Raw genomic sequence first — 57,301 nt, forward strand, 5'->3', positions numbered from 1 at the left:
TTCATCACCACGATCATCTGCATGCGCGCCCCGGGCATGACGATGTTCCGCATGCCGATCTTCGTGTGGAACGTGCTGCTGACCGGTGTGCTGGTGCTCCTCGCCTTTCCGGTCCTGGCCGCGGCCCTGTTCGCGCTGGAGGCGGACCGCAAGTTCGGGGCGCAGATCTTCGACTCGGCCAACGGCGGGGCGTTGCTCTGGCAGCACCTGTTCTGGTTCTTCGGCCACCCGGAGGTGTACATCATCGCGCTGCCGTTCTTCGGCATCATCTCCGAGGTCATTCCGGTCTTCTCGCGTAAGCCGATGTTCGGTTACACGGGTCTCATCGGGGCGACGATCGCGATCGCGGGTCTGTCCGTGACGGTGTGGGCGCACCACATGTACGTCACCGGCGGTGTGCTGCTGCCGTTCTTCTCCTTCATGACCTTCCTGATCGCGGTCCCGACGGGTGTGAAGTTCTTCAACTGGGTCGGCACCATGTGGCGCGGAAGCCTGTCGTTCGAGACGCCGATGCTGTGGGCGATGGGCTTCCTGATCACGTTCGTGTTCGGCGGGCTCACGGGTGTGCTGCTGGCCTCGCCCCCGATCGACTTCCACGTCTCCGACTCGTACTTCGTGGTGGCCCACTTCCACTACGTCATCTTCGGGACGGTCGTGTTCGCGATGTTCTCCGGCTTCCACTTCTGGTGGCCGAAGTTCACCGGCAAGATGCTGGACGAGCGGCTCGGCAAGATCACCTTCTGGACGCTGTTCATCGGCTTCCACGGCACGTTCCTGGTCCAGCACTGGCTCGGCGCGGAGGGCATGCAGCGGCGGATCCCCGACTATCTGGCGGTGGAGGGCCTGACGACGCTCAACACGGTGTCGAGCATCTCCTCGTTCCTGCTCGGTATGTCGATGCTGCCGTTCTTCTACAACGTGTGGAAGACGGCGAAGTACGGCGAGAAGGTCACGGCCGACGACCCCTGGGGCTACGGCCGTTCCCTGGAGTGGGCCACCTCCTGCCCGCCGCCCCGCCACAACTTCGTCGCCCTCCCCCGGATCCGCAGCGAGTCCCCGGCGTTCGACCTGCATCACGCGGAGGTCGCGGCGGCGGAGAGGGAGCTGACGCTCCGGTGACCGCGAGGGAGGGGCTCCCTGTGGACATGCGGGCGTTCCATCACGAGGTCGAGGGCCATCTGCTCGCCGCCGCGGCGCACGAGGAGGCCCGCACGGCCGCCGAGCGCTTCGCCGCCGGGCTCGACTGGCTGCCGGAGGCGCAACGGCGGGAGGTGGAGCGGCTGTTCGCCGCGGAGCACCTCGCCCTCACCCGGGCCTCATGGCAGCGGACGGCCCATCGCGGGGAGGAACTGCGGGGCGAGTACGAGGCGGTGTACCGCGGGCTCCGCGCACGGCTGCTCGCGGCTCTGCTGCTCGGAGTCACGCTGGTGGTGGCCGTGAACCTCGTGGCGCTGGGGTCGTGCTAGTCCGCTCAGTCCCTCGTCGAGGGGCGCAGGACCTCGATCAGGCTGGCGTAGCTGTCCTGTCCGTGACCCGCCGCGGCGGCCTTCTCCATGGCGGCCTTCAGCAGCTCGGGCAGCGCGTTGTCGATGCCCCGGGCCGCCGCCGCGTGGATGAGGTGGTCGATGGCCGCGATCTGTACGTCGACGGTGGCGTCGTCGCCCGGGTAGCGGCCCGCGTCCACCTGGGGCGCGTACGTGCTGAGGAAGCCCGCCACGGCGGTCAGCCAGCGGATCGCGACGGGAGTGAAGGCGGTGGCGGGCGTCCCCTCGGCGCCGACCAGGGCCGTGCCGTGCAGCCAGCCGGTCATGGTGGACCACATCAGGCCGAGCAGCGCGGCGTCGTAGAGGGATGCGAGTCCGGGGTCGGTGCCGAGGTAGAGGGGGTCGCCGAGGGCCGCCAGCGTGGGGCGGTGGGTTTCGAAGACCTGCTGGGAGCCGCTGTAGAGGAACATCATGGCGGGGTCGCCGACGCCGGGCGGGGTGGTCATGATGGCGCCGTCGAGGTAGTCGGCCCCGTGGGACCGGGCCCACTCGACGGCCTCGTGGGCCTGCTCGGGAGAGCCCGAGGTGAGGTTGACCAGGGTTCTCCCGTCGAGGTCGCCGGCGGCCGGGTCGAGGACGGCGTACAGCGCCTCGTAGTCCAGCACGCAGGCGACGGTCAACGAGGAGGCGGCGATCGCCTCCTGGGGCGTGGCGGCCAGGCGGGCGCCACGCTCGACCAGGGGCCGGGCCTTGTCCGGGGACCGGTTCCAGACGGTGGTGGGGTGGCCCCGGTCCAGCAGCGCTGCGGCCAGGGCCGAGCCCATCGAGCCCAGTCCGAGAACGGTGACGGCCTGCTGTTCTGCGTTCATGCCCAACTCCTCGTGAAGCGTATGTAGGTGATGCGTGATCACGTACGGCAACGTTCGCAGGGCGCGAAGACCGGGAACAGTGACAGGGATGACGGCGTCCACCAAATTCCTGCCATACGCTTCGGGGCATGGGTGCTGGTTCCGTCGCCGTGGTCGTGACCGAGGAGATCGGGGTCCCGTCGTGGGATCTGTACGAACTGAGCATCCCCTGCACGGTGTTCGGCAAGCCCCAGCCGGATCTGGCCGATCCCTGGTACGACCTGCGACTCTGCGGGACGGGAGCGGCGACGCGGGAGGGCGCGGAGGGCCATGGGCTGACCCTGCGGACCCGCTACGGACTCGACGACCTGGCGGACGCCGACACGGTCATCGTGCCCTCGGTGCCCGACCCCTGTGTCGACGAGGGCAGGCCGCTGCCGGAGGGGTTGGTCGATGCCCTGCGGCGCGCCCATGACGCGGGCGCCCGCATGGTCTCGCTCTGTACCGGCGCCTTCGCGCTCGCCGAGGCGGGGCTGCTCGACGGGCGCCGTGCCACCGCCCACTGGATGCACACCGACCGGCTGGCCGAGCGGTACCCGAAGGTGGAGGTCGACGAGTCGGTGCTGTACGTGGACGACGGCGATGTCCTCACCAGCGCCGGGCTCACCGCCGGCCTCGACCTGTGTCTGCATCTGGTGCGGCGCGATCTGGGCGCGCACGTCGCCAACCAGCTGGCGCGCCGCATGGTGGTGCCCGCCCACCGGCCGGGCGGGCAGGCGCAGTTCATCGAGCTGTCGGTGCCGCCCAGCGACGACGAGGGGCTGGCTCCCGTCCTGGAGTGGGCGAGGGCCCACCTCGACCGGCCGCTGACGGTCGCCGATCTGGCGCGGCGGGCCTCGATGAGTCCGCGTACGTTCTACCGGCGTCTCCAAGCGGCCACCGGGACGACGCCTCTTCAGTGGCTCCTGGACCAGCGGCTCGGGCGCGCCCGGTCACTGCTGGAGTCCACGGACCTGCCGATCGAGAGGGTCGGGGAGCTGAGCGGCCTCGGCACGGCCAACAACCTCCGTCACCACTTCCTCAAGCACCTCGGGGTGTCGCCGGGCGACTACCGGCGGGCCTTCCCCGGAGCGCCCACGGGCGGACACGGCCGGAGACGGGTCCGACTCATGTCCGGGGAGTCCAGCCCGGCGGGCGCAGGATCCCCAGCAGCTGCCGGACCAGTTCCTCGACCACCTCGTCCAGGGTCGCGTCCACCCACCCCGCGCTCCAGTCGTGGAGCAGCCCGTTGACGCTGCCGATGAAGCCCGTCGCCGCGAGACGGTAGTCACGGGGTGCGGCCTCACCCCGTGCGGCGGCCGCGTCGGCCTCGGCGCAGATGAGGTCGACCCAGCCGGCCCGGCGGGCGAGCCGCTGTTCCTCCAGGCGCGGACTGACGCCGATGATCTCGACGAAGGTGATGCGGATCCGGCGCGGATCGGCCGCGACGTTCCCGGCGTAGGCGCGGAAGATCGCGGTGGCGCGCTCGACGAGCGGCAGATCGGCGGATGCGGCCGCGGCCTCCAAGACGGCCGTCTCGGCCCAGCCGTTGACCTGGAGATGCAGCGCGGCGAGCACGTCCTCGAGGGTGCGGAACTCCTCGTAGAACTGGCGGGTTGACAGTCCGGCCGCCTCGCTGAGCGCCGCGACCGTGGTGGAGCGGAAGCCCGGGGTGTCGCCGAACAGCTGGAGCGCGGCGTCGAGGAACCGTCGGCGCCGCTCGGCCTGCCGCTCCTCGGCTGTCCTGCCGCCGTAGCGGCCGGTGGGCGGTCTGAGTCTCCCCGGCACCGGCTCTCCCTTCGTGGTTCGAACACCGATTTTGTCGTGCACGCGGTCTTGTGGAGAAGGCCGCCCCTTCCTTACTTTGCAGTAAGTTCATTCTGAAACCATGTGTGTTCAGATTCCAAGGAGCAGTCATGCCTGCTTTCCGACGACGGCACCTGTGCTCCGTAGCCGCCGCCCTCGCCCTGACCTTCACCGTCCCCGCGACCGCCGCTCACGCGGACGCCCCGGACGCCTCCGCCGCGCTGCGCGAGGTGCTGTTCGTGGGCAACAACTGGGAAGGCACCGCCGATGTCATCAGGTCCACCGGCGACTTCGCGAAGATCGGCCGGATCGACGTGGTCCCCGACAAGGACGAGCGGATGGCGGAGATCAACGCCGATCCGATCCGGTGGATCGCCTTCATGACGATCCGCAACAGCGTCGGCGAGGGCCACGACCAGTTCGTCGACGACATGTACTCCACGCCGGACGGCAAGTCGGTGGTGGTCTCCCGGCCGAGCTTCGCCGACGTCGTCTCGATCGACCTCGCCTCCGGGCGGATCAACTGGCGCTTCCCGGTGTCCGGTTTCCGCGCCGACCACATGGCGGTCTCCCCCGACGGCAAGCGGGTCGCGGTGTCGGCGTCGACCGGCAACTCCGTGCACGTGCTGGACATCGAGACCGGCAAACAGCTCGGCAAGGCGGCCACCGGGGACAAGCCGCACGAGAACATCTTCACCAAGGACGGCAAGTACATCTACAACATGTCGATCGGCGAGGTGAACACGCAGACCGACGCCCCGTGGCTGGACTGGACGAAGGGCGACCGGCGCATCACCGTCATCGACGCCACCACGTACCAGCAGGTCAAGGTCATCGACATGCGCCAGCGCCTGGACGCGATCGGTCTCAAGGACTACTCGGACGCGGTCCGGCCGGCCGTGTTCTCGCCGGACGAGTCGAAGCTCTACTTCCAGGTGTCGTTCTTCAACGGCTTCTTCGAGTACGACCTGGCCAGCGACAAGATCACCCGCACGAAGACCCTGCCGAAGAACCCGGCGACCAGCGACGACCGCACCACGTTCGTCAACGACTCCCGCCACCACGGCATCTCGATGAGCCCGGACGGCAAGAAGCTGTGCGTCGCGGGCACCATGGACGACTACGCCACGGTCGTCGACCGTGCCACCCTCCAGGAGGGCCCGCTCGTCACCGCCGCCAAGCCCTACTGGGCCACGGTCAGCGGTGACGGCAGGAGTTGTGTGGTCTCCGAGAGCGGCTCCGACCAGGTCACGGCCATCGACTTCGGCACCGGGAAGAAGGTCGTGTCCGTGCCGGTCGGAGACCACCCGCAGCGCGTCCGGCTCGGTCATGTGGAGGCCGGCTGGACCAGCCCGTCGAGTTAGCCGACCTCCTTCGCGGCCCATGCGGTCAGCTCGGCGCGGGCCGCTTTCAGCAGGTCCGCCGAGGGGGCCGTCGCCCCGTTGGTCACCAGCGCGTAGTGCAGGACGCCCGAGTCGGGCGCCGTGAGCAGGAGACGGCGGCTTCCCGTGCCGCCCGGCTCCTGGGCCACGCCGACCGGGGTCGTCGCGGTGTACGCCGGCGGGGCGTGGGCCGTGCCCAGGTCGGAGACGACCGTGGTGGACGCGGTCGGGAAGCCCGCCGGCAGATGCAGTTCGGTGGGCGCCGAGCCGCCGTCCGAGCGCCACAGCAGCAGCCCGTACTGCCCGGACCCCACCAGCCGCTGCACGTTCGGCAGCGCACTGGGCACCGGGTTCCAGGTCAGCGTCGTCGAGCCGTCCCGGGAGCGGTCCTCGTAGGTGAAGCCGACGGTTCTGCCGGCCGTGGCGCTCGGGTAGAGGCGGTCCAGGAGCCGGGCGTCCTGGCGCAGCACGGGCTTGCCCGAGTCGTCGAGGCGTACGGCGGACAGGTCCTCGTCGTTCCAGGCGTCACCGGTGGTGAGCACCTTGTCGGGGTTGCCGTTCATCAGCTCGCGGTGCCGGCCGTTGTAGATGTCCCACTGCCACTGCGAGCCGGAGAGCACGGGCCCCGAGGCGGCCGGGTCGGACCACCAGTCGGCCCCTTTCAGTCGTGAGTCGAGGGCCTGGTACATGGCCTTGAGGACGGTCGGCGCCTTGTCGGAGACATTGCCGGCCAGCGGGTGCCCGAACTCGCTGACCACGGCGGCGGTCTGCGCGGAGGCGGCCCGGTCGCGGACGGTGCGGAAGTCGTTCGCGTACTGGCCGTCGGCCGCCTTGCCCCACATGAAGACGCCGGAGATGGCCTTCTGGTCGTAGAAGTGGGTGTTGAACACATAGCGCGGTCCGAGGGTGCCGGCGTCCAGCAGGCCGCCCTCCTGCTTCTGGAAGTCGAGGTTGGCGTTCCAGAAGAGGTTCGGCTCCACGAAGGCGGGCTTGTCCCGCCAGCCTGCCGTGTCCATGCGGGCCCGGAACTTCTCGTAGAACGGCCAGAGCACGTCCTTCTCCCAGGCCCGGCTGGTCTGCCCGGAGTCGTAGACGCCCGCGTGCGGCTCGTTGTAGGGGTCGAAGCCGACGACGCCCTTGAACCGGTCGGCGTCCAGATGCTGCCGGAGGTACGCCATGGTCTTCTCGGCGGTGGTGAGGAAGGCGTCCTGCACACCGTGCGCGTTGTGCCAGAAGTCGTACGAGGCCCGCTTGACGGCCTCGTTCTGGGTGATGTTCTGCCCCCAGAAGAGGCAGATCCCGCAGGACTCGTCGGGGTAGTTCCCGGCGTCCACCGCCCACTGGGGCGCGCCGTCGCCGGTGTACCAGCTGTCGGCGTCGAACAGGTGCCGGGAGTAGAGGTCCTGGTGGAAGTCGGGGTAGACGCGGATGCCGGCGTCGAGGAAGGCCCGCATCTGGTCGGTGGCGGCGGCGAGGTAGGCCGTGTCCACCTTGCCGCGCTCGGGCTCGGCGTACGCCCAGGAGAGCAGGAAGCGGACGGTGTTGCCGCCGCCGAGGGCGCGCAGGGCGGTCGCGGACTTCTTCGCGTCGGCGACGGAGGCGAAGGGCAGGCCGCCGTTCTCCGCCAGTTTGGTCTCGCCGGAGACGTTGTAGCCGCGGAGCACGATCTCGCGGCCGGAGGCGTCGGTGAAACGGCCGTTGCGCACGGTGACGGTCGGGTCGTCGAACCAGAGGGAGTCGGGAGGGGGCGCGGCGGTGGCGGGCGGGACTCCCGCCACCGTCACGGAGCCGAAGAGAACAGCCAGGACAACCAGGAGACGTGCCCGAATAGTTGGCATGTCCACTACAGTCCGGCCATTTCAGGACACCGTCAACACCCCTGACTCTGGAGTAAGTTCCCTCTGGGCCGGCTCGCACACGTCATCCGCCCATCCTTCGTGCCACATTCAACAAGTACTCCTTCCTGTTCAGCGGGTTGTGGTCGGTGCGCGGGCGCCTCGGAACCGTGCCGTGCGTGACGGGCGCGTAGTGGTCGAAGACGCTCTCCAACTCGCCCTCGCCGCGGGTGAGCCCGGGCAGCCGCTGCTCCAGTTCATGCACCCGGGCCGCGGGCACCGTGCCCGCCAGGACGCATCCGGCGCCCCGGGTCTCGGTCGTCTGCGGTACGGCGCCGAGCGCGGCCAGCACCGGCAGCAGCGCGCCGAGGGTGTCCGCCGGGGCCTCGACACGGAAGCGGTGCATCGGCTCGTGGACCCGGGTCCCGGCCCGCCGCAGCGCTGCGACGAGCACCAGCGGGGTCAGACCGCGGAAGTCGGCGCCGGTGCTCGACATGCTCTTGTCGAAGCCCTGGTGGGCGTGGCTCTGGCGGGGCGAGTAGCCGCAGTGCGTCATGGTGACCGTGCAGTCGGGGATCCGCCAGCCGTGCGGGCCCTGGTCGAGGGTCTCGCGCACGGTGTCCTCGACCGCCTTGAAGAAGGCGTACGGCATGGAGCCGAGCTCCACCTCCAGCCGGAAGCCGATACCGGAGCCGACCGGAGCGGGATCGACGCGCAGGCCGACCGTCGCGAGGAACGGGTTGGCGCCCTTCTTGTTGAACTCCACGGCCTGCCCCGTGCCGATGAGCCGTTCGACGCACAGCGGCGTGGTCTCGCGGAAGGTGACGCCGAGCCCGTACTCCTCGGCGAGGGTGGCCTGGATGACCTCCTTCTGCACCTCGCCGTACAGCGACACGGAGGTCTCCTGCCGCCGTTCGTCGTGGCGCAGGCCGATCAGCGGGTCCTGTTCGGCGAGTCGGGTGAGCGCGAGGTGCAGTGCGCCGCCGTTCACGTCCGGGCCCGGGACGACGACGGTCTCCAGGGTGGGCGGGGCGAAGAAGTGCTCGTACGCCTTGCGGGGTTCGCCGATCGCGTCGCCGATCCTGATGTCCCCGAGCCCCCAGAGGCGGGCGATCTGTCCGGCGACGACGGTGTCGCCTCGGGTGTCCGTCCCCTGTCCGAAGACGCTGATCGCGGTGATCCGGCCTTCGGCGCCGTCCGTTCCGAACGGGGTCCGGTCGCGGGTGCGCAGGGTGCCGGAGAACAGCCGGGCGTAGGCGGTCTTCTCCCCCGCCGGGCCCCGCTCGACCTTGAACACGGTCCCGGAGAGCGGACCGTCCGCGTCCCCGTCGGCCGGGGGCAGCAGTTCCTCGATGCCCGCCAGCAGCGCGTCCACACCGGCGCCCGTGACGGCGGAGCCGAAGAAGACGGGGTGGACCAGGGCCTCCCGGGTCAGGGCGACGAGGGAGGTGTGCAGGAGGCCGTCCGTGACGGTGTTCTCGACGTACGCGGACAGCAGCGTGTCGTCGAGGCCGGCGAGGACGTCGAGCGCGGCCGGTACGGGACCGGGTGTGAAGCCGGCCCGGCGTGTGCCGAGGCCGGTGGCGGTTCCCATCGGCACGATCGCGGGTGTCAGCCGGGCCGAGATCGCCCGCAGCAGCTCCTCCTGCCGTGCCCCACGCCGGTCGATCTTGTTGACGAAGAGCAGGGTGGGGATGCGCAGCCGCTGGAGCGTCCGCATCAGCACCCGTGTCTGCGCCTGCACTCCTTCGACGGCGGAGACGACGAGCACGACGCCGTCCAGCACGCCGAGCACCCGCTCCACCTCGGCGATGAAGTCCGGGTGGCCGGGGGTGTCGATCAGGTTGACCGTCACATCGTCGAGAGGGAACGAGACGACCGCGGACTTGATGGTGATGCCGCGCTGCCGCTCCAGCGCGAGGGTGTCGGTACGGGTGTTCCCGTCGTCGACACTGCCGATCTCGTCGATCACCCCGGCCGAATGGAGCAACCGCTCGGTCAGGCTGGTCTTACCGGCGTCGACATGGGCGAGGATTCCAAGGTTGAGCAGGTGCACGAAGCGTCATGTCCTTCGGAGAGAGGTCCGTTCCTGGCTGGGGGGACATGAACGCAGTTCGCATCTGCTGCTCCTCGGGACTCGGTGACGTCGCTGTCCCGTGCAGTGCAGCAGAACGGCCCGAGGGGGCACAACGGAATTAAGGGCCTTCCGATGGATCTCCGCAGGACAAGGAGCGGATCGTGCGTGACATCCTCCCGGCGCTGGGCCGCTGGTACGCGGCCCGGCTTCCGTTCGGCCTCGCGACGGTCGTCGAGGTCAGCCGCAGCGCGCCGCGCGACCCGGGTGCGGCGATGGCGGTGGGCCCGGGCGAGGAGGTCGTGGGGAGTGTGTCCGGGGGCTGTGTCGAGGGCGCGGTGTTCGAGCTGGCGCGGGACGTCGTGACGAGCGGCGAGGCGCGTCTGGAGACCTTCGGCTACAGCGACGAGGACGCCTTCGCCGTCGGCCTGACCTGCGGCGGCGAGATCACGCTGCTGGTCCGTCCCGTCACGCCCGAGCGGGATCCCGTCTTCGGCGCGGTCGCCGACTCGGTCGCCGCGGGTGAGCCGGTCACCCTCGCCACGGTGACCGACGGCCCGGCGCCGCGCGGGGCGACGCTCGCCGTATGGCCGGACCGGGTCTCGGGCACGCTCGGCGCGAGCGGCCTGGACGCGGCCGTCACCGCCGACGCCCGGGGCGGGCTCGCCCTGGGGGCGACGGGACTGCGGCACTACGGGCCGCGGGGGCAGCGCCGCGAGGACTCCGTCGGCGTGTTCCTGGAGTCCTTCGCACCGCCACCGCGGATGCTGGTCTTCGGCGCGATCGACTACGCCGCGGCCGTGGCCCGCATCGGGGACTTCCTCGGCTACCGGGTCACCGTCTGCGACGCCCGCCCCGTCTTCGCCACGCCCCGGCGCTTCCCCGAGGGCGTCGAGGTGATCGCCGAGTGGCCGCACCGCTATCTGCGCGACACGGACACCGACGCGCGCACGGTGATCTGCGTCCTCACCCACGACCCCAAGTTCGACGTGCCCCTGCTCCAGGAGGCGCTGCGCCGACCCGCCGCGTACATCGGGGCGATGGGCAGCCGCCGCACCCACGCCGACCGGGCCGAGCGCCTGGCCGAGGCCGGGCTCACGAAACAGGAGCTGTCCCGGCTGCGCTCTCCGGTCGGCCTCGATCTCGGGGCCCGTACCCCCGAGGAGGTGGCGGTGTCCGTCGCCGCCGAGATCGTCGCGCTGCGCTGGGGCGGGAGCGGCGCCCCACTGACCACCACGCAGGGAGCGGTGCACCCGCACCGCTCCTCCTGATGACCCGTGCCGCTCCCGGTCGCCGGTCGCCCCGTTTCCCGCCGACCGGTCATCGGAACTCACAGCCCGAGCAGCGGCTGCTCGGTCCATACGGTCTTGCCGTCGCGGGTGTAGCGGGTGCCCCAGCGCTCGGTCAGCTGGGCCACCAGGAACATGCCGCGTCCCCCCTCGTCGGTGGTGCGGGCGCGACGCAGGTGCGGTGAGGTGTGGCTGGCGTCGGCGACCTCGCAGACGAGACATCGTTCACGGATGAGTCGCAGGGTCACGGGGCCCTTGGCGTAGCGGTAGGCGTTGGTGACCAGTTCACTGGCGATCAATTCGGTGGCGAACGCCAGGTGTTCCAGTCCCCATTGAGTGAGTTGGGTCGTGGCGAGCTTTCTGGCCTGTGCCGCGGCGGTCGGCCCCACCGGCAGCCGCCAGGAGACGACGTTCTCCGGCGGCAGTACCCGGGTGCGTGCGATGAGCAGGGCGATGTCGTCAGCGGGCTGTCCGGGCACGAGGGATTCGACGATCGCCTGGCACGTCTTCTCCAAGGGGGCCGCCGGGTGGGTGAGCGCTGTGCACAGCCGTTGCAGGCCCCTGTCGACGTCCATATGGCGTTCGCCGATGAGTCCGTTGGTGTAGAGCGCGAGCAGGCTGCCCTCGGCCAGTTCGATCTCCCGGGTTTCGAACGGCAGTCCGCCCAGGCCGAGAGGCGGGCCGGGGGGCAGGTCGAGCAGGGCTGCCTGTCCGTCCGGGGTGGTCACGACCGGGAGAGGGTGACCGGCCCGCGCCGCGGAGCATTGCCGGGAGACCGGGTCGTAGACGGCGTACAGGCAGGTGGCGCCGACGATCTGCTCCCCCGCGGGTCGTTCGCCGGCCGTCTCCTGTTCGGTGGCGAGGAGGTTGACCAGGTCGTCCAGCCGGGAGAGCACCTCGTCCGGTTCCAGGTCGAGGGTGGCGAGGGTGTGCACGGCGGTACGCAGCCGGCCCATCGTGGCAGCGGCGTGCAGTCCGTGACCCACCGCGTCGCCGACCACGAGTGCGACCCTGGCCCCGGACAACGGGATGACGTCGAACCAGTCACCGCCGGGCCCGGGGGCCGTACTGGCCGGGAGGTAGCGAGGGGCCACTTCGAGGGCCGACTGGTGCGGAACGGTCCTCGGCAGCAGGGTGCGCTGCAGGGTGGACGCGGTTTGCTGCTGTTGGGTGAAGCGCCGGGCGTTGTCGATGCTGACGGCGGCCCGCGCGGCGAGTTCCTGGGACAGGGTGAGATCGTCGGCCTCGAACGGCTCGGGATGCCGCGATCGCCACAGGCTCATCACGCCCAGTACCAGGCCGCGCGCGGCCAGGGGCACCACGATCAGGGAATGAGCCGAGAGATCCGGTGCCTGCTCGCCCCGGCGCGGCTCTGCGAGGAACCATTCGGGCGCGAGGACGGGTTCGAGGAGAGGGCTGCCGTCGGCCAGGCACCTGGCCTGTGGTGTGCCGGGTGCCAAGTGCACCGGCTCGCCTTCCGGGTAATGCAGGTCGGACTGCTGGACCGAGACGCCGCGGACCGCGACCCGTGTGACGGGTCCCGCCAGTGCCTGTGTCGGCTCCTCGCCTCGCGTCACCGGTAGCGACAGGTCCACGGTGACGTGGTCGGCCAGGTGGGGGACCATCACATCCGCGAGTTCGCGGGCCGTCTGCCGCACGTCCAGCGTCGATCCGATGCGGGCGCCGGCCTGGTCGAGGAGCGCGAGGCGGCGTCGGGCCCGATGACGCTCGGTGACGTCCTCCACCGTCTCGGCCACTCCCAGGACCCGGCCGGCGGGATCCTGCAGCAGGAAGGCCGAGACGGACGCGGCCCGCACGCGTGCCGGATCCCGCTCCAGACGGGCGTACTGCTCGGTGGAGACCAGTGAACTGCCGCTCTCGATCACCTGGCGGACCCGCTCCACGGCCCTCCGCGCGTCCTCGGAGACCAGCAGGGCGCCCGTGGGCATTCCCGGGAAGGAGGCGGCCGGGACCCCGGTGAACCGCTCGATCGCCCTGTTGACCCGCAGGATCGTCATCTCGGGACTGTGCACGGCGAGGCCGATCGGGCACCGCCGCCACAACCCGTCGAGGACCGCGCGGTCCCGCTGCCACTCGAGGACCTCCGCCGCGGGTGCCCCGACGAGGAACCATTCGCGGACACGCTCACCGCGCGACACGGCACCTGCCCTCAGCCCCATCTCCACCAGCCGCCCGCTGCGATGCCGCACCGTCAGGACCCCGAACCAGCCTCCGTCCCTCCTGCACGTCGCCGCGGCGTCCTTGGCGGCCGCCAGGTCGCCGGGATCGATCAGGACCTCGAAGGCCGGACGGCCGATCACGGCGGACTCCGGGTGGCCGAGCAACTCCTCGGCCCGCCGGCTCCAGCCGACCACGGTCCCCCGGTCGTCGAGCACCGCCGAGGCGGCGCGGAGCAGCGCGAACGGCTCGTCCGGGCTCTCGCTGAGCACTGTCATCCGCTTTTCCACCCCGGACACCACCTCGCGTCGGACAAGGATGTTCTCCACCCTTGGTCGTGGCTCCTTGCTCCACGATGGATCCGCCCCGCCCTCCACGCCACAGGTGCGGTCCGAAGGCCGCGCCGCCGGCGCGGCCGGACGCGACACAGCCCGCACGACACATCAGCGAAGGGAATCCCATGATCTTCATCACCGCGAAGTTCCGAGTCCGTCCCGAGCACGCCGACCGCTGGCCCGAGATCACCGCTGATTTCACCCGGGCGACGCGCGCCGAGCCCGGCTGCCTGTGGTTCGACTGGTCGCGCAGCGTGGACGAGCCGACGGAGTACGTCCTGGTCGAGGCCTTCCGCGACGACGAGGCCGGGGCCGCCCATGTGCAGTCCGCGCACTTCAAGGCCGCGCAGCAGACGCTGCCGCCCCATCTGGCCGAGACGCCGCGCATCGTGAACGCGACGATTCCGCAGGACGACTGGGCGCTCCTCGGGGAGATGGCGGTCCCAGGACAGGAGTAGCGCGGCGGACGTACCGGACGTCAGGCGAACCGCCCGCGCGCCACCACCTTCGCGGCAGTCCTGACGACGTTCGGCGCGAACGAGCCGCGGATCTGCTCATCGCGTCCGAACTGCCACTGACCCAGGTCGCCCGCAACGTCGGGCTCAGCGAGGCAGCCGTCCTGAGCCGCTACGCACGGCGCTGGTGGGGCACGACCGCACGCTCCGTCCGCAACCACGGGCTGCCCACGGCCCACCTTGATCGTTCCCCGGGTCTTGTCCCGGACGGCACCGCACCCGTACGCTCCCCTCCCATACCGACTAGCCGGTATGGAACTCGATATCGGTTCGACCGTCGAAGGAGCCGCCGGAGATGAGCACGATCAACCGACAGGTGCGCCTGGCCGCACGTCCCGTGGGAGAACCGCGGCCCACCGACTGGGAGCACGTCGAGGAGCCGGCCGGGCAGCCGGGCGACGGGGAGTTCCTGGTGCAGGTGCTCTGTCTGTCGATAGACCCGGCGATGCGCGGCTGGATGAACGCGGGACGGTCCTACATCCGCCCGGTGGAGATCGGCGAGGTGATGCGTGCCGGCGCGGTGGGAAGGGTGATCGCCTCTCGGCACTCCGGATTCGCGGTCGGCGACCATGTGTCGGGCTCGTTCGGCGTGCAGGAGTACTGCGTGTCGGACGGACGCGATGTGACCAAGGTCGACCCGACGGCGGCTCCCTTGCCGACGTATCTCGGCACGCTCGGCATGTCGGGCCTGACGGCCTACTTCGGCCTGATCGAGGTCGGGCGTCCCGAGCCCGGGCAGACCGTCGTGGTCTCCGGAGCGGCCGGGGCCGTCGGCAGCGTCGTCGGGCAGGTCGCCAAGATCCTGGGCTGCCGGGTCATCGGCATCGCCGGCGGCGAGGCCAAGTGCCGGATGGTGGTGGAGGAGTTCGGGTTCGACGCCGCGATCGACTACCAGAACGAGGACGTCCGCAAGGCGCTGCGCGAGCACGCCCCCGACGGCGTCGACGTGTACTTCGACAACGTCGGCGGAGACGTTCTGGACGCCGTGCTGCTGCGGCTGGCGCGCGGTGCCCGCGTCGTCGTGTGCGGCGCGATCTCCCAGTACAACAGCACAAAGCCGCAGGGCCCCGCCAACTACCTGTCGCTGCTGGTGAACCGCGCCTCCATGACGGGCATCGTGGTGTTCGACTACGCCGACCGGTACGCCGAGGGCATCGCGCGGATGGCCACGTGGCGGGCGGAGGGCCGGCTCAAGTCCCTGGAGGACGTGGTGTCCGGCGGAGTCGTGGCCTTTCCCGAAACCCTGATGCGGCTGTTCCGTGGCGACAACCGCGGCAAGCTGGTGCTGAAGATCGCGGACTGACCGGCCGAAGGGAGGGAGAAATCCGATGAAGGCACTGACCTACCACGGCCGTCACGACATCCGCTACGGGGATGTCCCCGACCCGGCCGTCACCAGCCCCACCGACGCGGTGGTGCACGTGACCACGGCCGGCATCTGCGGCAGCGACCTGCACATCTACGGCGGCAACGCGTTCAGCCCGGAACTGGGCTACACACCGGGACACGAGTGCGTCGGCGTGGTGGCCGACACCGGCGGCCAGGTCACCCGATTCAAGCCCGGCGACCGGGTTCTGGTGCCCGCCTCCGCCGGCTGTGCGCACTGCCGGTCGTGCGCGGCCGGGTTCACCGCCCGGTGCGAGCGCGCCAAGTCGAGCACGGAGCTCTGCTACGGAGTGAGCCCGCAGCTCCAGGGCAGCCAGGCCCAGGTCCTGGCCGTGCCCTACGCGGACGTCAATCTGGTGCACGTGCCCGAGGACATCTCCGACGAGGCCGCCGTCGTCCTCACGGACAACGCCCCCACCGCCTGGTACGGCTGCCGCCGGGCCCGCATCCAGCCCGGCGAGACCGTCCTGGTCATCGGACTCGGCCCGGTCGGCCTCATGGCCGCCCAGTCCGCCTTCGCGATGGGCGCGGCGCGGGTGCTGGGCGCGGATCTGGTCGCGGAGCGCCGCGACTTCGCCGCCGGCCTGGGCGTCGAGCCGGTCGAGGGGGACGACGCGCGGTCGGCCATCCGGGACCTGACCGCCGGCCGCGGGCCGGATGCCGTCGTGGAGGCCGTGGGCTCCGACGCCACCATCGAGCTCGCCCTCAAGGCCGTCCGGCAGGCAGGCCGGGTCAGCGTCATCGGGGTCAGCCAGAACAAGGCGTTTCCCTTCCACATGGGACTGGCGCAGATCAAGGAGCTGGAGTTCGCCATCGGGCTGTGCTCGGTGCACTACGAACTCCCTCCCCTGATCGCCCTCACCCGTGCCGGCCGGATCCAGCCCGAGGTCGTGGTCTCCCACCGCTTCGCCCTCTCCGAAGGCCCTGCGGCGTACGAACTGTTCGCGAACCGCTCCGACGGCGTCCGCAAGATCCTTCTCGACCCGGCCCACTGATACGCCCGGACATTCGCCTGCCAGGCGTTCGGCAGGCCTCCTAGGGTGAACCCCTCGGACACTGGAGGTCGCCATGTCACAGCGCAACGAAGCCGCCGGGCAGCCCCCGCGGCTGATCCCGCTCCCCGAGGACCAGTGGGACGCCCGGACCCGGGAACTGCTGGCGGTCGCACCCCACGACCCTGGGAACCGGATCCCGAACATCTTCACCACCCTCGTGCGCCATCCCGATCTCTACGAGCAGTTCATGCCGTTCGGCGGCCAGTTGCTCCTCAGGGGCCGACTGCCGGAAGAACTGCGCGAGTTACTGATCCTGCGGACCGCGTGGAACACCGGCGCACGGTACGAGTGGGGACGGCACCTTCCCCTGGCCAGGGCCGCAGGCGTCACGGACGATGACATCGACCGCATCACCGAGGGGCCGGAGGCACCGGGCTGGACGGAGCTCCAGAGGAACTTGATCCGGGCGGCGGACGAGCTGAACCGCGACGCGACGATGTCCGACGCGACCTGGGAGGCGCTGGCCGAGCACTTCGGCGACGCCGAACTGATCGAGATCGCCATGCTGGTGGGGCAGTACCACATGGTGGCCTTCTTCCTGAACGCCACCGGTGTGGAACTGGACCCCGGTTTCGACCTTCCCAGGTCGTAGGGGTTCAGCCCTGAATCAGGGCAGTGAGCCGTCGCCCACCGGCCGGCGGCCCCACGCCGAGATCATCGGTGACGTGGCGAGGTCGAGGCGTCCGGCCGCGATGTTGGCGAGGTGGCGCTCGATCTCCTCGTCCGTGGCCAGGCCCTCGGCGACGAGTTCGTCGCGTACCTGCTGGACGGTGGCCGTCTCGAGGACGTCGCACGCGGGCGAGGTGATCGGGAAGTAGGCGTCGGCCTCGACGTCGGCGAGGCCGACCTCGCGCAGCAGGCGCGGCAGCCTGCGCCCGTACGAGAGGTCGGCGCCGCGCTGCCGCAGCAGATGACGGAAGCCGGTGCGGAGCCGGTTGGCGAGCTCCTGCTCGGGGCCGTGCTCGTCGGGGCAGATCAGCGGTTGCAGGGCGGGGTCGGCGTCCTCGACGACGAGCCACCCGCCGGGGCGCAGTGCCTGGACCATACTGCGCAGCGCGGCGTCGCGCTCGGCCACATGGACCAGGACCAGTCGGGCGTGGACCAGGTCGAAGGGCCCGGCCGGGGGTGCGTCGCGGCCCACGTCGTGGCGGAGTACTTCCACTCCCCCGGTGGCGGCGGTCCGCGCCCAGGAGACGTCGATGTCGGTGGCGAGCACACGTCCGCGCGGCCCGACGCGTTCACGGAGCCACGCGGCGACGCTCGGCCCGCCGGCCCCGACCTCCCAGCACCGCCATCCCTCATCGATCCCGAGCGTCTCGAAGTGGCGGAACGTCGAGGCGTCGAAGAGGGCCGCCAGCGCGTCGAAGCGGGTACCGGCCTCGGCCTGCCGGTTGTCCAGGAGATATCCCTTGTCCTGACCCATGCGCCGATCATGTCACGGTGGCTCCCACGACCGTCAGGCCCGTGGCGGCAGCCGGTGCAGTTCCACCTCGGTGAGCCGGCCGTCCGCGGCCGTGGCGGTCATGTAGGTGCAGTGGGGCTGACGGCGGCGGTCCGTCGGGGAACCCGGGTTCAGCAGGCGCAGTCCGGTGGGGGCCGTGGTGTCCCAGGGGATGTGACTGTGCCCGAAGACCAGCACGTCGAGGTCGGGGAAGCGGGCGGCGCAGCGCTTCTCCCGGCCCTGGGCTGGGCCCGTCTCGTGGATCGCCCCGAAGCGCAGCCCGCCCAGTTCCGCGTACGCCACCTCGGGCAGCCGGGCCCGCAGGTCCGGTCCGTCGTTGTTGCCGTACACGGCGACGAGCCTGCGGCAGCGGCTCTCCAGCAGGTCGAGGGTGGCCGTGTCGACCCAGTCCCCGGCGTGGAAGACGACGTCGGCGTGCGGAAGTTCGGCCAGCAGCGGCGCGGGCAGTTCCCTGGCCCGCTTCGGCAGGTGGGTGTCGGACATGAGGAGCAGACGCACACCCTCAGCCTAGAGGCAGCGGCCCGCTCCGCCCCGGAACCGACTTGACCGCGAACAGACAGACAGCGCAGCTCAGTTGCCTGATCGGCGGGGATGATCACGGCCAGGTCTCGAAAGATGAGGCAGCTTTGTCTGGCGGGTTAGCATCGGGCAACACGCAGTAAGACAGGACGTCTACGGCAAGCGACCCGAAGGGGCCCGGAAACCCGATGCCGGTCAAGGTCAGCGTCATCATCCCCGTCTACAACCCGGGGATCTACATCGAGGACTGCATCACCTCGCTGCAGAGGCAGTCCCTGCCTCCCGAAGAGTACGAGGTGATCTTCGTCGACGACGGTTCCACCGACGCCACCCCGGCCCGGCTCGACGCGCTCGCCGCCGAGGACCCCCGGATGAAGGTCATCCACCAGGAGAACTCCGGCTGGTCGGGCAAGCCGCGCAACGTCGGCATCGCCGCCTCCCGGGGCGAGTTCGTCATGTTCGTCGACAACGACGACTACCTGGGCGACGAGGCCCTGGAGCGGATGTACGACTACGGCGTGGCCAACGGCGCCGACGTCGTCGTGGGCAAGATGGCCGGCAAGGGCCGCGGCGTGCCGGTGGAGCTCTTCCGCCGCAACCACCCGCGCGCCACCGTCGAGAACGCCCCGCTCATCGACAGCCTCACCCCGCACAAGATGATCCGCCGTGCCTTCCTCGACCGCACCGGCCTGCGCTTCCCCGAGGGCAGACGGCGGCTGGAGGACCACGTCTTCATCGCCGAGGCGTATCTGCGCGCGGAGAACGTCTCCGTGGTCAGCGACTACGTCTGCTACTACCACATCCGGCGGGACGACAGCTCCAACGCCGGCTTCGAACGCTTCGACCCCGCCGGATACTTCAAGAACCTGCGCGAGGCCCTCGACGTCGTCGAGAAGTACACCGAGCCCGGCCCGGTGCGTGACAAGCTCTTCCGCCGCTGGCTGCGCGTGGAGATGGTCGAGCGGCTGCGGACCCGGCGGTTCCTCAATCTGCCGGGCGACTACCGCAGGGAGCTGTTCGGGGAGATCCACGAGGTCGTCGTCGAGCGGTTCGGCCCCGGTGTCGCGGAGGGGCTGCAGCCCACGCAGCAGGTCGTCGCCGCGCTGACCGCGGCCGACCGGTACGACGACGTCGTGTCCTTCGCGGAATGGGAGGCCGGCATCGCGCCCACGGCGGCCCCCGCGCACGTGGAGTGGCGGGACGGCTCCCTCAGCATCGGCTTCACGGCCGAGTACACCTCCGGCGGCGAGCCGATGACCTTCCCCGCCGACGCCGAGGCGGCCCCGCTGAACGACACGCCCAAGGACGTGACCGAGGGCGTGGAGTGGGTGGCCTCGGAGACCGCCGCGCGCTTCGGGCAGGCCACGGCCGATCTGCTGCTGCGGGAGCGCTCGAGCGCCGCGCAGTACTTCCAGCCGGTGGAGTTCACGCGCGAGACCGTGCCCGTCGGGGAGGGCGAGGAGGTCCGGCTGGTGTTGCGGGCGACCGCCACCGTCGACCCGGCCGAGCTGCCCGGTGACGGCGTCTGGGACGCGGTCGTGCGGGTCAAGCTGGGCGGCTGGACCAAGGAATGCCGGCTGGGCCCGGCCCCGCGGGCGACCCGGCCCACGCCGGACGTGGGACTCGTCGGCGACCGGACCGCTCTGCCGTACTGGACGGAGCCGCACGGCAACCTCTCCCTTCAGCTCGGGGCCCGGGGCAAGCGGCTCGGTCTGGGCAGCGTGCAGCCGATGGACGTCACCGTCTCCGGGGACCGTTTCCGTGCTCCGCTGCCGCTGCATGTCGGAGGCGACCGGGAGGTGCCGCTGAGGTTCGTCTCCCCCAGCCGGATCCTCGACGCGTCCGGCACGCTCTCCCCCGCCCCGGACGGGCGCGGGGCGGTGCTGGAGGCGGCGATGCCCGCCAAGGACCTCTCGCGTGACACCTGGCGGGTGGCCGTGTGTCTGGCCCCGGCCGCCGACCGGCCCCGCTTCACCGGGCTGCCGTTCGCGCTGCGCGCCGCCGACGGTCAGGTGCTGGTCGTGCCGGCGCCCGGGCCCGGTGCCGCCCTGCGGGTGGCACGGCGCGCGCGGCGGGTACTCGGTGCCGCGCGGCGGAAGGTGGTCACCCGTATCAGGATCGGAGGGCAGTGACAGCATGCGACCACTGGGGATAGAGGGCGCCTGGATTCTGGAGCCCAAGATCTTTCCGGACGACCGGGGCAGCTTCCACGAGTGGTACCGCGGCGAGGAGTTCCGCGAGGCCACGGGTCATGATCTGGCCCTGGCCCAGGCCAACTGCTCGGTCTCCCGGCGGGGCGTGCTGCGCGGTGTGCACTTCGCCGATGTGCCGCCCAGCCAGGCCAAGTACGTCACGTGTGTGCGCGGTGCCGTCCTGGACGTGGTGATCGACATCCGGGTGGGCTCCCCCACCTTCGGCCAGTGGGAGGCCGAACGACTCGACGACGACACCCGCCACGCGGTGTTCCTCGCCGAGGGGCTGGGCCACGCGTTCATGGCACTCACCGACGACGCCACGGTGGTCTACCTCTGCTCCACCGGCTACGCCCCGGAGCGTGAGCACGGCATCCACCCCCTCGACCCGGCCCTCGGCATCGCCTGGCCCGAGGGCATCACCCCGCTCCTCTCCCCCAAGGACGAACAGGCCCCGACCCTGGCCGAGGCGGAACGCCAGGGTCTGCTCCCGTCGTACGAGAGCTGCCGCGCGTACTACGAGGAGTTGCGAGCCGGCCGGGGAGACGGCTGACGCCTGCGGCACGCCGAAAGGCCGCCGCACGCCACAGGCCCGGGCGCACAGCGCCCGGGCCTGTTCCCACAGCAGGGGTCAGCGGCTGACGCCCACCTGCTCCAGGGACTTGCGCAGGGGCTCCCAGCCGATGCGGCGGGGCAGGCCGCGGTTGCGGGCCTGGACGAGGGGGCGCCAGAAGCCCGCTTCCAGGAGGGTCTCGGGGCGTACCGCGCCGGCCCGTTCGAGGATCGCCTCGGGGACCTTCTGCGGGTCGGGCACCTTGTACTCGGCCATGATCTCGTCGTACTTGTCGTGCAGGACCCGGTTGTTCGGGTCGGCGCCGAAGACGACGAGCTGGCCGGTGGGCGCGGTGTCCACCTGGACCGTGACCAGGTCGGGGCGGTAGCGCGCCAGCACCTCGGTGATCTTGTAGACGTCGCCGGTCCAGGCGTTGGTGTGCCGGTCCCGGGCCGCCTCGTCCACGCTGCGCGGCAGCATGTCGTCGAAGACGATCACGCTGGACCAGTCGGAGTGCTTCTCGACGTTCATGAAGTCGCGCAGGGCGTACTCGAAGATGTGCATGCCGTCGATGAACGACAGATCCAGCGTGGTGCGGCGCCAGTAGCCGATGGGGCTGCGGCCGCGGCGCAGATTGCGCAGCGGGTGACGGCCGCCCTTGAGGTGCTGGAGGGGGTTGTCACGGGCGAAGAAGTCGTCGCTGGTGGCCTTCACCAGGTGGACGTCGCACTTCAGCTCCGAGACCACCTTGAAGGCGGGGTCGATCGCGATGCTGGGGACGCGGGACAGGCGCAGGCTGCGACCGTCGTTGACGCCGATCTCCAGGTAATTGCGATTGGCGCTGACCTTGTGCAGTCCCCGGAGGAACTCATGGCGTTTCACGAAGTGGGACCTTCCTTGCGGATTCGGGGCAGTGCTTCGTGCAGGGCGGAGCGCCACTCGCGCGCCGGGGGCAGGCCGATCTCCTGCCACCGGCCGTGTGCGAGGGCGCTGTACGCCGGGCGGGGCGCGGGCCGGGGAAAGGCCGCGCTGCTGGTGGGGCGCACCCGGTCCGGGTCGGCGCCGAGCAGGGAGAACACCTCTCGGGCCAGTTCGTACCAGGTGGCCTCGCCGGCGTCGGTGGCGTGGAAGACGCCGTGCGCTTCGGGGCCGAGCCGGGGTCCGAGGTCGGCGATCCGCTCGGCGACGTCCGCGCTCCAGGTGGGCTGCCCACGCTGGTCGTCGACGACGTCGAGGGTGTCGCGGCGGGCTTCGAGACCGATCATGGTCCGCACGAAGTTGGCGCCGTGGACCCCGTAGAGCCAGGCCGTGCGCACGACCGCGCTCGCCCCGGGGAGTTCCTCCAGGACGGCCCGCTCGCCGGCCAGCTTGGTGCGGCCGTAGGCGGTGCGCGGGCCCGTCGGATGGTCCTCCGGGTAGGGGGCCGTGCGGGCGTCGCCGGAGAAGACGTAGTCCGTGGAGACGTGGATCAGCCGGGCGTCGTGCGCCGCGCAGGCGCGGGCCAGCAGGCGCGGCCCGTCGCCGTTGATCTCCAGGGCGCGGGCCTCGTCGGTCTCGGCGTCGTCGACGGCCGTGTACGCGGCGCAGTTCACGACGAGGTCGGGGCGGTGCTCCCGTACGGCCGTGCCGACGGCCTCGGGGCGCGTGATGTCCAGGGCGGAGCGGTCCAGGCCCACCACGTCCTCGCCGCGCCGGGTGAGTTCGTCGACGACGTCGTGGCCGAGCATTCCGCCCGCTCCGGTGATCAGCCACCTCATGCGCGCTCCTGGGCGACGCGCCGCTTCAGGGGCTCCCACCAGGCACGGTTGTCGCGGTACCAGGCGACGGTCTCGGCGAGGCCGGTGGTGAAGTCGTGGGCGGGGCGGTAGCCGAGTTCGTCGCGGGCCTTGGACCAGTCGACGGAGTAGCGCAGGTCGTGGCCCTTGCGGTCCTCGACGTACTCCACCCGGTCCCAGTCCGCGCCGCAGGACCGAAGGAGCAGGCCGGTGAGTTCCTTGTTGGTGAGTTCGGTACCGCCGCCGATGTTGTAGACCTCGCCGGGCCGGCCCTGGGTGCGGACGAGGTCGACGCCCTGGCAGTGGTCGTCGACGTGCAGCCAGTCACGGACGTTGCGGCCCTCGCCGTACAGGGGCACCGTCCCACCGTCGAGGAGGTTGGTGACGAACAGCGGGATGACCTTCTCGGGGAACTGGTGCGGGCCGTAGTTGTTGGAGCAGCGGGTGACGCGCACGTCCAGGCCGTGGGTGCGGTGGTAGGCGAGGGCGAGCAGGTCGGAGGAGGCCTTGGAGGCCGAGTACGGCGAGTTCGGCTGCAGCGGGTGGTCCTCCGGCCAGGAGCCGGACTCGATGGAGCCGTAGACCTCGTCGGTGGAGACGTGCACGAACGGGCCCACCTCGTAGCGCAGGGCTGCGTCGAGCAGGGTCTGGGTGCCGAGCACGTTGGTGCGGACGAAGTCGGCGGCGCCGGTGATGGAGCGGTCCACATGCGACTCGGCGGCGAAGTGCACGACCTGGTCGGCGCCGGCCATCAGCTTGTCGACGAGTTCGGCGTCGCAGATGTCGCCCTGGACGAACTCCAGCCGGGGGTGGGTCAGTTCGAGGTTGTCGAGGGTGCCGGCGTAGGTGAGCTTGTCCAGCACGGTGATGCGCGGCGCGTCGGGCGCGTCCGAGGCGAGCAGCGCCCGGACGTAGCGGGAGCCGATGAACCCGGCGGCACCGGTGACGAGGAGGTTCATGAAGTGATCTGCACCTTGCTGTGGTCTCCGAGGACGAGTCGGTGGGCGCTGGGGACGCTGGGGGCCGGGGTCACCTCGACATGCCGGCCGATCAGCGAGGACTCGATCCGGCCGACGCCCTGGATCGAGGAGTCCCGCAGCACGATCGAGAATTCCAGTTCGCTGTCGGTGATCCGGCAGTTCTCCGCGATCGAGGTGAAGGGACCGACGTAGGAGTCGCTGACGAGGGTTCCCCTGCCGATGACGGCGGGCCCGACGATGCGGGAGTTGACGATCCGGGCGCCCTCTTCCACGACCACCCGCCCGATGGTCTGCGAGGCGTCGTCGACCGCGCCGTCGATGCGGCGCTCCATGGCTTCGAGGACCATGCGGTTCACCTCGAGCATGTCGGCGACGTTGCCGGTGTCCTTCCAGTAGCCCTTGATGACCGTGCTGCGCACGTCGGCGCGGGAGTCGATCAGGTGCTGGATGGCGTGGGTGATCTCCAGCTCGCCGCGCCAGGACGGTTCGATGGCGCGCACGGCCTCGTGGATCACGGGCGTGAACAGATAGACGCCGACCAGGGCGAGATCGCTCTTGGGCCGGTCGGGCTTCTCCTCCAGGCCGATCACCTGGCCGGACGGGTCGAGTTCGGCGACACCGAAGGCGCGTGGGTCGGCCACGCGGGTGAGCAGGATCTGGGCGTCGGGCCGGCTGTCGCGGAACTCCTCGACGAGGTCGGTGATGCCGCCGACGATGAAGTTGTCGCCGAGGTACATCACGAAATCGTCGTCGCCGAGGAAGTCCTGGGCGATCAGCACCGCGTGGGCCAGCCCGAGGGGCCGCTCCTGGGGGATGTAGGTGACCTTCAGGCCGAACTTCGACCCGTCGCCCACCGCTTCCTCGATCTCGGCGGCCGTGTCCCCGACGATCATTCCCACGTCGGTGATGCCGGCCTCGGCGATCGACTCCAACCCGTAGAAGAGCACAGCCTTGTTGGCCACTGGCACCAGTTGCTTGGCCGACGTGTGTGTGATCGGCCTCAGTCTTGTTCCTGCGCCGCCGGACAGCACGAGAGCCTTCATTCGGTTCACCTTAGTCGTGATCCGGCGGATGTGAACATCACTTCTTTTGGTTGCCGATGCGCGGAGTTACTCGGAGCGTCACCGCGTGGCCTTCCGGGGAGCGGTCAGTCCTCACCTCTGACGATGTTCCACTCCGACCCGGAGTTCGTGATTCCGGGAGTGGCCCGGTCCTCGACGGCGGGGAGGCAGGTCCGCAGCGCGGCCTTGCCGCGCAGACGGCGCGCCTTCGACCAGCCGGTCTCCGGCCGACGGACGGCGGGCTTCTCTCTCAGGACCATGGACGTCACAACTCATCATCTTCCTTCTGGGTCTGTTCCTGTTCGGGTAACCCGAGAGAAACCGAACAAACGCACGCAGAGTGTTCAGCGCCCCAGCGTCATCTCCGCCCACACCTGCTTGCCGCCGCTGACCGGCAGAGTTCCCCAGGTCGCCGAGAGTGCCTCGACGAGGAGGACGCCCCGGCCGCCGGTGGCCTCCCAGCCGATGCTGGTCGGTCTGACCGGGGAGCGCGGTGAGGCGTCGGCGACGGCGACGCGCAGGCGGTTGTTGATGAGGGTGAGATCCATGCGGACCTGGCCGTCGGTGTGGACGAGGGCGTTGGTGACGAGTTCGGAGACGACGAGGAGGGCGGCGTCGAAGTCCTCGGTGACGCCCCAGGAGCGCAGGGTGCGCCGGGCGAAGCGGCGGGCGTGCCCGACCGCCTGCGGCACACGCCACACCGTCCAGCTCTCCCGCAGCGGGCGCAGGTCCATGCCGTCGTAGCGCAGGAGGAGCACGGCGACGTCGTCGCTGCGCTGGGCGCTGCCGAGGAGGGCGTCGGCGACGAGCCCCAGATCGACGGGGGCGGACGCGGCCAGCTCGTCGGCGAGGCGGTCCATGCCCTCGTCGATGTCGGAGTCGGGCGTCTCGACGAGTCCGTCCGTGACCAGGGCGATCAGGGTGCCGGCGGGGAGCCGGAGCGGGCTCATGGGGAAGTCGGCCTGGGTGATCACCCCGAGGGGCGGTCCGCCCTCGGCCTCCGCGATCTCGGTCGTGCCGTCCGGGTAGCGCAGCACCGGCGGCAGGTGCCCTGCGCGCACGCACCAGGCGGAGCCCTCCTCCAGGTCGATGTCGACGTAGGCACAGGTGGCGAAGAGGTCGGTCTCCATGTCCATGAGCAGCCGGTTGGCGTGCGAGACCACCACGTCCGGCGTGTGCCCTTCGACGGCGTAGGCGCGCAGGGCGGTGCGCATCTGGCCCATGAGGGTGGCGGCGCCGGCGCTGTGGCCCTGGACGTCGCCGATGACGAGGGCGACGTGGTGGTCGGGCAGCGGGATGACGTCGTACCAGTCGCCGCCGAGCTCCAGCCCCGCCGTGCTGGGCAGATAGCGGGCGACGGCCTCGGCGCCCGGCAGCCGGGGCAGGCGGCGGGGCAGCAGCTGGCGCTGGAGCATCCCGACGAGTTCGTGTTCGGCGTCGAAGGCGCGGGCCCGCGTCAGGGCCTGTCCGGCGAGGCCGGCGCAGGCGGTGAGCAGGGCGCGTTCGTCGGAGCCGAAGTCGTGCGGTGTGTCCCAGCCGATCAGGCAGGCGCCGGCCATGCGGTTCCCGGCGGGCAGCGGCAGGACGGCGAGGCCGCCGGGGCCGACCTCGGACAGGCCGCGTTCCAGGGCGCTGCCGGCGGGCCAGATCCGGGCGCGGCCCTCGCGCAGGGCGGCGGCGAGGGTGGGCATGGCGCGTACGGGCGCGTCGGGCCATTCGGTGCGCCACTCCCGGCGCCACAGCTCGGGCCAGACCTCGGGTTCGGGCGGGTCGAGGACGGTGACGACGAGCCGCTCGCTCTCCAGCTCGGCGAGCGCGATGCGGTCGGCTCTGAGCGGCCGGCGCAGGGCGGCCACGACGGCCTCGCCTACGTCGCGGACGGTGACGGCGGTGGCCAGCGCGGCGGCCAGGCGCTGGACGCGGGCCACGTCCGTGACGTCGGAGCGCAGCGTGGAGGCGTCGTCGACGGTGCCCACGAGCCGTGCGGAGTGGCCCACGCCGCCGGGCAGGAGGCGCCCGCGCAGCCTGAGCCACTTGGGGGGTCCGGTGGGCTGGAGCACCCGGAACTCCAGCTCCCGGTCGCCGATGGACATGTGGTCGGCCTCCACCACGGACATCAGCGAGGGCAGGTCCTCCGGCACGGTCAGGCCGAGCAGGGTCTCGACCCGGCCGTCGAACTCCACGGGGTCCAGGCCGAACAGGTCCAGCAGGTCGTCGCCGGCCCGGACGCGGCCGGTGTCCATGGCGAGGCTGAACGCGCCGGGCGGCAGTTCACCCCCCTCGGCGGGCGCGGCCGGGGCGGGGAAGGCGACCGCCTCGGAGATGAGCTGGAGGCACTCGCGGTCGTCGGCGTCGAATCCGCCGGGGCGCTCGCACACGGCGAGGAGACAGCCGCCGCCGTCCCCGTGGACGGGCAGGGCGGTCAGGAAGAAGTCCCGGGACGGCACACGCCGGGCCTGGACGTGCTCGGCGAGTTCCGCGGGGCCCAGCGAGACGGGGCGTCCGCCGCGGTGGGCCTCGGCGACCGGGGACCGCCCGGTGCGCGGATAGCTGTCGCGCAGTCCGTACAGCGTCCTCGGCACCCCGGCCGACTCCACCAGGCGCAGCAGCTCGCCGTCCTGGCCGGGGGTGTACAGGGCGGCGAACGCGGCGCCGGCGAAGACGAGTGCCTGTTCGAGGACACGGTGCACTCGTTCTGGCGATTCCTGATCGACCGCGATCGCTTTGAGGGCACCTTCGACACGCAGCATTCGCGTTCTGCGTTCTCGGGGTTCCGGTGCGCCCTCACTGACCACGTTGGCCATTACAGCGCTTATGCGACACCTGCGCAGCCCCTGTGGGCGTTCCGTGGACCAGCAGCGACGCGTCCGCTCGAACGGAACCGAACAGGTCTTTACCTATGCGTTCCGCACGCCGTTCTCGTGACAGCCGTGACTGTCCCGGCCCGGCGCGTGGCTGGAAAGCTCGGTGCTGATCACGGAGGGGGACGCATGGACAAGCGGTACGAGGTGTACGCGCTGGCCGACCGGCACTTCTACGAGACACCGGACCGGCTGGCGCGAGGCGGGCAGGAGGCCTCGCAGGGGGCGGCCGCGCACCTCTACGAGACGGCCCGCCGGCCCGTGCCCGAGGGGTGGGAGACGGCGCGGATCGGCGACTGGCTGACGATGACGCCGCCCGGTCCGGACGGCGAACCGCTGCAGGGCCCCGCTCAGGGCTGGAAGATCCACGCCTCCGCGACCCGGGCGAACGCGGAGAAGATCGCCGGGATCGTCTGGGACTACTGCGTCGAGCGGCGCGTCCCCTTCAAGTTCGTGCCCGGCCCGCACCTGCTGCACCTGCGCAACACCAAGTACGCGCCCCGCGACGGCAGCGGCAAGTTCGTCACCGTCTATCCGGCCGACGAGGAGCAGCTGCACGAGGTGCTGCGCGAGCTGGGCGCGCTGCTGGAGGGCTTCGAGGGGCCGTACATCCTCACCGATCTGCGCTGGGGCGAGGGCCCGCTGTACGTCCGCTACGGCGCCTTCGCGCGCTCGTTCGTCGTGGACGAGCGGGGCTCGCTGGTGCCGGCGGTGCGCGACGGCGCGGGGACGCTGGTGCCGGACCGGCGGACACCGTCCTTCCAGGTGCCGGAGTGGGTGACGCTGCCGGCGTTCCTCAAGCCGCATCTCGACGCGCGGAACAACACGACGACGGGCGACCTGCCCTACCGCATCGAGAAGGCGCTGCACTTCTCCAACGGCGGCGGTGTCTACGTGGGCACCGACACCCGCGACGGTCGCAAGGTCGTCCTCAAGGAGGGCCGGCCGCACGCGGGACTCGCCTCGGACGGGGCCGACGCGGTCGCCCGGCTGGAGCGGGAGAAGCAGGCGCTGGAGCAGGTGGCGGGCACGGGCGTGGTCCCGGAGGTGCGCGACTGGTTCGAGCTCGGCGGCCACCGGTTCCTGGTGATGGACTTCCTGGAGGGCCGTCCGCTCAACTCGTTCTTCGCCGAGCGGCATCCGCTGCTGGCACAGGATCCCGACGCGGGGGCCGTCGCCGCCTACACGGCGTGGGCACTGCGCATCCACCGCGAGGTGGAGGAGGCCGTGGCGGCGGTGCACGCCCGCGGCATCGTCTTCAACGACCTGCACGTCTTCAACATCATGGTCGCGCCGGACGAGGAGTCGGTCTTCCTCCTCGACTTCGAGGCGGCGGCCCCGGCCGAGGAGAACGGCCGCCAGGTCGTCGCCCACCCGGGCTTCTTCGCGCCGCCGGACCGCCGGGGCGCCGATGTCGACCGCTACGCCCTGGCCTGTCTGCGTCTGGCCCTGTTCCTGCCCGTGACCACGCTGTTCGTGGTGGACCGCGGCAAGGCGGCGCATCTGGCCGAGGTGATCTCGCAGGAGTTCCCCGACGTGCCACGAGGGTTCCTCGACGAGGCGGTCGCGGAGATCACACGGGAGGTGTCCGGCCGTACGGTGGCCGCTCCCTCCGCACCGGTGGACCCCGGCGACTGGCCGTTCAGCCGCGACTCGATGGTCAAGGCGATCCTCGCCTCGGCCACCCCGGAGCGCGACGACCGGCTCTTCCCGGGCGATGTCGCCCAGTTCTCCGACGGCGGCGGGCTCGGGCTCGCCCACGGCGCCGCCGGGGTGCTGTACGCGCTGGACGCGGTCGGCGCCGAGCGGTACGAGGAGGGCGAGCGCTGGCTGCTCACCCGGACGGCACCGGCCCCGGTCGGCACACCGCTCGGCCTGTACGACGGGCTCGCGGGCGTCGCCCTGGTCCTGGACCGGCTCGGGCACCGGCAGCGGGCGCTGGACCTGGTCGAGGGCATCCTCGCCGAGCGGTGGCAGAACCTCTCCTCCGACCTGCACGGCGGACTGGCCGGACTGGGCCTCGTCCTGGGCCGGCTGGCCGAGACGACGGGCGAGACGGAGCTGCGCGAGCGGGCCGACGAGGCCGCGCGGATCCTCGTGCAGCGGCTCACCGAGCCGCCGCCGGCCACGCCCAAGCGGCGCGCCGGACTGCTGCGGGGCGCGAGCGGTCCCGCGCTGCTCATGCTGCGGCAGTACGAGTGGACCGGCAAGGCGGGATGGCTGGACGCCGCGGCCATCGCCCTGCGCCGGGACCTGGAGTCCTGCGTGACCCGCGAGGGCGGGTCGCTGGAGGTCGACGAGGGCTGGCGGACCCTGCCCTACCTCGGCGACGGCAGCGCGGGACTCGGCATGGTCCTCGACGACCTCGTGGCATACGCCCCGGACCTCACCGAGGAGTTCGCCGCGGCCCGCTCCGGTGTGCTCACCGCCGCCACCTCACGCTTCTACGCGCAGCCCGGGCTCTTCCAGGGCCGCGCCGGAATGATCCTGCACCTCAGCCGCACGACCTCGCCGGACGCGACCGCGGACCGGCTGGCCGGGCAGATCGCCGGACTCGGCTGGTTCGCGATGGCGTACCAGGGCCAACTGGCCTTCCCCGGCCACCAGATGATGCGGCTGTCCATGGATCTCGCCACCGGAACGGCAGGGTGCCTGCTGGCGCTCGGCGCGGCCCTCGACCCGGCGACCGACGCCCACCTGCCGTTCCTCCCGCCGCCGAACCGGCGGCCCCTATGACGCGGTTCCGCGATCCCGCGGAGTCGTGACACAACCCCGTCCCCACGGATGACCACGGACGGACACCCAACGGAAGGACACACCATGGCACTTCTCGACCTGCAGACGATCGAGTCCGAGGAGCGGACGGACGGCGGCGGCGCCAGCACGGTGAGCCTGCTCTCCTGCATCAGCGCCGCGAGCGTTCTGCTCTGTCTCTGACCGCGTCTGCGGTACGGCTCCGGGCGGTCCTCTCCCTTCGGGGAAAGGGCCGCCCGGGGCCCCTCCCGTCCCGCGAAAGGCCCCTATGACCCCGCGTGGTGACGACGACCCGGCGGCCGGAGCGGCCCGCGCGCTGCTGCGTACGGCCACCCGGCACAGCGGGGCCCGCTGTGTGGCCCTGTGCCTGGTGAGCATCGCCGCGACCGGTGCCGGACTGCTGCTGCCGGCCGCGCTCGGCCGGGCCCTCGATCTTCTGCTGGCGCAAGCTCCGGCGACCCGCTGGGTGCTCTGCTGCGCCGGCCTCGTCCTGCTGCTCGCCCTGCTCGACGCGGCGCAGACCGTCCTCACCGGCACCGTCGACGCCCGCACCACCGCGTGGCTGCGCCGCACTCTGACCGGACACGTCCTGGGTGTCGGCCCCCGGGCGGCCGACCGCTTCGGCTCCGGTGACCTCGTCGCCCGTCTGGTCGGCAACGCGGCCGAGGCGGGGACCACGCCCTCGTCCCGGGCGGCACTCCTGGCGGCGCTGGCCGGCCCGATCGGCGGCGTGGTCGCGCTCGGCCTGATCGACTGGTGGCTCGCGGCCGTCTTCCTCGCCGGAGCCCCCGTCCTCACCCTTCTGCTGCGCGCCGTCTCCCGTGACACCTCGGAGAGCGCGGCCCGGTATCAGCGGGCCCAGGGCCGGATCGCGGCCGCGCTGGCGGAGGCTGTCGAAGGCGTCCGTACGGTCCGGGCGGCGGGTACGGAGGACAAGGAGACCGCCCGCGTGCTGCGCCCGCTGCCCGATCTGTCCCGGGCCGGACACCGCATGTGGCAGGTGCAGGGGCGGGCCGCTGCGCAGGCGGTCGCCGTGGCGCCGCTGCTGCACCTCGGGGTCGTCGCCGTGGCCGGTGTGCTGCTCACCCGGGACCGGCTGTCGGTGGGGGACGTCCTCGCCGCCTCGCGGTACGCGGTGCTCGCGACGGGCGTCGGCGTCCTGGTCGGCCGGCTCGCGGGCCTGGCCCGGGCCCGGGCGGCGGCCCGGCGTCTCGGTGAGGTGCGGACCGAGCCCGCGACCGGGTTCGGCGTACACCGGCTGCCCGACGGACCCGGTCGGCTGGAGCTGCGCGGCGTGACGGCCCGGCGTGGCTCACGCGTCGTGCTCGACGGAGTGGACCTCGTCGTGCCGGGCGGCACGACGCTGGCCGTGGTCGGCCCGTCCGGTGCGGGCAAGTCGCTGCTGGCCGCGCTCGCCGGACGGCTGGCCGACCCGGACGAGGGCGAGGTGCTCCTCGACGGGGTGCCGCTGCGCGACCTGCCCCACGCCGACCTGCGCCGCGCCGTCGGCTACGCCTTCGCCCGCCCGGCTCTCCTCGGCGGCACGGTCGAGCAGGCGATCGGCCTCGGCCTGCCGGACCCCTCCCCCGCCCACGTCCGTGAGGCGGCCCGCACGGCCCTCGCCGACGACTTCGTCCGCCGCCTCCCCGACGGATACGACACGGCCGTCGCCGACGCCCCGCGCTCCGGCGGCGAGTCCCAACGGCTCGGCCTCGCCAGGGCGTTCGCCCACGGCGGCCGGCTGCTGATCCTCGACGACGCCCTCTCCAGCCTCGACACGGTGACGGAGCGCCACATCACCGACGCCCTCCTCGGCGACGGCCCGGGCGGTACCCGGCTGCTGGTCGCCCACCGCAGCGCGACGGCGGCGTCCGCCGACGCGGTGGCCTGGCTGGACGACGGGCGGGTGCGGGCGGTGGGGCGGCACGAGGAGCTGTGGCGGCTCGCGGCGTACCGGGCGGCGTTCGGGGAGGGGACGGAACCGGCGAGTGCGGGGGCGAGCGCCGAGGGGGGTGTGCCGGCATGACGGGCCGGATCCGTACGCGCATGGTGTCCCGGGACGGCGGATCGCCCGGCGGAACCGGCCTCCCCGCCCGGGGCCTGCGCTTCCTGCTGGCCCGCCGCCGGGTGCTGTTCCGCCTGGTCGCCTGGTCCGTGCTCGAGACCGGGCAGACCTTCCTCATCGGCTACGGTCCCGCCCGCGCCCTGGACGAGGGGTTCCTGCGCGGACGGGCGGATGTCGGGCTGATCTGGCTGGCGGTGACCGGGCTCGGTGTGCTCGTCGGCGCCTGGGGGACCGCGCGGGTGTACGCCGCCGTCGCCGCCCTGGTCGAACCGCTCCGGGACCGGCTCGTGGAGCGGGTCGTCTCCCGCGGGGTGCGGACCGGTGACCCGGGCTCGTTGTCGGGGCTCACGCAGCAGGTGGAGATCGCCCGGGACACCTTCGCCGGACTGGTGATGGTCTCCCGCTCCTTCGTGTTCACCGCCGCCGGTGCCCTGGCCGGTCTGTTCGCCCTCGCCCCGCCGCTGCTGCTCGTCGTCGGGCCGCCCCTCGTCGCCGGAGTGGCACTGTTCGCGGCGACACTGCGCCCGCTCGCCCGGCGGCAGGAGAGGTTCCTCGTCGCCGACGAGGCGCTGGCCGGTGAGCTGGGCGCCGTCTGCCCGGGCCTGCGGGACATCACCGCGACCGGCGCGGAGGCGCACATCGCCGCCGGCACCGGCGAACGGGTCGAGGCGGAGCTGCGGGCGGCGCGCGCCCTGGCCCACTGGGGCGTGCTGCGCGTGGCGTCCCTGGCGATCGGCGGCCAGCTGCCGATCGTGCTGCTGCTCGCCGCCGCCCCGTGGCTCCTGGCCCAGGGCGTCACCACGGGCGCCCTGGTCGGTGCCCTCGCCTACGTCACCCAGTCCCTGCTGCCCGCCCTGCGCAACCTGGTGCACGGCCTGGGCACGAGCGGCTCCCGGCTGACGGTGGTGCTGCGCAGGCTGGCCCGGGCGGACAGCGACGGGCCCACGGGGAAGCCGGGCCCCGAACTCCCCGCGCCGGAGAAGGCCGAGGGCACGCCCCCTGCCTTCTCCCTCACCTCCGCCACCTTCGCCTACGGCCCCGCCAGTGCCCCCGTGGTCCAGGATCTCGACCTCACGATCGCGGCCGGCGCGCACCTGGCCGTCGTCGGCCCCAGCGGCACCGGCAAGTCCACCCTCACCGCCCTGGTCGCCGGGCTCCTCACACCGGACCAGGGGACGATCACGGTGGGCGGACACCCCGTGCCCGGACCTGAGGCGGCCGCCGCGCGCGTGCTGATCCCGCAGGAGGCGTACGTCTTCGACGCCACCCTGGCCGAGAACCTCGCGTATCTGCGGCCGGACCCGGTGCCCGAGGGGGAACTGCTGGCCGCGGCGGAGGCGGTCGGCCTCGCCCCGCTGGCCGGCCGGCTCGGCGGACTCGGCGCCCGGGTCGACCCGGCGGCCCTGTCGGCAGGCGAACGCCAGCTGATCGCACTGACCAGGGCCTATCTGTCGTACGCGCCGCTCGCCCTGCTCGACGAGGCGACCTGTCACCTGGATCCGGAGACGGAGGAGCGCGCGGAACGGGCCTTCGCCGCGCGGCGCGGTGGGACCCTGGTGGTCGTCGCCCACCGCATCAGCTCGGCCCGCCGTGCCGGCCGGGTGCTGGTCATGGACGGCAGGAGCACGGCGTACGGCGATCACGAGGAGCTGCTGCGGACCTCGGAGCTCTACCGGGACCTAGTCGGCAGCTGGGCGCCCGGCCCGTCCCGGGGGCGGTCAGAGCCAGCCCTGCCCCTGCGAGATGCGGATCGCGTCGATGCGGTTGCGGGCCCCGGTCTTGCGGGTGATGGCGGCCATGTAGTTGCGCACGGTCCCGTGGGACAGGTGCAGGCTTCCGGCTATCTCCGCGATGGAGGCTCCCTCGGCCGCGAGGGTTAGCACGCTCAGCTCCCTGCGGGTCAGCGGCATCTCGGCCGCCTGGAGGAAACCGAAGCCCAGCGAGTCGTTGATGAAACGTTCCCCCTCAGCAACACTGCGGATTCCGCGCAGCAGATTCTGCGGCGAGCTCTCCTTGTCGACGTAGCCGAGGGCCCCGGCCTCGACCGCCCTCTTCAGCAGTCCGGGCCTGTTCGCGGTGGCGAGCACGAGTAATCGCGGACGCACCCGGTCCGGACCCGGGCGGGTCAGCTCGCCCAGCGGAGGGATGCCGTAGGAGTCCGCGCACTCCAGGTCCGCCGCACAGACGTCCGGGCGCACGGACCGCATCAGGCCCGGGGCGCCGCGCCACGGCGTGTCGTACACCGCCAGATCGGGCTCTTCCCGCAGCCACTGAGCCAGTACCGATCTCACCAGACACTCGTCATGCACCAACAGCACCCGGATCACTGCCACCCCCTCGGTTTCGCCGTACGCCCCCCTCGTCGTGTTGAGCGTCCGCTCCATTGTTCGCGATGGTGACCCTGCGTGGGCGCGAAGATCCAGCCATCAAGGTGCGTGGGGGCGCACGCGCGGCGCCCGTACGCCCGGCCGCGCTTCGACTTCGGCGGCATGGGACACGGCGGTCGGGGTACGTGAGTTCCCTCGATGGAGCCGCAAGGCTGTAACCGACGGTAACCATAGGGCCGTCCCGGTGCCGCTCGTCGTGCGCGAAGGGCCGCCAGGGTGGAGATTTGTTCCTGAGCCCGGTCGCGCGGCCGTGCGAGGAGGTGGTCGGCGTGTCCGACGGGCAGTCGTCCGCACAGGCGCCGGCAGCCGCCAGGACGCCGGTCGGCCGGCCGCTGCTGTCCCTGGCGCTGGCCTCGATGATGGACGAGGTGCACGCCCACTCCGGCGCGGTGTACCTGATGGCGCCGGATCAGCCGGTGCTGGAGATGGCCGTGATGGCCGGGCTGCCCCGGGCGTTCGCGGCCCCCTGGGAGCGGGTGGGACTGAGCGCGCCCATCCCGGTCGCCGACGCGGCGCGCGAGCGGCGGCTGGTCTGGGTAGGCGGCGAGGAGGCGATGGCCCGCCACTATCCGCGCATCGCCGTGGTGCTGCCCTACCCGTTCGCCCTGGCCGCGGTGCCGGTGGCCACCGAGTCCACCGTCCACGGCGCGGTCTTCGTGACCTGGCCCGGCGCACACCCTCCGGAACTGTCCGACCATGAGCGCGAGCATCTGACCGCGGCCTGCGACCGGCTCGCGGTGCGGCTGGAGCGGGCGGCCGAGCTCAGCATCCCGCCGCACCCCGAGACCGACATGCTGGCCTCGCCCCTGGTGGGCGGGATCGCCGGCACGCTCGGCACGGTCGAGGCGGCCCGGATGGTGAGCCGGCTGCCGTACGGGCTGGTCTCGCTGGATCTGCACGGGCGGGTCGGCTTCGTCAACGCGGCGGCGGCCGAACTGCTGAACGTCCCGGTCAGCCGGCTGCTGGGCACCCAGCTGTGGGCGTCGGTGCCGTGGCTCAACGACCCGGTGTACGAGGACCGTTACCGGGCCGCGCTGCTGAGCCAGCACACCACCTCGTTCGTGGCGCTGCGCCCGCCCGGCGAGTGGCTGTCGTTCCGGCTGTATCCGAGCACGACGGGCCTCAGCGTCCGGATCACCAGGTCGCGGGCCGTGTCGGAGATGAACCGGGCCGCGCCCTCGCCCGACGGGACGCCGTCCCGGCTGGTCACCATCTCCCAGGTGCTGAATCTGGCCGGCGCGCTCACCGAGGCGGTCGGGGTGCAGGACGTGGTGCAACTGGTCGCGGACGAGATCGCCCCGACCGTGGGCAGCCAGGCCCTGGTCGTGCTGGGCTCGCAGGCGAACCGGCTGCGCGTGCTCGGACATCGCGGGTACCGGGACGCGCACACGGTGGAACAGTTCGACGGGATGCCGCTCACCGAGCCGATGCCCGGAACGAAGGTGCTGCGGACGGGTGTGCCCGCGTTCTTCGAGTCGCGGGAACAGCTGGAGCGCCTCTACCCGGCGCGACTCGCCACTCCCGACGGGTTCGCGGCCTGGGCCTATCTGCCGCTCATCGCGCAGGGACGGCCGGTGGGGACGTGCGTGCTCTCCTTCACCGAGCCGCACCCCTTCCCGACGGAGGAACGGGCGGTGCTGACCAGCCTGGCGGGGCTGATCGCCCAGGCGCTGGAACGGGCACTGCTCTACGACGCCAAGCACCGGCTCGCGCACGGCCTCCAGGAGGCGCTGCTGCCGCACTCGCTGCCGTCGCTGCCGGGGATCGAGGCGGCCGGCCGCTATGTGCCGGCCACTCAGGGCATGGACATCGGCGGCGACTTCTACGACCTGGTGCGCACGCAGGGGATGGCGGCGGCGGTGATCGGGGACGTGCAGGGCCACAACGTCACGGCGGCCGGGCTGATGGGGCAGGTCCGCACCGCGGTGCGCGCGTACACGGCCGTGGGCCAGGCGCCCGAGGAGGTCATGCGCAGCACCAACCGGCTGCTGCTCGACCTGGGGTCCGACCTGTTCGCCAGCTGCCTGTATCTGCGGCTCGACCCGGCGCGCGGCCGGGCCGTGATGTCCCGGGCGGGTCATCCGCCGCCGCTGCTGAGACGGCCGGACGGGCGGGTGCGCGTCCTGGACCTGGCCGGGGGCCCGCTGCTGGGCATCGACGCCTCGGCGGTGTACCCGACGACGGAGGTCGCCCTCGCCCCCGGCTCGCTGCTCGTCCTCTACACCGACGGGCTGGTCGAGTCCCCCGGCACGGACTTCGAGGAGGCCCTCGCGGACCTGGGCCGGCGCCTGGCCGACGCCGGGGACCAGCCCTTGGACGAGCTGGCCGACAGTCTCATTCATCAGGAGCGGCACCACCGGGACGGGGAGGAACGGCTCGACGACATCGCGCTGTTGCTGCTCAGGGCCGTCGGGTAGGTGTGCTGTCCGGGCACGGTACGCGGAGGGGCCGGTCCCCCCGCACGAGGACCGGCCCGGTGCACCGCCGTACGGTGCTCGAAAGTGCCGGTGGGCCGGCCCGGTCCCGCCAGGAAGGGGGCGGGACCGGGCGGCGTCGTCGGACCGGCTCCGACGTTCTCAGGTCAGCGGGACTCGGTCAGACCCGAGTTGTCCTCGACGCCCTGCCCGGCGTCCTGACCGGCTCCGGCTTCCTCACCGGCACCGGCTCCCGCTTCCTCGCCTCCGGCCTGCTCGCCGGCACCGGCACCGGCCTCTTCACCAGCACCGGCCTCCTCACCGGCGCCGGCCTCCTCACCGGCGCCGGCCTCCTCACCGGCACCCGCACCAGCGCCGGCTTCCTCGCCCGCACCGGCTTCCTCACCGGCACCGGCCTCTTCACCGGCGCCCGCACCGGCTTCCTCGCCCGCACCGGCCTCTTCACCGGCACCGGCACCCGCGCCGCCCGCGCCGAGGGTCGCGCCGACGGCCTCCAGGGCCGTGGTCACCGGCTGGAAGAACGTCTCGCCGCCGGCCGTGCAGTCGCCGCTGCCGCCTGAGGTCAGGCCGATCGCGAGACCGTCCTGGGTGAACAGCGAGCCGCCGCTGTCGCCGGGCTCGGCGCAGACGTCGGTCTGGATGAGGCCGGTGACGGTGCCCTCCGGGTAGTTCACCGTGGCGTCGAGGCCGAGGACCTGGCCGTCGTTGAGCCCGGTGGTGCTGCCCATCCGGAAGACCTCCTGGCCGACGGTCGCCTCCGCGGCCTCGGTGATCGGGACGGTCTGATCGCCGGTGTTGACCTCGCTGGGCGCCTCGGTCGCCGGGTCGTCGTACTTCACGAGCGCGAAGTCACCGTCTCCCGGGAAGGTCGACTGGTCGACGGTGGCGATCGGCTGACCGCCCTGCGCGTCCGACCACTCGTTGCCGCCGAGGGTGCAGTGACCGGCCGTCAGGAAGGCGGGCGAACCGTCGCCCGCGGTGACGTTGAAGCCGAGGGAGCAGCGCGAGCCGCCCGCGAAGATGGCGTCGCCGCCGGAGACGAACGGCTTGAAGGTGCCCTCGGACTTCGACAGGGTCGCCATGTCGGCGCCGAGGCTCTTGACCGTCGATTCCAGTCTGTCCCACTTGGCGCCGGTCACGGTGCTGTCGGCGGTGACCCGCAGCTTGTTCGTGCGCGGGTCGATCGACCACGAGGTGCCCGCGATGGTCGCGTCGGACTTCAGGGTCGACGCGCCGCTCTGCAGCTCCGACCAGCTGTTGTCGACCTCGCGGACCTTCGCGCCGGCCGCCTTCGCCTGCACGATCACGTTGTTGTTGTCGCCCGGTACGACGTTGACGACGAGCTGCTGGCTGTCGCCGTCGTAGTAGGAGCCGCCGAACGCCTCACCGAGGAGCCCGGAGAGCTGCGAGGCGAGATCCGAGGCGTCGCCCGCCTTCAGTGTCTTCGGCGCGGCGGCCGCGTCGTCGGACGAACCGTCCTGGGACGCGTTGGCGTTGGGGAGCAGGATCGCGGCCGCGCCGAGCGCCACCACGCCGCCCACCGCTATCGCGGCCTTGCGCTTCGGAATTCGCTTGTGACTCAAACTTCTCTCCTCCTGGGGGGACGGAGCCTTGCCGCCGTCCGGCAGCTTCTGGGGGGCGCCTGGATGGCTGTAGGTACGCAGGGGTCGCGTGGGGCGTTCAATCGCGTTTGCAAGTGATCCCTTCGCATCGCGGAATCAGCCAACTCCCGCTGCCCGCGCACCGACCGCTCGGTCTTCGACTGCCCTGGTCACAGCGAGGGGGCCGGGCGGAGGAGTCCGGTCGGTCCAGGACAGCGCCTGGCCGGATGACGGTCTCTTGATCGCGGCTCTCGTCCCGGCCCGCCGAACCGACACGATCCGTGTCCGACCGGGAACGATCTGTTGCGAACACCGAGTCGAATCCCGACTTCAGCGAATCTGCACATCGAATGCTCAACCCAGTCACCAAGCGGAGGGTTATCCACAAGCGGGAGGTGCCTGTCACGCCTTTGGGGCGGGAGTGCCGGATTCGCCGCCTCCGGATGCAAGGCGCCGGATGAGCCGATGCTGTGGCGCATGTGAAGAAGTCGCCACCGAGGCGTGCACACTCCTGCACCAATAGGTACCGCTGGGGCGCAAGTTCCCTGGTGAGACGCATGGTTGATTGGAAGCGCGGACCCGCAGCGTGCTTTGATCCATCGCATCGCGGGAGCCGCTCAGGGCACTCCGGAAACGGGTGCCCGGCGCTCGCGGTCGCGGCCGTCATCTGTCCCCAGAGGGGGCCGCTCCCCCCTTATGAGATATCCATATGAAGGGAAGTTCCATCATGAACTCCACCCCCCAGGTTGAGACCGTCGAGATCGCCGACGCGCAGCTGGACGCCATCTCCGGTGGCCTGTCCGTGAACGCCGTCAACACCGTCACCGACACGGTTGACAGCATCGCCCCGGTCTCCGGCGTGGTCGACACGGCCGTCGGCACCGTCGAGGGTGTCACCGGCCTGAACACGGCCCCGGTCACCGGCCTGGTCTCCGGCCTCTGATCGAGCCTTGTGCCGATGACTCCCGGAACCGCAGCCGGCGGTTCCGGGATCTTCGGGTGCCGTGACCCTTTCCGTCACGGCGATAAGAACCTCTTCTACGGGTGAGGGAAGTTCCTTGCAGTTCCGCCAACAGGCCCTCGCCAAGCTCCAGTCACCGGAGGAACTCGACCTCCCGGTGCGTTTCGCCCGCCCGCAGGGCTGGCTCGTGCTCTCGGTGACCGTGGTCGCGATGGCGGCCGCCTCGGTGTGGGCGGTGACCGGCTCGGTGGCCTCCACCGTCAGCGCACCCGCCATCCTCACGCACGGGCAGGGCAGTTACCTCCTCCAGAGCCCCGTCGCGGGCCAGGTCACCGCGGTGCTCGCGAAGCAGGGCGAGCAGGTGACCGCGAACTCCCCCGTGCTCAAGGTCCGTACGGCCAAGGGCGAGGTCGTCGTCCGCGCGCTCGACGCGGGCCGTGTCTCCGGGCTCGCCGCGACCGTCGGGCAGATCATCCAGACCGGCGCGAACGTGGCCGCCGTCGAGAAGGTCGCCCACACCAAGGACGCGTTGTACGCGACCGTCTACGTCCCCGCCGAGAACGCCGCCTCCATTCCTGACGACGCCTCCGTGGATCTGACCGTGCAGTCGGTGCCGACGCAGGAGTACGGCGTGCTGCGCGGCCATGTGAAGTCGGTGGACCGCGCGGCCCAGTCTCCGCAGCAGATCGCCGCGTTCCTCGGGGACAGCCAGCTCGGCGAGCAGTTCACCAAGAAGGGCAGGCCGGTGGCCGTGACGGTCCGGCTGGACAAGTCGTCCGCCACGAAGAGCGGATACGAGTGGTCGTCCGCGGACGGGCCGCCGTACAAGCTGACCTCGATGACGATGGCCTCGGGGTCGATCCGGCTCACCGACCAGCGTCCCGTCGACTGGCTGCTGCCATGAGCGCCACCGCACAGGAGCCCAGGAGCAGGCGCCGCGCGGCCCCGCCGAAGCGCAAGGTGCCCAAGGCCGCCGCGAAGACCGTCCGTACGCCCACCGTGCTCCAGATGGAGGCCGTCGAGTGCGGCGCCGCCTCCCTGGCGATGGTGCTCGGCCACTACGGCAAGCACGTCCCGCTGGAGGAACTGCGCATCGCCTGCGGCGTCTCCCGCGACGGCTCGCGCGCCAGCAACCTCCTCAAGGCGGCCCGCAGCTACGGCCTGACCGCCAAGGGCATGCAGATGGACCTGGCCGCCCTCGCCGAGGTGAAGTCGCCGGCCGTCCTGTTCTGGGAGTTCAACCACTACGTCGTCTACGACGGCATGGGCCGCCGCTTCGGGCGACGCGGCGTCTACATCAACGACCCCGGCAAGGGCCGACGTTTCGTCCCCATGGAGGACTTCGACGGCAGCTTCACCGGTGTCGTGCTGGTCATGGAGCCCGGCGAGGACTTCGCCCGGGGCGGCCGCAAGCCCGGCGTCCTGGGCGCGATGCCCGCCCGGCTGCGCGGCACCGCGGGCACGATGCCCGCAGCGGTGCTCTCCAGCCTGCTGCTGGTGGCGGTCGGCGCGGCGGTGCCCGCGCTCAGCCGCACCTACATCGACGAGTTCCTGATCGGCAACCAGACCTCGCTGCTCAGTGTGCTGTTCGCGTCGATGGGCGCCTGCGTGCTGCTCACCGTCGTGCTGACCTGGCTGCAGCAGGCCAACCTGCTGCACGGCCGCATCATCTCCTCCACCCTGTCCAGCGCCCGCTTCCTGCGGCATCTGCTGCGGCTGCCGGTGACGTTCTTCTCCCAGCGAAGCCCGGCCGACCTCGTACAGCGCCTGCAGTCCAACGACGCGGTCGCCGAGACCCTGTCCCGCGACCTCGCGGCGGCGGGCGTGGACGCGATCGTCGTCGTCCTGTACGCGGTGCTGCTGTACAGCTACGACCCGCAGCTGACGTTCGTCGGCATCGGCGTGGCGCTGCTGAACATCGTGGCCATGCGGGTGGTCGTACGGCTGCGCGCGACCCGCACGGCGAAGCTGCGCGCCGACACGGCCCGGCTCACCAACACCGCCTACACCGGTCTTCAGCTGATCGAGACGATGAAGGCGACCGGCGGCGAGGACGGCTACTTCCGCAAGTGGGCCGGGCAGCACGCCACCACGCTGGAGGAGCAGCAGCGGCTCGGTGTGCCGAGCGCCTGGCTGGGCGTGGTCGCGCCGACCCTGGCCACCCTCAACAGCGGGCTCATCCTCTGGATCGGCGGCATGCGGGCGGTCGAGGGCCATATCTCGGTCGGTCTGCTGGTCGCCTTCCAGGCCCTGGTCGCCCGGTTCACCGCCCCGCTGACCCGGCTCAACGGCGTCGCGGGCCGCATCCAGGACTTCGCGGCCGACGTGGCCCGGCTGAAGGACGTGGAGAACTTCAAGGCCGACCCGCTCTACGGCCGCCCCGACTCCGGCGAGTCGACGCGCCGTCTGCAGGGCCACGTCGAGCTGGAGAACATCACCTTCGGCTACAGCCCCCTCGACAAGCCCCTGCTCACGGGCTTCGACCTGACGGTCGGCCCGGGGCGGCAGGTCGCGCTGGTCGGCGGTTCCGGCAGCGGCAAGTCCACGGTGTCGAGGCTGATCTCCGGCCTGTACGCGCCGTGGGAGGGCGTGATCCGCATCGACGGACAGCGCATCGACGACATTCCGCGCGGGGCGCTGGCCGCCTCCGTCTCCTTCGTCGACCAGGACGTGTTCCTCTTCGAGGGCACCATCCGCGACAACGTGGCGCTGTGGGACCCGTCGATCCCGGACGACGCGGTGGAGGACGCGCTGCGGGACGCCGCCCTGTACGACGTGGTCACGCGCCGCCCCGGCGGCATCCACAGCAAGGTCGAGCAGGACGGCCGCAACTTCTCCGGCGGGCAGCGCCAGCGACTGGAGATCGCGCGGGCGCTGGTGCGCCGGCCGAGCATCCTGGTGCTCGACGAGGTGACGAGCGCGCTGGACGCGGAGACCGAGCTGGTCGTGATGGACAACCTGCGCCGGCGCGGCTGTGCCTGTGTGGTGATCGCGCACCGGCTCAGCACCGTGCGCGACAGCGACGAGATCGTCGTCCTCGAGCACGGCACGGTCGTGGAGCGGGGACGGCACGAGGAGCTGGTGGCGCGCGGCGGCGCGTACGCCACGCTGGTCAGGGAGCGGTGAGATGACGACCGTTCAGGGACATGAGGGTGACCTCGTCCTGGGCGCCTTCGGTCAGATGGGCTCGCGCATCGACTGCGCCGGGTTCAACCGTCTCGACCTGGAGGGGCCGCAGGTGCTGTGGCTGGTCGCGGCCGGTGCCGTCGACCTGTTCGCGGTGGACGCCGGCCAGCAGGGCCACTGGCACCACCTCGGCCGGCTGGAGGCGGGCTCGCTGGTGCTCGGCCCGGTGCCGGGCCCGCAGCACACGCTGGTGGCCCGTCCGCTGCGGGACTGCGTGGTGCACCGCATCGGCCTGCGCGAGCTGTACCAGCCCGCCGACACCGCGACCTGGTCGTACGACGAGTACGGCAATCCGCAGTACGTGCCTCCGACGACGAGTCCGCTGGAGTACGCGCTCGCCCTGGGCGTCGGCCGCAGTCTGTCCATCCTGTTCCAGGCGCCGATGGCGACCGAGCGGGCCGCGGCGCCCACGGACGACGACGTGTTCTGGATGCAGGTGCCGCCGGGCAGCGTGCAGTACGGCTCGCTGTACGGCGCGGAGGCCGCGGCCGACCTGCTGATGGACCCGGGCCTGTGGCAGAGCATGGTCGACCAGCAGTACCGGCTGCTGACCACGCTGGACCGCTGGATCGAGCAGCTGGAGCGCACCCACGAGACGCGCACGGCCGAGGGCATCAAGGCCGGTGAGGCGGTCCGTGCCCAGGCCGACCAGACGCTGCTCGCGTCCATCGGCAAGCGGTCCTCGAAGCGGACCACCTCGGCCGATGCCGACGCCTCGTACGCGGCCTGCAAGCGGGTCGGCCAGGCGGCCGGGATCAGACTCACCGAGCCCACCCAGAAGGGCACCGGCGGCGACCGCCTCGACCCGGTCGAGCAGGTCGCGCTGGCCTCCCGCGTCCGCACCCGGGCCGTGCGCCTGGACGGCCGCTGGTGGCGGGACAACGTCGGGCCGCTGGTCGGCCACCGGGCCCTGTCGGGCGCGCCGGTGGCGTTGCTGTGGCGGCGCGGCGGATATGTCGCCGTCCATCCGTCCACCGGTCGTGAGACGCCCGTCGAGAAGGCCAACGCGGACGAGTTCGAGCCGCGTGCGGTGATGTTCTACCGTCCGCTGCCCGAGCGGGGGCTCAGTCCGCTGGGGCTGCTGCGGTTCTGTATGCAGGGCATGCGCGGCGATCTGACCGGGCTGCTGCTCAGCGGCCTGGTCACGGTGGCGATCGGCGCGATGGTGCCCATCGCGACGGGCAAGGTGCTCGGCGAGTTCGTGCCGAAGGCGCAGACGAACCTGATCGTGCAGGTGTGCCTGGCGGTGATGCTCAGCAGCGTGGTGGCGGCGGCCTTCATGCTGTTGCAGAACCTCACCATCCTGCGCATCGAGGGCCGGATCGAGGCCACGCTCCAGCCGGCCGTGTGGGACCGGCTGCTGAGACTGCCGACGCGGTTCTTCACCGAGCGCTCCACCGGCGAGTTGGCCAGCGCGGCCATGGGCATCAGCTCGATCCGCCGGCTGCTGGCGGGAGTCGGGCCGACGGTCGCCCAGTCGGTGACCATCGGGGCGATGAACCTGGGGCTGCTGCTGTGGTTCAGCGTGCCGATGGCGATGGCCGCGATCGGCATGCTCGTCGTCATCGCGGCCGTGTTCCTCGGGCTCGGACTGTGGCAGGTGCGCTGGCAGCGACGGCTGGTGGTGCTCTCCAACAAGCTGAACAACCAGGCGTTCCAGACCCTGCGCGGCCTGCCCAAGCTGCGGGTGGCCGCCGCCGAGAACTACGCGTACGCCGCGTGGGCGTCGGAGTTCGCGCACAGCCGTGAGCTCCAGCAGAGGGTCGGCCGCATCAAGAACCTCTCGACGGTGCTGGGCGCGGTGTATCTGCCGGTGTGCACGCTGCTGATGTTCATGCTGCTGGCGGGTCCGGCCCGGGGCTCGATGTCGGCGGCCGCGTTCCTCACCTTCAACACCTCGGTGACGATGGTGCTGACCTCCGTCACCCAGCTGACGGGCTCGTTCGTCTCCGCGGTGGCCGCGCTGCCGTTGTTCGAGGAGATCAGGCCGGTGCTGGACGCGACGCCGGAGGTGCGGACGGCGAGCACGCGGCCGGGTCCGCTGTCCGGTGCGATCGAGGCGCGGCGGGTGTCCTTCCGGTATTCGGACGACGGTCCGCTGATCCTGGACGACGTGTCGTTCGAGGTGAAGCCCGGCGAGTTCGTCGCGGTCGTCGGCCCCAGCGGCTGCGGCAAGTCGACGTTGCTGCGCCTGCTGATCGGCTTCGACCGGCCGCTGTCGGGCAGCGTGCTGTACGACGGGCAGGACCTGGGGGCCCTCGACCAGTCGGCGGTGCGCCGCCAGTGCGGTGTGGTGCTCCAGCACGCGCAGCCGTTCACCGGCTCGATCCTGGACGTCATCTGCGGCACCGAGCCGTACACGCCGGAGGAGGCGATGGCGGCGGCCGAGATGGCGGGCCTCGCCGAGGACATCAAGCGGATGCCGATGGGGCTGCACACCATCGTCTCGGGCAGCGGCGCCGTCTCCGGCGGTCAGCGCCAGCGGCTGATGATCGCGCAGGCGCTGATCCGCCGGCCGCGCATCCTGTTCTTCGACGAGGCGACCAGTGCCCTCGACAACGAGACGCAGCGCACGGTCATCGAGAGCACCAAGGCGCTCAACGCGAGCCGGGTCGTCATCGCGCACCGGCTGTCCACCGTGATGGACGCCGACCGGGTCGTGGTGATGGAGGACGGCAAGGTCATCCAGCAGGGCCCGCCCGCTCAGCTGCTCGCCGACACGAACGGCCGGCTGCACGAGCTGGTGCGCCGGCAGATGGCGTGAGAGGTCAGTCCGGTCCCGGCACGGGGGCGCCGGAGGGCACCCCGGCCTCGACGTAGGCGGCGTACAGCTCCCGCCAGGGCGCGTCGGCCCCGGCGTGCGGACCGGCGGTCCGCTCGCCGCGCGCCGTGGCGTCCAGTGCGGTCAGGCACACCTCCCAGCCGGCGCCGTTGCGGGCGGCGGAATCCCGGGCCTGGAGGACGTTGGTGAGCGTGAGGCGGGTGCGCTTGTCCTCGGTCTCCTCCAGGTCGAAGCGCAGTTCGTCCCCGCCCCACTCGAACGACAGGTGCCGGGGCGCGTCGACGGCGAGGACCCGGCCCGTGGAGTCCGCCATGTGCGGGTCGCCGCTGAACCTGACCGCGCCGCCGGGGCGCAGCTCGATCTCGGCGCGGGAGGGGAACCAGCGCTCCAGTTCGTCCGGGTCGGTCACGAACTGCCAGACGCGGTCGACGGGGTGGTCGTAGGTGCGGGTGAAACGGACGGCGGGGCGGCCGTCGTCCAGGGTCAGACAGGTGCCGGTGAGTTCGGCTGCCATGGCGGATCAGTCCTTCGGTGCGGGTGGTTCCGTGGTGTCCGGCGTCTCGTCGAGGCGGCGTCCCAGCGCGTCGAGGCGCTCGTTCCAGAGCTCGCGGTACGGGGCGAGCCAGGCGTCGAGTGCGGCGATCGGGCCGGGGTCGAGGGCGTAGACGCGGCGCTGCGCGTCCTGCCGTACCCGGACCAGGCCTGCCTCCCGCAGCACCTTCAGGTGCTTCGAGGTGCTCGGCTGGCTCAGTCCGCACGCCTCGACGATCTCACCGACGGCCCGGGGCCGCTCCAGGAGCAGCGCGACGATGGCCCGCCGGTGGGGGTCGGCGAGGGCGGTCCAGAGGGCGGCGTCGGACATGCCTCCAATATGCCTCCGTCGTTATATGCCAGTCAAGGAATACGACCACATGGTGCCCGTGTCCGGTGGCGCGACTTCGTCGCACTGCGCGCACACTTTCGTTGCTCCGCCGCGTAATTGGGTACCTCCGCTCCATGCGAATCAGCGTGGTGGATGTGGGATCGAAGACGGTCAGACTCGTCGTCTCGGACGCTCAGGACGGTGTGCCACTGCCGGTGCACACCTCGAAGTGGCGACTCAGGCTGTCCGAACAGGTCACACCGGGGGAACCCATCCCTGATCAGGCGGTCGGACAACTCGCCGACGCGGTCACCGAGGCGAGCAGGACGGCCACGCGGTGGGGCGCGGCCGGCCCGCTGGCCTTCGCGACCGCCGTGGTGCGCAACGCGCCGAACCGGCACGAGGTGTTGCACACCGTCCGCGCCCGGACCGGTGTGGAGCTGTGCACCCTGCCGGGTGAGGTCGAGGCCGAGCTGACGTTTCTCGGGGCACGCCGCTGGATGGGCTGGCGGTCGGGGCCGCTCGCCCTGCTCGACATCGGCGGCGGTTCGCTCGAAGTCGCCTTCGGGCGCGGCCGGTTGCCCGACTTCGTGGCGTCGCTGCCGCTGGGCGCGGGGCGGCTCACCCACGAGTTCTTCGAGGACGAGGACCCGCCGTCGCCGGAGCGGGTCCGGGCGCTGCGCCGCAGGGTCCGCCACCAGCTGCGGGACGTCGCGGCGCGGATCCGCTGGGAGGGCCCGCGCACCGCGGTCGCCACCTCCCGCACCTTCCAGCAGCTGGGCCGGCTGTGCGGCGCCGCACCCGGACGCCGCGGCCCGTTCGTGGAGCGGGAATTGCACCGCGCGGGGCTGCGGGAGGCGATCACGGCACTGGCCGCCCTGCCCGCCGCCGAACGCGCGCGCCTGCCCGGCATCTCCGCGCCGCGGGCCACGCAGAGCCTGGCCGGCGCGGTGGTCGCGCACACCGCGATGAAGCTGACCGGCATCAGGGCCGTCACCGTCTGCCCCTGGGCGATCCGCGAGGGCGTGCTCCTGCGCCACATCGAGGACGGCCCGTCCTGGTGGGCGGAGGTCACCCGCCACAACGAGGAGACCGCCCCTCCCGACCCGGTGCCGCTGCGCATCGCCGCCGCTCTCAACTGAGCGTGCGCGGGAGAAGTCCGAGGAAGGGTGACCCGGGCGGGTGACCGGGCTGTGCCCGGGTACCCGGCGCGCATGGAGCACGACCGCGGCGGACCGCCCCTGCCCCTCCCGCGCGGAGCGCTGAGCAGGGGTGTCGAGGCGTATCTGCGGGGTGCGGGCCGGCTGCCCCGGCGCGAGGAGATCGACCGGGCCCGGGTGTACGGCGACGACCTCCAGCTCGCCCTGTACCTGTGCTACGAGCCGCACTACCGCGGCTTCGCGGGCGTGGACCCGGAGCTGGAGTGGGATCCCGATCTGCTGCGCACCCGAGCGGCCCTGGAGCACCGCTTCCTGGCCGCGCTGCGTGCCGACGCCCGGGTGCACGGCAGCGTGGCCGAGGCGCTGCGAGGCCTGCTGGTCGAGCCCGTCCACGGCACGGGTGTCACGTACTTCCTGCGGGACGAGGGCGAGCTGTGGCAAGTGCGCGAGTACGCGGCCCAGCGCTCCCTGTACCACCTCAAGGAGGCCGACCCGCACGCCTGGGTGCTGCCGCGGCTGTGGGGCCGGGCGAAGGCGGCGATGGCGGCGGTGGAGTTCGACGAGTGGGGCGGCGGCCGCGCGGACCGTGTGCACGCACGGCTGTTCGCCGACCTGATGACGGACCTGGGCCTGGACCCCACGTACGGCCGCTACCTCGACGCGGCGACCGCCGAGGCCCTGGTCACGGTGAACCTCATGTCCCTCCTCGGTCTGCACCGGGCCCTCAGGGGAGCCCTGGTCGGCCACTTCGCGACGGTCGAGATCACCTCGTCCCCGGGGTCGCGGCGGCTCGCCGAGGCAATGCGCCGCACGGGCGCCGGGCCCGCCGCCGAGCACTTCTACGACGAGCACGTCGAGGCCGACGCGGTCCACGAGCAGGTGGTGCGCCACGACGTCATCGGCGGCCTGCTGGAGGGGGAGCCGCACCTCGCCCCCGATGTCGCCTTCGGGATCGCCGCCACCGAGTTCGTCGAGGACCGCTTCGGCGCCCGGCTGCTCACCGACTGGCGCGCGTCACATTCGTCACTGTATGCACCGCTTGCTCATGAGGTAACCCATATCTCCTGACGGCCGGGGTACCCGAGCGGCGTGAATCCACTGGCACCCCCGGGCGTCTACGCCCCGCAGGAGGACACCGAGCTGCTGGCCGGCGCCCTGTCCGACGAGCCGTTGCCTCCGGGCACGGAGGTTCTCGACGTGGGCACCGGAACCGGTGCCCTGGCCCTGGAGGCCGCGCGGCGCGGTCTTCGCGTGACCGCCGTGGACGTGTCCCGGGGCGCCGTGTGGGCCGCGCGGCTGAACGCCCGGCTGGCGGGACTCCCCCTCCGCATCCGGCACGGGAACCTCTTCGATCCCGTGCGCGGAGAGTCGTTCGATCTGATCCTGGCCAATCCGCCGTATGTGCCGGCCCCGCGGGGTGACAGGGAGCCGCGTGGTCCGGCCCGCGCCTGGGACGCGGGCGGTGACGGACGGCTGGTCGTCGACCGGATCTGCCGGGAGGCGCCCGCGCTGCTGCGTCCGGGCGGGGTGATCCTGCTCGTGCAGTCGGCGCTGAGCGACCCGGAGCTGACCGTCGGACGACTGCGCGTGTCCGGCCTGAAGGCCGCGGTGACCCGCCGGCACCGGATCGCGTTCGGGCCGGTGCTGCGCGGCCGGGAACGCTGGCTGCGGCAGCGGGGGCTGCTGGCCGCCGCCGAGAACAAGGAAGAGCTGGTGGTCGTCCGTGCCGAACTCCCCGTCTGACCGGTCCGCGCCGCCGAGGCGCATCACCGTCCGGCACAAGGGCCCGCTCCTGGTGGAGGGCCCGGTGGAGGTGGAGCTGGAGGACGGCTCCGTCGTCCGCTCCGACCGCTTCCGCGTGGCCCTGTGCACCTGCCGCCGCAGCCGCCGCTACCCGTGGTGCGACACCAGCCACCGCGACCGTGCATGACCCGGCGGTCCGGCCGGAGGAAACGCCCAGGGGCCGGCGGGCGGCCCCACTCCGCCCGCCGGCCCCCTTGTACGAGATCGCTCCCCGCGACGACGACCCGGCTCCCCAGCAACGGGCCGTCTACTTCACGGGTACTGCGCGATCTCGGTCTCAGAACGCGAAGAGGCCCGAACCGTGGGCGTTCTTCACGCACTCGTTGGAGAACGTGCGCTCATAGGAGACGCGCTGGCCCTGCCAGACACCGTCGACGGTGATGACCACGGGGTCGTACTGCTTGGTACACATCACTCCGTCCCTGGCGGTCAGGGCGTGGATGTCCCCGCCGACGCCCCGCAGCTCCGTACAGGCCGAGCCGGCGACCGGGTGCGTGCCGCCGGGCTTCGGGGCACAGGTCAAGGTGACCGCGCGTTCCGGGGTCACGGCGATCGCGCTCTCACCGTGGCCCACCGTGAGTACGAGGGCCGACGGGGCGTAGAGCGCGGTGGGGGCCTGACCCGGACTGGCGAGCGCGGACCCGGTGAGGGGTCCGCAGACGGCGGTGGCCGTCAGGCCGAGGGTCATGGCCCAGCGCGCGGTGTTCCGCATTGTGTGCATCCTTCCGCTCGATTACAGGGTGTGCCGATCCATGCTCGTTCGGTGCCGGATCGGCGAGCGCGAGTCTGCCGAGTCCACCGCCGAAACACACATCGACCCCATCGATTTCAGTAACCTTGCGTATTGAATCAGTGGCGTGAAGTTACGGAATCCGGACAGGTGAGGCCCGTAACCGCACGGCATCCGGGGGCACGATGCGGCCAGATGGCTGATTTCCGGCTGTTCGTTAATAGGCCTGAAACATTCCGATTCCGCTCTCAGCCGACCACTTCGCCACCCCTTGTGTTCATGCTCGGGTCGCGTAATCGTCATTACATGATTACGAACGAACAGCGAGAGAAGCTGCGCGGCTGGTTCGCCGGCCGCCTTCCCGACGACCTCTTCGAGGAACTGACCGAGCTCTCGGTCGACCGCGAGGAGATCACCGTGATCGGCCGCATCCCCGAACCCCGGCTGGCTCAGGACGCTCCGGACGCCGAACGGGAGGCGGCCCTGGAGAGCCGGGTGCAGGAGTTCCGGGAGCGCACCCGCGAGGACCGGATGGCCGTGGCCCGGGAGGCCGAGCACCGGTTCGGCCGGAAGGTGTCCTGGGGCGTGGAGTGCGGCGGGCGGCGCGTGCTGTTCACGCACGTGGCCGCGCCGGTGATGACGCGGCTGCGCCAGCCGGAGCGCCAGGTCCTCGACACCCTGATCGCCGGCGGCGTCGCCCGCAGCCGCAGCGACGCGCTGGCCTGGTGCGTACGTCTGGTCCAGCGTCATACGGACGACTGGCTCGCGGAGTTGCGCGATTCCCTCGAACACGTGCAGCGGGTGCGGGCCCAGGGACCGGACGCCGAGACGGACCGCACACCGCCCGCCGGCGACGAGGAGTGACCGAGGAGTGGAGGAATCGTCCCACAGCACCGCCGAGAATGGATGAACCGTCCTCTGGCGTCGCCCGCCCTTGATCGTTTACCGTCGGCAGACCCCATGAGGACGGCATCCGCGCGCCGCCGCACACCCCGGCGCCGGCGGGCGGCCGTCCGCCCAGCAGTCGCGTCACACCGCGCTCCGCCGAATCCGTCCCCGCTGGAGCCCTCTTGTCCTCGCCGGCCGAACGCCCCGCAGGCGCCGACCACTCCTCCCCCGCCGCGTCTCCCCCGTCCCTGACGGAGGTCGAGACCCACGGTGTCGACCGGATCCCAGACGCCGAGCGCTCCGCGACCCCGCTGGACCTGTTCCGGCTCGCCTTCGGCGGCGCCAACACCTTCTCCACCTGCGTCCTCGGCGCCTTCCCGATCCTGTTCGGCCTCTCCTTCTGGCAGGGCCTCGCGGCCACCCTCCTCGGGGTCGTCGCGGGCGCGCTGATCCTGTGCCCGATGGCGGTGTTCGGCCCGGTCAACGGCACCAACAACGCCGTCTCGTCGTCCGCGCACCTCGGGGTGCACGGCCGCGTGGTCGGCTCGTTCCTGTCCCTGCTGACGGCCGTCGCCTTCTTCTCCATCTCGGTGTGGAGCTCCGGCGACGCCCTGGTCGGCGGCGCGCACCGGCTCTTCGGACTCGCCCGGGACGACCTGGCCTACGCCGTCGCCTACGCGCTGTTCGCGGTGCTGGTCCTGGCCGTGTGCGTGTACGGCTTCCGGTTCATGCTGTTCGTCAACAAGATCGCGGTGACCTCGGCGAGCGCGCTGTTCCTGCTCGGCGCGGTGGCGTTCGGGGGTGACTTCGACCCGTCGTACGCGGGCGTCTTCACCGACTCGGCGGACGCGGCGACGACGGACCTGTTCTGGCCGTCGTTCATCGGCGCGGCGCTGATCGTGCTGTCGAACCCGGTGTCGTTCGGGGCGTTCCTCGGTGACTGGTCGCGCTACATCCCGGCGAGCGCCCCGCGCCGGAGGGTGGTCGGGGCCGCGTTCCTGTCGCAGATCGCGACGCTGCTGCCGTTCCTGTTCGGTCTGACGACCGCGAGCGTCATCGCGGACAAGGCGCCGGAGTACGTCGATCCCGCGGCCCCCGACTTCGTGGGCGGGCTGCTCGCGATCTCCCCGGGCTGGTTCTTCCTGCCGGTGTGCCTGCTCGCGCTGATCGGCGGCATGGCGACGGGCACGACGGCGCTGTACGGCACCGGGCTCGACTTCTCGTCCGTGTTCCCGAGGCTGTCCCGGGTCCAGGCGACGCTGCTGGTCGGCGTGTTGTCGATCGCGTTCATCTTCGCCGGCCGGTTCGGGCTCGACCTCGTCCGCTCCATCTCGACCTTCGCCACGATGATCATCACCTGCACCACACCGTGGATGGTCGTGATGATGCTGGGCTACTGGACGCGGCGCGGCTGGTACGACCCGGAGGCGCTGCAGGTCTTCAACCGCCGTCAGCGCGGCGGCCGTTACTGGTTCGCGCACGGCTGGAACTGGCGGGGCATGACCGCCTGGTGGGTGGCGGCCGTGCTCGGCGTGCTGTTCACCAACATCCCCGGGCAGTTCGTCGGCCCGCTCGGCGACCTGGCGGGCGGTGTCGACATCAGCCTGCCGCTGTCGCTGGTCGTGGCGGCGGTGCTGTTCCTGGCCCTGCTGTGGCTGTTCCCCGAACCCCGGGCGGTGTACGGCCCCGAGGGCGCCCGGCTGGCCCGGACCGTCGAGGTGCCGGTGCCGCCGATCACGGGGCCCGGCGCCGAGGGGGCGTTGTCGGACCCAGGGGCTAAGTTGCCGGCATGACCGACTTCGTACTGGTGGCGGGGACATGGCTCGGGGCGTGGGCGTGGGACGAGGTGGCGGGCGAGTCGCGCGCGGCCGGGCACGAGGTGCATGCCGTGACGCTCTCGGGCCTCGCCGAGAAGCAGGGGCTGCCGGCGGGGCAGCGGACGCACGTCCGGGACATCGTCGACGAGGTCGAGCGGCTCGATCCGCGGGACGTCGTGCTGGTGGGGCACAGCTACGGGGGCGTCCCGGTCGGGCAGGCGGCCGAGCGGATCGGTGACCGGCTGCGGCGTGTGGTGTTCGTCGACGCGAACGTACCGGTGGACGGGGAGTCGTTCCTGTCGGGCTGGCCGAGCGAGGACGTACGACAGTCGATCTCCGACCACGACGGGTACTGGCCGCCGCTCGGCGCGCCGGAGTACGCGGGCCAGGGGCTGACGGACGAGCAGATCGCCCGGATCGTGAACTCGACCCCGCACCCAGCAGGCCGGTGCCACGCTCACCGAACCGGCCGTGCTGCGGGGTAACCTCGGCGCGCTTCCGGCGACGTACATCAAGTGCCTGCTCGACGGGGACGCGCCGATGCCCGTGGTGGCCGAGCTGCTCGAGAGCGACCGCTGGGAGCTGATCGAGATGGACACCGGCCACTGGCCGATGTTCTCCCGCCCGCGCGAACTGGCACGCGTCCTGCACGAGTCGGCGAGCCGACCCTGATCACTCCCGTCCTGCCTACCGGTCGGTATGGTCGGCGTACTGCGCGTTCTCAGCGACGAGAGGCGGGACGGACGACATGGCGAAGCACTGGGCCGACTTCCAGTACGAGATCTATCTCAACGGGATGACGGGTGCCGTGCCGCGCCTGCCCACCGATCTGACCCGGCTGGAGGAGCTGACCGAACAGCGGCTCGGGCCCGGCCCGGTCGGCTATGTGGCGGGCAGCGCGGGGAACGGCAGCACCGCCCGCGCCAACCGGGCGGCCCTGGAGCGTCGCCGGATCGTGCCGCGCATGCTGCGGGACGTGCACGAACGGGATCTGTCGGTCGAGGTGCTGGGCCGCGCCCTGCCCGCCCCGCTGGCGCTGGCCCCGGTCGGCGTGCTGTCGATCATGCACCCGGACGCCGAACCCGCCGCTGCCCGGGCCGCCGCCGCGCAGGGCGTGCCGTACATCCTGTCGTCCGCGTCGAGCACGCCCATGGAGCAGGTCGCCGAGGCGATGGGCGACGCCGAGCGGTGGTTCCAGCTGTACTGGCCCAAGGACCCGGAGGTGGCCCGCAGTTTCCTGAACCGGGCGAAGGCGGCCGGGTTCAGCGTGCTGGTCGTCACCCTGGACACCCCGCTGCTGTCGTGGCGGCCCCGCGATCTCGACCAGGCGTATCTGCCCTTCCTCCACGGTGTCGGCACGGCCAACCACTTCTCGGACCCGGCCTTCCAGGCGGGTCTGGCCAAGCCGGTGCACGAGGACCCGAACGCGGCCGTGATGCACTTCGTCGGCATGTTCTCCGACCCGGCCAAGTCCTGGCCGGACCTGGCGTTCCTGCGGGAGAACTGGGACGGCCCGATCGTCCTCAAGGGCGTCCTGCACCCGGACGACGCGCGGCTGGCCGCGGAGGCGGGCATGGACGGCGTCGTCGTCTCCAACCACGGTGGCCGCCAGGTGGCCGGGTCCATGGCCGCCGCCGACGCGCTGCCGCGTGTCGTGGACGCCGTCGGCGACCGGCTCACCGTCCTCTTCGACAGCGGGGTCCGCACCGGCGACGACATCTTCAAGGCTCTCGCGCTGGGCGCGCGGGCGGTGCTCGTCGGACGCCCGTACGTCTACGGTCTCGGCCTCGACGGGCAGCCCGGAGTCGAGCACGTCATCCGCTGCCTCCTGGCCGAACTCGACCTCACCCTGGCCCTGTCGGGCCACGCCACGCCCGCGACGGTCTCCCCGGCCGACGTGACGGAGCAGCCGGGCTGAGGCGGGGCGAGGCCGAGTTCACCGCTCGGCTGTTCAGCTCTTCGGCGCTGTCACCTGACGCGCCGTCGGGACCTCCTCCTCGGCGATCGACAGGGAGCCCGCGGCCGTGGGCACGGGCTCCGGCTGCCAGCGCTGTGCGTCGGACCGGTCGCGGACCTTGACGACGATGTCGGCGTCCGGGTCGTCGTTGGTGGAGGAGAGGGCGAGCTGCTCGTCCCAGCGGGGCAGCAACTCCCCTTGCACGGTGAGGTCGTAGCGCACGTCCTCGCCCCGCTCGGCGTACTCCTCGGCGCAGGTGCCGAGGACGACGACGCCGGCGTCCTTGTGCGAGTCCAGGCACAGCCCGGGATCGGCGACGCTGCGCAGCAACCCGTCGTTCTCGTACGTCCACTGCTGGGTCCACGCCGTCGAGCACGAGGCCAGTTTCGCCCCCGAGCCCTCCTTCGGCAGGTCCCGGATGTCGAGGCACAGGTCGGCGCCCGCGTTGCGCAGCCGTGTCACGCCCGGGGCCGTGGGCAGCCCGGCCGTGTCCGGCGGTGTCGCGGACCCGCCGCCGTTGCCGCCGGCGGCGCTGTTGGAACCGGCCGGGTCGGCCTGGCCGCCGTCGTACGACGACGCGCTGATGATGAGCACCGTCGCCAGCACGCCGGCCGAGACCGCGCCGACGCCCGAGAGCAGCGCCCGGGAGGACCGCAGCGCGTCCGGGATCCGGACCCCCGGGACCCGGCGGGCGGGCATGGGGATCCGGGACAGCAGACGGTGGCGCGCGTTCCCGGACCGTCCGCCGCCGCGCCGGCCGCCGCGACCGGCGCGCGTACCGTGCGAGGCCCGGCCGGGACGCGAGTCGAGGTAGCGGCGCGCGCCCCAGCCGAGCACCGCTTCGGCGATCAGCGGGCCGAGAGCGCCCTCGAAATGGCTGAGTTGTTCGGCCGCGTTCCGGCAGTAGCGGCACTCCGCCAGATGCTCCTGCACGTCCGGCAGCAGAGCGCCGCCCCGACGGATCGGGACGTCGAGGAGGCGGTTGTAGAACCGGCAATCATGGGTCGGCGCGAGTTCACGATGGGCATGTACACAACCTTCACGGAATTTGTCACGCGCCTGTTCGAGGGCGGCCGACGCGATGTCGGTGTCCATGCCCAGCAGCCCGGCGGGGACACTTAAAGGATCTGCCTCGACCTCGACATGCCAGAGCAAACAGCGCGCGGCGGCGGGAAGTGCCTGGAATGCCCGCTCCGCGAGTGCCCGATTTTCGGGCGTCATGGACGCCGCCGCGCGCAGCCCCCGCCCTCCGGCCGGTTTCTGCAGCGCCGGCAGTACGGCGGATATTCGATCGTCGCCGGACCACTCGCGGATCGTGTCGCGCACGGTCACCAGCAGGACCGGGCGCAGCGCGACGGCCGAGTCGCCGAAGGCGACGCGGTTGAGGGTCCGGTGGAAGGCGGTCCCGGTGACCATGGCGGCGACCTGCGCCGACGAGGCGAGACAGATGACCGCGTAGTCGTACACCGACTGCCAGTGCCGCGTCGTCAGCAGCGCGACGGAATGGGCGGCGACCTCGCCCTCCGGGCTGCCTCTCAGCGGGGCGGCGAGTGATTCATCGGATTCCCCGGGATCCCCGCCGGGCGGGGGATACGGGGGACGAGGGGGGTGGGGGGTGGGCACTGAGATGGTTCCTTCCCACGCGCAGGTGACACACAGAAGTCCTGCCGCCGAAAAAGGAGCCCGGTTGGTGCGAACCTTTTCTGGCGCAGCGCGGGAGGTGCGAATTCACCGGCGGCGAATCGGACCCGGTCCACAAATCACGTGCGACACCCGGCCATTCCCCCCGCACGTGTGTTTCACTCTTGCACAACCCCCACACGACCAACAAGGCGCCCGTGCAACATCCGGCCCATTGACAGAAAGTCAGAAACGGGGAACGTACGTACGTTGCTCGCACCCGTTTTCGACATTTCCGTGCGCCCTGTGTGAATCGGGTCAGATCTGCCAGGACCGCAGCCGGTCCGCCGCGCCGTAGACGTCGGTCGTGTGGGACATCAGATCGCGGGCGAGGTCGACGAGGGCGCCATAGGGCGGGTCGATGCCGGCGCCGCTGACGAACATGTACGCCACGGCCGTCGCACAGGCGAAGCGGGCGTTGGCCGTGGGCAGCGGCCGGAGCACGGCGAGGGCGTGCAGCAGCGCGGCGGCCCGCCAGGCCGGGTCGGAGTTCACCCCGAGACGCGGCGGGTCCACGCGGTGCCGGGCGACGGCGGCGACCAGCGCGGAGAAGTCGTTCACGGTGGGCTGGTCCGGCAGGACCTCCTCATGGCGCTGCAGCAGC

At 71.8% G+C, this 57,301-nt stretch carries 45 protein-coding genes and 3 pseudogenes (1 of these 48 cut by a window edge); 28 read left to right on the forward strand and 20 right to left on the reverse strand.

The features are described from left to right. Positions 1-1,119: cbb3-type cytochrome c oxidase subunit I (locus ACFT4A_RS13480; protein WP_382829134.1), on the forward strand; the 1,119-nt coding region annotated here is incomplete at its 5' end. After that, complete coding sequence (locus tag ACFT4A_RS13485) at positions 1,116-1,466, forward strand: hypothetical protein (protein ID WP_382829137.1); 351 nt, start codon at positions 1,116-1,118, stop codon at positions 1,464-1,466. The genes ACFT4A_RS13480 and ACFT4A_RS13485, both read left to right, overlap by 4 nt. A gap of 5 nt (positions 1,467-1,471) precedes the next feature. Here the strand turns inward: ACFT4A_RS13485 and ACFT4A_RS13490 are convergent, their stop codons facing one another. Next, on the reverse strand, positions 1,472-2,353 hold the full coding sequence (locus ACFT4A_RS13490) for an NAD(P)-dependent oxidoreductase (protein ID WP_382829140.1): 882 nt from the start codon (positions 2,351-2,353) through the stop codon (positions 1,472-1,474). 128 nt (positions 2,354-2,481) lie between these two features. Between ACFT4A_RS13490 and ACFT4A_RS13495 the strand changes: the two are divergent. After that, positions 2,482-3,465: pseudogene (locus tag ACFT4A_RS13495) on the forward strand (GlxA family transcriptional regulator); the annotation flags it as partial. A 34-nt stretch (positions 3,466-3,499) separates the two neighbouring features. On the opposite strand, the gene ACFT4A_RS13500 reads toward ACFT4A_RS13495, so the two are convergent. Beyond that, positions 3,500-4,159: a TetR/AcrR family transcriptional regulator gene (locus ACFT4A_RS13500; RefSeq protein WP_382829143.1), complete on the reverse strand. Its 660-nt coding sequence runs from the start codon at positions 4,157-4,159 to the stop codon at positions 3,500-3,502. Between the two features lie 128 nt (positions 4,160-4,287). Between ACFT4A_RS13500 and ACFT4A_RS13505 the strand changes: the two genes are divergently transcribed. Further along, positions 4,288-5,541: a YncE family protein gene (locus tag ACFT4A_RS13505; protein WP_382829146.1), complete on the forward strand. Its 1,254-nt coding sequence runs from the start codon at positions 4,288-4,290 to the stop codon at positions 5,539-5,541. Here the strand turns inward: ACFT4A_RS13505 and ACFT4A_RS13510 are convergent. Next, a complete protein-coding gene (locus ACFT4A_RS13510; protein ID WP_382829149.1) occupies positions 5,538-7,397 on the reverse strand; it encodes a cellulase family glycosylhydrolase in 1,860 nt (619 codons plus the stop codon). The genes ACFT4A_RS13505 and ACFT4A_RS13510 overlap by 4 nt on opposite strands. Positions 7,398-7,479: 82 nt before the next feature. Continuing rightward, a complete protein-coding gene (locus tag ACFT4A_RS13515) occupies positions 7,480-9,450 on the reverse strand; it encodes a GTP-binding protein (protein WP_382829152.1) in 1,971 nt (656 codons plus the stop codon). A gap of 182 nt (positions 9,451-9,632) precedes the next feature. Between ACFT4A_RS13515 and ACFT4A_RS13520 the strand changes: the two genes are divergently transcribed. Beyond that, positions 9,633-10,739 carry an XdhC family protein gene (locus ACFT4A_RS13520; protein WP_382829154.1) on the forward strand — a complete coding sequence of 369 codons (1,107 nt, stop codon included), beginning with the start codon at positions 9,633-9,635 and terminating at the stop codon, positions 10,737-10,739. Positions 10,740-10,798: 59 nt separating this feature from the next. On the opposite strand, the gene ACFT4A_RS13525 is transcribed toward ACFT4A_RS13520, so the two are convergent. After that, the gene (locus ACFT4A_RS13525) at positions 10,799-13,213 is read right to left on the reverse strand and encodes a SpoIIE family protein phosphatase (RefSeq protein ID WP_382829157.1); all 2,415 of its coding nucleotides are present in this window, start codon (positions 13,211-13,213) and stop codon (positions 10,799-10,801) included. Between the two features lie 182 nt (positions 13,214-13,395). Between ACFT4A_RS13525 and ACFT4A_RS13530 the strand changes: the two genes are divergently transcribed. The 4 genes from ACFT4A_RS13530 (at position 13,396) to ACFT4A_RS13545 (ending at position 16,818) form a co-directional block, all read left to right on the forward strand. Continuing rightward, a complete protein-coding gene (locus tag ACFT4A_RS13530) occupies positions 13,396-13,728 on the forward strand; it encodes a putative quinol monooxygenase (protein ID WP_189721950.1) in 333 nt (110 codons plus the stop codon). Between the two features lie 352 nt (positions 13,729-14,080). After that, positions 14,081-15,088 carry an NADP-dependent oxidoreductase gene (locus ACFT4A_RS13535; RefSeq protein ID WP_382829160.1) on the forward strand — a complete coding sequence of 336 codons (1,008 nt, stop codon included), beginning with the start codon at positions 14,081-14,083 and terminating at the stop codon, positions 15,086-15,088. A gap of 25 nt (positions 15,089-15,113) precedes the next feature. Beyond that, on the forward strand, positions 15,114-16,166 hold the full coding sequence (locus tag ACFT4A_RS13540) for an alcohol dehydrogenase catalytic domain-containing protein (RefSeq protein ID WP_382829163.1): 1,053 nt from the start codon (positions 15,114-15,116) through the stop codon (positions 16,164-16,166). A gap of 73 nt (positions 16,167-16,239) precedes the next feature. Further along, complete coding sequence (locus tag ACFT4A_RS13545) at positions 16,240-16,818, forward strand: carboxymuconolactone decarboxylase family protein (RefSeq protein ID WP_382829164.1); 579 nt, start codon at positions 16,240-16,242, stop codon at positions 16,816-16,818. A gap of 15 nt (positions 16,819-16,833) precedes the next feature. Here the strand turns inward: ACFT4A_RS13545 and ACFT4A_RS13550 are convergent, their stop codons facing one another. Then, a complete protein-coding gene (locus ACFT4A_RS13550; RefSeq protein WP_382829167.1) occupies positions 16,834-17,649 on the reverse strand; it encodes a methyltransferase in 816 nt (271 codons plus the stop codon). Between the two features lie 33 nt (positions 17,650-17,682). Continuing rightward, positions 17,683-18,186 (reverse strand): metallophosphoesterase family protein, encoded by a 504-nt coding sequence (locus ACFT4A_RS13555; protein ID WP_382829170.1) that lies wholly within the window; start codon positions 18,184-18,186, stop codon positions 17,683-17,685. 209 nt (positions 18,187-18,395) lie between these two features. On the opposite strand from ACFT4A_RS13555, the gene ACFT4A_RS13560 reads away from it, so the two are divergent. Both ACFT4A_RS13560 and rfbC read left to right on the forward strand, forming a co-directional pair. Then, on the forward strand, positions 18,396-20,339 hold the full coding sequence (locus ACFT4A_RS13560; protein WP_382829173.1) for a glycosyltransferase family 2 protein: 1,944 nt from the start codon (positions 18,396-18,398) through the stop codon (positions 20,337-20,339). Positions 20,340-20,343: 4 nt separating this feature from the next. After that, positions 20,344-20,952, forward strand: coding sequence for a dTDP-4-dehydrorhamnose 3,5-epimerase (gene rfbC, locus ACFT4A_RS13565; RefSeq protein WP_215116787.1), 609 nt, complete (start codon positions 20,344-20,346; stop codon positions 20,950-20,952). 78 nt (positions 20,953-21,030) lie between these two features. Here the strand turns inward: rfbC and ACFT4A_RS13570 are convergent, their stop codons facing one another. The 6 genes from ACFT4A_RS13570 to ACFT4A_RS13595 all read right to left on the reverse strand — a co-directional run bounded on the left by ACFT4A_RS13570 (position 21,031) and on the right by ACFT4A_RS13595 (position 27,572). Beyond that, positions 21,031-21,834 carry a class I SAM-dependent methyltransferase gene (locus ACFT4A_RS13570; RefSeq protein WP_382829174.1) on the reverse strand — a complete coding sequence of 268 codons (804 nt, stop codon included), beginning with the start codon at positions 21,832-21,834 and terminating at the stop codon, positions 21,031-21,033. Beyond that, on the reverse strand, positions 21,831-22,709 hold the full coding sequence (gene rfbD, locus ACFT4A_RS13575) for a dTDP-4-dehydrorhamnose reductase (protein WP_382829177.1): 879 nt from the start codon (positions 22,707-22,709) through the stop codon (positions 21,831-21,833). Before rfbD ends, ACFT4A_RS13570 begins: the two co-directional genes overlap by 4 nt. Beyond that, positions 22,706-23,686: a dTDP-glucose 4,6-dehydratase gene (gene rfbB, locus ACFT4A_RS13580; protein ID WP_382829179.1), complete on the reverse strand. Its 981-nt coding sequence runs from the start codon at positions 23,684-23,686 to the stop codon at positions 22,706-22,708. Before rfbB ends, rfbD begins: the two co-directional genes overlap by 4 nt. Then, complete coding sequence (locus ACFT4A_RS13585) at positions 23,683-24,750, reverse strand: glucose-1-phosphate thymidylyltransferase (RefSeq protein ID WP_382829182.1); 1,068 nt, start codon at positions 24,748-24,750, stop codon at positions 23,683-23,685. The genes rfbB and ACFT4A_RS13585 overlap by 4 nt, the downstream gene beginning before the upstream one ends. Positions 24,751-24,854: 104 nt before the next feature. Beyond that, positions 24,855-25,028: a hypothetical protein gene (locus ACFT4A_RS13590; RefSeq protein WP_382829185.1), complete on the reverse strand. Its 174-nt coding sequence runs from the start codon at positions 25,026-25,028 to the stop codon at positions 24,855-24,857. Between the two features lie 84 nt (positions 25,029-25,112). Continuing rightward, positions 25,113-27,572, reverse strand: coding sequence for a SpoIIE family protein phosphatase (locus ACFT4A_RS13595; protein ID WP_382829188.1), 2,460 nt, complete (start codon positions 27,570-27,572; stop codon positions 25,113-25,115). A gap of 186 nt (positions 27,573-27,758) precedes the next feature. On the opposite strand from ACFT4A_RS13595, the gene lanKC reads away from it, so the two are divergent. The 4 genes from lanKC (at position 27,759) to ACFT4A_RS13615 (ending at position 34,328) form a co-directional block, all read left to right on the forward strand. After that, positions 27,759-30,365, forward strand: a complete 2,607-nt coding sequence (gene lanKC / locus ACFT4A_RS13600) for a class III lanthionine synthetase LanKC (protein ID WP_382829191.1) — start codon at positions 27,759-27,761, stop codon at positions 30,363-30,365. A gap of 84 nt (positions 30,366-30,449) precedes the next feature. Beyond that, a complete protein-coding gene (locus ACFT4A_RS13605; RefSeq protein ID WP_010040504.1) occupies positions 30,450-30,566 on the forward strand; it encodes a SapB/AmfS family lanthipeptide in 117 nt (38 codons plus the stop codon). Positions 30,567-30,651: 85 nt separating this feature from the next. Continuing rightward, positions 30,652-32,409 carry an ABC transporter ATP-binding protein gene (locus ACFT4A_RS13610; protein ID WP_382829194.1) on the forward strand — a complete coding sequence of 586 codons (1,758 nt, stop codon included), beginning with the start codon at positions 30,652-30,654 and terminating at the stop codon, positions 32,407-32,409. After that, positions 32,406-34,328 (forward strand): ATP-binding cassette domain-containing protein, encoded by a 1,923-nt coding sequence (locus ACFT4A_RS13615; protein ID WP_382829197.1) that lies wholly within the window; start codon positions 32,406-32,408, stop codon positions 34,326-34,328. The genes ACFT4A_RS13610 and ACFT4A_RS13615 overlap by 4 nt, the downstream gene beginning before the upstream one ends. Here the strand turns inward: ACFT4A_RS13615 and ACFT4A_RS13620 are convergent. Then, a pseudogene (locus ACFT4A_RS13620) lies at positions 34,251-34,832 on the reverse strand (LuxR C-terminal-related transcriptional regulator); the annotation flags it as partial. The gene ACFT4A_RS13615 and the pseudogene ACFT4A_RS13620 overlap by 78 nt on opposite strands. Before the next feature lie 263 nt (positions 34,833-35,095). On the opposite strand from ACFT4A_RS13620, the gene ACFT4A_RS13625 reads away from it, so the two are divergent. Beyond that, positions 35,096-37,252 (forward strand): SpoIIE family protein phosphatase, encoded by a 2,157-nt coding sequence (locus tag ACFT4A_RS13625; protein WP_382829723.1) that lies wholly within the window; start codon positions 35,096-35,098, stop codon positions 37,250-37,252. A gap of 164 nt (positions 37,253-37,416) precedes the next feature. On the opposite strand, the gene ACFT4A_RS13630 is transcribed toward ACFT4A_RS13625, so the two are convergent. Continuing rightward, entirely contained in the window at positions 37,417-38,853 is a 1,437-nt protein-coding gene (locus ACFT4A_RS13630) for a S1 family peptidase (RefSeq protein WP_382829200.1), read from the reverse strand. 745 nt (positions 38,854-39,598) lie between these two features. Here ACFT4A_RS13630 and ACFT4A_RS13635 point away from each other — a divergent pair. From ACFT4A_RS13635 to ACFT4A_RS13650, 4 genes are all read left to right on the forward strand, one after another. After that, entirely contained in the window at positions 39,599-39,814 is a 216-nt protein-coding gene (locus tag ACFT4A_RS13635) for a type A2 lantipeptide (protein ID WP_189721965.1), read from the forward strand. Between the two features lie 115 nt (positions 39,815-39,929). Further along, a complete protein-coding gene (locus ACFT4A_RS13640; RefSeq protein WP_382829202.1) occupies positions 39,930-40,736 on the forward strand; it encodes an HlyD family efflux transporter periplasmic adaptor subunit in 807 nt (268 codons plus the stop codon). After that, entirely contained in the window at positions 40,733-42,958 is a 2,226-nt protein-coding gene (locus ACFT4A_RS13645; RefSeq protein ID WP_382829205.1) for an NHLP family bacteriocin export ABC transporter peptidase/permease/ATPase subunit, read from the forward strand. The genes ACFT4A_RS13640 and ACFT4A_RS13645 overlap by 4 nt, the downstream gene beginning before the upstream one ends. 1 nt (position 42,959) lies before the next feature. After that, entirely contained in the window at positions 42,960-45,782 is a 2,823-nt protein-coding gene (locus tag ACFT4A_RS13650) for an NHLP bacteriocin export ABC transporter permease/ATPase subunit (RefSeq protein ID WP_382829207.1), read from the forward strand. A gap of 4 nt (positions 45,783-45,786) precedes the next feature. On the opposite strand, the gene ACFT4A_RS13655 is transcribed toward ACFT4A_RS13650, so the two are convergent. Both ACFT4A_RS13655 and ACFT4A_RS13660 read right to left on the reverse strand, forming a co-directional pair. Continuing rightward, entirely contained in the window at positions 45,787-46,314 is a 528-nt protein-coding gene (locus tag ACFT4A_RS13655) for an SRPBCC family protein (protein WP_382829209.1), read from the reverse strand. A 6-nt stretch (positions 46,315-46,320) separates the two neighbouring features. Next, the gene (locus ACFT4A_RS13660; protein WP_382829211.1) at positions 46,321-46,662 is read right to left on the reverse strand and encodes an ArsR/SmtB family transcription factor; all 342 of its coding nucleotides are present in this window, start codon (positions 46,660-46,662) and stop codon (positions 46,321-46,323) included. Between the two features lie 134 nt (positions 46,663-46,796). On the opposite strand from ACFT4A_RS13660, the gene ACFT4A_RS13665 reads away from it, so the two are divergent. The 4 genes from ACFT4A_RS13665 (at position 46,797) to ACFT4A_RS13680 (ending at position 49,752) form a co-directional block, all read left to right on the forward strand. Continuing rightward, positions 46,797-47,804 carry a Ppx/GppA family phosphatase gene (locus ACFT4A_RS13665; RefSeq protein WP_382829213.1) on the forward strand — a complete coding sequence of 336 codons (1,008 nt, stop codon included), beginning with the start codon at positions 46,797-46,799 and terminating at the stop codon, positions 47,802-47,804. 72 nt (positions 47,805-47,876) lie between these two features. Beyond that, positions 47,877-48,890: an iron-containing redox enzyme family protein gene (locus ACFT4A_RS13670; protein ID WP_382829215.1), complete on the forward strand. Its 1,014-nt coding sequence runs from the start codon at positions 47,877-47,879 to the stop codon at positions 48,888-48,890. A gap of 21 nt (positions 48,891-48,911) precedes the next feature. Then, complete coding sequence (locus ACFT4A_RS13675; protein WP_382829217.1) at positions 48,912-49,565, forward strand: HemK2/MTQ2 family protein methyltransferase; 654 nt, start codon at positions 48,912-48,914, stop codon at positions 49,563-49,565. Then, positions 49,546-49,752, forward strand: coding sequence for a CDGSH iron-sulfur domain-containing protein (locus ACFT4A_RS13680; RefSeq protein WP_382829220.1), 207 nt, complete (start codon positions 49,546-49,548; stop codon positions 49,750-49,752). The genes ACFT4A_RS13675 and ACFT4A_RS13680 overlap by 20 nt, the downstream gene beginning before the upstream one ends. A 150-nt stretch (positions 49,753-49,902) precedes the next feature. Here the strand turns inward: ACFT4A_RS13680 and ACFT4A_RS13685 are convergent, their stop codons facing one another. Continuing rightward, positions 49,903-50,337, reverse strand: a complete 435-nt coding sequence (locus ACFT4A_RS13685; RefSeq protein ID WP_382829223.1) for a protease inhibitor — start codon at positions 50,335-50,337, stop codon at positions 49,903-49,905. 324 nt (positions 50,338-50,661) lie between these two features. Between ACFT4A_RS13685 and ACFT4A_RS13690 the strand changes: the two genes are divergently transcribed. The 4 genes and pseudogenes from ACFT4A_RS13690 (at position 50,662) to ACFT4A_RS13705 (ending at position 54,978) form a co-directional block, all read left to right on the forward strand. Continuing rightward, entirely contained in the window at positions 50,662-51,219 is a 558-nt protein-coding gene (locus ACFT4A_RS13690; protein ID WP_382829225.1) for a hypothetical protein, read from the forward strand. Between the two features lie 206 nt (positions 51,220-51,425). Then, entirely contained in the window at positions 51,426-53,036 is a 1,611-nt protein-coding gene (locus tag ACFT4A_RS13695; protein WP_382829227.1) for a purine-cytosine permease family protein, read from the forward strand. Beyond that, positions 53,033-53,732: pseudogene (locus ACFT4A_RS13700) on the forward strand (alpha/beta fold hydrolase). Before ACFT4A_RS13695 ends, ACFT4A_RS13700 begins: the two are co-directional and overlap by 4 nt. Before the next feature lie 76 nt (positions 53,733-53,808). Further along, positions 53,809-54,978: a lactate 2-monooxygenase gene (locus ACFT4A_RS13705; RefSeq protein WP_382829230.1), complete on the forward strand. Its 1,170-nt coding sequence runs from the start codon at positions 53,809-53,811 to the stop codon at positions 54,976-54,978. A 33-nt stretch (positions 54,979-55,011) separates the two neighbouring features. Here the strand turns inward: ACFT4A_RS13705 and ACFT4A_RS13710 are convergent, their stop codons facing one another. After that, complete coding sequence (locus ACFT4A_RS13710) at positions 55,012-56,640, reverse strand: RICIN domain-containing protein (protein ID WP_382829232.1); 1,629 nt, start codon at positions 56,638-56,640, stop codon at positions 55,012-55,014. Positions 56,641-56,955: 315 nt separating this feature from the next. Continuing rightward, positions 56,956-57,301, reverse strand: the 3' portion of a protein-coding gene (locus ACFT4A_RS13715; protein ID WP_382829235.1) for a toxin Doc. The gene runs 32 nt beyond the window's last position; only the last 346 of its 378 coding nucleotides appear in the window; its start codon lies beyond the right edge, outside the window; its stop codon occupies positions 56,956-56,958.

It is taken from the genome of Streptomyces sp. NPDC057099 (assembly GCF_042671245.1).
GTDB lineage: Bacteria > Actinomycetota > Actinomycetes > Streptomycetales > Streptomycetaceae > Streptomyces > Streptomyces purpurascens.

Bases quoted from the DNA above. Each gene is read 5' to 3' on its own strand.
- ACFT4A_RS13490 (WP_382829140.1), bottom strand. From the start codon at position 2,353: ATGAACGCAGAACAGCAGGCCGTCACCGTTCTCGGACTGGGCTCGATG.
- ACFT4A_RS13505 (WP_382829146.1), top strand. From the start codon at position 4,288: ATGCCTGCTTTCCGACGACGGCACCTGTGCTCCGTAGCCGCCGCCCTC.
- ACFT4A_RS13510 (WP_382829149.1), bottom strand. From the start codon at position 7,397: ATGCCAACTATTCGGGCACGTCTCCTGGTTGTCCTGGCTGTTCTCTTC.
- ACFT4A_RS13525 (WP_382829157.1), bottom strand. From the start codon at position 13,213: ATGACAGTGCTCAGCGAGAGCCCGGACGAGCCGTTCGCGCTGCTCCGC.
- ACFT4A_RS13530 (WP_189721950.1), top strand. From the start codon at position 13,396: ATGATCTTCATCACCGCGAAGTTCCGAGTCCGTCCCGAGCACGCCGAC.
- ACFT4A_RS13535 (WP_382829160.1), top strand. From the start codon at position 14,081: ATGAGCACGATCAACCGACAGGTGCGCCTGGCCGCACGTCCCGTGGGA.
- ACFT4A_RS13540 (WP_382829163.1), top strand. From the start codon at position 15,114: ATGAAGGCACTGACCTACCACGGCCGTCACGACATCCGCTACGGGGAT.
- ACFT4A_RS13545 (WP_382829164.1), top strand. From the start codon at position 16,240: ATGTCACAGCGCAACGAAGCCGCCGGGCAGCCCCCGCGGCTGATCCCG.
- ACFT4A_RS13550 (WP_382829167.1), bottom strand. From the start codon at position 17,649: ATGGGTCAGGACAAGGGATATCTCCTGGACAACCGGCAGGCCGAGGCC.
- ACFT4A_RS13560 (WP_382829173.1), top strand. From the start codon at position 18,396: ATGCCGGTCAAGGTCAGCGTCATCATCCCCGTCTACAACCCGGGGATC.
- rfbC (WP_215116787.1), top strand. From the start codon at position 20,344: ATGCGACCACTGGGGATAGAGGGCGCCTGGATTCTGGAGCCCAAGATC.
- rfbD (WP_382829177.1), bottom strand. From the start codon at position 22,709: ATGAGGTGGCTGATCACCGGAGCGGGCGGAATGCTCGGCCACGACGTC.
- rfbB (WP_382829179.1), bottom strand. From the start codon at position 23,686: ATGAACCTCCTCGTCACCGGTGCCGCCGGGTTCATCGGCTCCCGCTAC.
- ACFT4A_RS13585 (WP_382829182.1), bottom strand. From the start codon at position 24,750: ATGAAGGCTCTCGTGCTGTCCGGCGGCGCAGGAACAAGACTGAGGCCG.
- ACFT4A_RS13590 (WP_382829185.1), bottom strand. From the start codon at position 25,028: ATGGTCCTGAGAGAGAAGCCCGCCGTCCGTCGGCCGGAGACCGGCTGG.
- ACFT4A_RS13595 (WP_382829188.1), bottom strand. From the start codon at position 27,572: ATGGCCAACGTGGTCAGTGAGGGCGCACCGGAACCCCGAGAACGCAGA.
- lanKC (WP_382829191.1), top strand. From the start codon at position 27,759: ATGGACAAGCGGTACGAGGTGTACGCGCTGGCCGACCGGCACTTCTAC.
- ACFT4A_RS13605 (WP_010040504.1), top strand. From the start codon at position 30,450: ATGGCACTTCTCGACCTGCAGACGATCGAGTCCGAGGAGCGGACGGAC.
- ACFT4A_RS13610 (WP_382829194.1), top strand. From the start codon at position 30,652: ATGACCCCGCGTGGTGACGACGACCCGGCGGCCGGAGCGGCCCGCGCG.
- ACFT4A_RS13615 (WP_382829197.1), top strand. From the start codon at position 32,406: ATGACGGGCCGGATCCGTACGCGCATGGTGTCCCGGGACGGCGGATCG.
- ACFT4A_RS13635 (WP_189721965.1), top strand. From the start codon at position 39,599: ATGAACTCCACCCCCCAGGTTGAGACCGTCGAGATCGCCGACGCGCAG.
- ACFT4A_RS13645 (WP_382829205.1), top strand. From the start codon at position 40,733: ATGAGCGCCACCGCACAGGAGCCCAGGAGCAGGCGCCGCGCGGCCCCG.
- ACFT4A_RS13650 (WP_382829207.1), top strand. From the start codon at position 42,960: ATGACGACCGTTCAGGGACATGAGGGTGACCTCGTCCTGGGCGCCTTC.
- ACFT4A_RS13655 (WP_382829209.1), bottom strand. From the start codon at position 46,314: ATGGCAGCCGAACTCACCGGCACCTGTCTGACCCTGGACGACGGCCGC.
- ACFT4A_RS13660 (WP_382829211.1), bottom strand. From the start codon at position 46,662: ATGTCCGACGCCGCCCTCTGGACCGCCCTCGCCGACCCCCACCGGCGG.
- ACFT4A_RS13665 (WP_382829213.1), top strand. From the start codon at position 46,797: ATGCGAATCAGCGTGGTGGATGTGGGATCGAAGACGGTCAGACTCGTC.
- ACFT4A_RS13670 (WP_382829215.1), top strand. From the start codon at position 47,877: ATGGAGCACGACCGCGGCGGACCGCCCCTGCCCCTCCCGCGCGGAGCG.
- ACFT4A_RS13685 (WP_382829223.1), bottom strand. From the start codon at position 50,337: ATGCGGAACACCGCGCGCTGGGCCATGACCCTCGGCCTGACGGCCACC.
- ACFT4A_RS13690 (WP_382829225.1), top strand. From the start codon at position 50,662: ATGATTACGAACGAACAGCGAGAGAAGCTGCGCGGCTGGTTCGCCGGC.
- ACFT4A_RS13705 (WP_382829230.1), top strand. From the start codon at position 53,809: ATGGCGAAGCACTGGGCCGACTTCCAGTACGAGATCTATCTCAACGGG.